The organism is Xanthomonas dyei (assembly GCF_002939865.1).
In the GTDB taxonomy this organism is placed as follows: Bacteria; Pseudomonadota; Gammaproteobacteria; order Xanthomonadales; family Xanthomonadaceae; genus Xanthomonas; species Xanthomonas dyei.
The window spans coordinates 57,143-113,452 of record NZ_MDEE01000014.1 but is presented as its reverse complement, the minus strand read 5'-3'; the positions used below and the strand labels follow the sequence as shown (position 1 = coordinate 113,452).

General features: G+C 64.9%; 50 protein-coding genes, 1 other RNA gene and 1 pseudogene (2 of these 52 only partly in view). 31 read left to right on the top strand and 21 right to left on the bottom strand.

All coding sequences use genetic code 11. The features are described 5' to 3' along the window. The 5 genes and pseudogenes from coxB to XdyCFBP7245_RS11520 form a co-directional block, all read left to right on the top strand. On the top strand, positions 1 to 350 hold the end of the coding sequence (gene coxB, locus XdyCFBP7245_RS11540; RefSeq protein ID WP_104615768.1) for a cytochrome c oxidase subunit II. 598 nt of this gene lie to the left of the window's left edge; the window shows 350 of its 948 coding nt (coding positions 599-948); its start codon lies beyond the left edge, outside the window; it ends in the stop codon at positions 348 to 350. A gap of 41 nt (positions 351 to 391) precedes the next feature. Next, positions 392 to 1,996, top strand: a complete 1,605-nt coding sequence (gene ctaD, locus XdyCFBP7245_RS11535; protein ID WP_046964238.1) for a cytochrome c oxidase subunit I — start codon at positions 392 to 394, stop codon at positions 1,994 to 1,996. Further along, positions 1,977 to 2,150: a hypothetical protein gene (locus XdyCFBP7245_RS11530; RefSeq protein WP_003484652.1), complete on the top strand. Its 174-nt coding sequence runs from the start codon at positions 1,977 to 1,979 to the stop codon at positions 2,148 to 2,150. Before ctaD ends, XdyCFBP7245_RS11530 begins: the two co-directional genes overlap by 20 nt. Then, positions 2,147 to 2,710 (top strand): annotated as a pseudogene (locus XdyCFBP7245_RS11525) (cytochrome c oxidase assembly protein); the annotation flags it as partial. The gene XdyCFBP7245_RS11530 and the pseudogene XdyCFBP7245_RS11525, both read left to right, overlap by 4 nt. A gap of 44 nt (positions 2,711 to 2,754) precedes the next feature. After that, complete coding sequence (locus XdyCFBP7245_RS11520) at positions 2,755 to 3,630, top strand: cytochrome c oxidase subunit 3 (protein ID WP_039408675.1); 876 nt, start codon at positions 2,755 to 2,757, stop codon at positions 3,628 to 3,630. 82 nt (positions 3,631 to 3,712) lie between these two features. Here the strand turns inward: XdyCFBP7245_RS11520 and XdyCFBP7245_RS11515 are convergent, their stop codons facing one another. Continuing rightward, entirely contained in the window at positions 3,713 to 3,931 is a 219-nt protein-coding gene (locus XdyCFBP7245_RS11515; RefSeq protein ID WP_104543860.1) for a twin transmembrane helix small protein, read from the bottom strand. Positions 3,932 to 3,991: 60 nt separating this feature from the next. Between XdyCFBP7245_RS11515 and XdyCFBP7245_RS11510 the strand changes: the two genes are divergently transcribed. Genes XdyCFBP7245_RS11510 through cyoE form a run of 4 tightly spaced genes read left to right on the top strand, consistent with a single transcriptional unit; the run spans position 3,992 to position 7,393 of the window. Next, a complete protein-coding gene (locus XdyCFBP7245_RS11510; protein WP_104615767.1) occupies positions 3,992 to 4,717 on the top strand; it encodes an SURF1 family protein in 726 nt (241 codons plus the stop codon). A 27-nt stretch (positions 4,718 to 4,744) separates the two neighbouring features. Next, a complete protein-coding gene (locus XdyCFBP7245_RS11505; RefSeq protein ID WP_104615766.1) occupies positions 4,745 to 5,320 on the top strand; it encodes a hypothetical protein in 576 nt (191 codons plus the stop codon). 10 nt (positions 5,321 to 5,330) lie between these two features. Next, a complete protein-coding gene (locus tag XdyCFBP7245_RS11500) occupies positions 5,331 to 6,494 on the top strand; it encodes a COX15/CtaA family protein (RefSeq protein WP_104615765.1) in 1,164 nt (387 codons plus the stop codon). A gap of 2 nt (positions 6,495 to 6,496) precedes the next feature. Next, positions 6,497 to 7,393, top strand: coding sequence for a heme o synthase (cyoE, locus tag XdyCFBP7245_RS11495; RefSeq protein WP_104615764.1), 897 nt, complete (start codon positions 6,497 to 6,499; stop codon positions 7,391 to 7,393). Between the two features lie 66 nt (positions 7,394 to 7,459). Here cyoE and XdyCFBP7245_RS11490 read toward each other — a convergent pair whose 3' ends face one another. From XdyCFBP7245_RS11490 to rpsU, 8 genes are all read right to left on the bottom strand, one after another. Further along, the gene (locus XdyCFBP7245_RS11490) at positions 7,460 to 9,043 is read right to left on the bottom strand and encodes a thioredoxin family protein (RefSeq protein ID WP_104615763.1); all 1,584 of its coding nucleotides are present in this window, start codon (positions 9,041 to 9,043) and stop codon (positions 7,460 to 7,462) included. Between the two features lie 222 nt (positions 9,044 to 9,265). After that, positions 9,266 to 10,312 carry a bile acid:sodium symporter family protein gene (locus XdyCFBP7245_RS11485; protein ID WP_104615762.1) on the bottom strand — a complete coding sequence of 349 codons (1,047 nt, stop codon included), beginning with the start codon at positions 10,310 to 10,312 and terminating at the stop codon, positions 9,266 to 9,268. A gap of 31 nt (positions 10,313 to 10,343) precedes the next feature. Then, a non-coding RNA gene (locus XdyCFBP7245_RS11480) (sX9 sRNA) lies at positions 10,344 to 10,420 on the bottom strand. A 99-nt stretch (positions 10,421 to 10,519) separates the two neighbouring features. Next, the gene (locus XdyCFBP7245_RS11475) at positions 10,520 to 11,017 is read right to left on the bottom strand and encodes a phosphatase domain-containing protein (protein ID WP_104615761.1); all 498 of its coding nucleotides are present in this window, start codon (positions 11,015 to 11,017) and stop codon (positions 10,520 to 10,522) included. Then, entirely contained in the window at positions 11,017 to 12,765 is a 1,749-nt protein-coding gene (gene dnaG / locus XdyCFBP7245_RS11470; RefSeq protein ID WP_104615760.1) for a DNA primase, read from the bottom strand. Before dnaG ends, XdyCFBP7245_RS11475 begins: the two co-directional genes overlap by 1 nt. 84 nt (positions 12,766 to 12,849) lie before the next feature. Continuing rightward, positions 12,850 to 13,812, bottom strand: coding sequence for a YihY/virulence factor BrkB family protein (locus tag XdyCFBP7245_RS11465; protein WP_104615775.1), 963 nt, complete (start codon positions 13,810 to 13,812; stop codon positions 12,850 to 12,852). Between the two features lie 436 nt (positions 13,813 to 14,248). After that, positions 14,249 to 14,695: a GatB/YqeY domain-containing protein gene (locus tag XdyCFBP7245_RS11460; protein ID WP_104615759.1), complete on the bottom strand. Its 447-nt coding sequence runs from the start codon at positions 14,693 to 14,695 to the stop codon at positions 14,249 to 14,251. Between the two features lie 253 nt (positions 14,696 to 14,948). After that, positions 14,949 to 15,164, bottom strand: a complete 216-nt coding sequence (gene rpsU, locus XdyCFBP7245_RS11455) for a 30S ribosomal protein S21 (protein WP_002808376.1) — start codon at positions 15,162 to 15,164, stop codon at positions 14,949 to 14,951. 278 nt (positions 15,165 to 15,442) lie between these two features. Between rpsU and tsaD the strand changes: the two genes are divergently transcribed. The 3 genes from tsaD (at position 15,443) to XdyCFBP7245_RS11440 (ending at position 19,400) form a co-directional block, all read left to right on the top strand. Then, positions 15,443 to 16,507, top strand: coding sequence for a tRNA (adenosine(37)-N6)-threonylcarbamoyltransferase complex transferase subunit TsaD (gene tsaD / locus XdyCFBP7245_RS11450; RefSeq protein WP_104615758.1), 1,065 nt, complete (start codon positions 15,443 to 15,445; stop codon positions 16,505 to 16,507). 86 nt (positions 16,508 to 16,593) lie between these two features. Then, on the top strand, positions 16,594 to 16,971 hold the full coding sequence (folB, locus tag XdyCFBP7245_RS11445) for a dihydroneopterin aldolase (RefSeq protein WP_104615757.1): 378 nt from the start codon (positions 16,594 to 16,596) through the stop codon (positions 16,969 to 16,971). A gap of 257 nt (positions 16,972 to 17,228) precedes the next feature. Then, on the top strand, positions 17,229 to 19,400 hold the full coding sequence (locus XdyCFBP7245_RS11440) for a glycoside hydrolase family 3 N-terminal domain-containing protein (protein ID WP_104615756.1): 2,172 nt from the start codon (positions 17,229 to 17,231) through the stop codon (positions 19,398 to 19,400). 435 nt (positions 19,401 to 19,835) lie between these two features. On the opposite strand, the gene XdyCFBP7245_RS11435 is transcribed toward XdyCFBP7245_RS11440, so the two are convergent. Beyond that, entirely contained in the window at positions 19,836 to 21,014 is a 1,179-nt protein-coding gene (locus XdyCFBP7245_RS11435) for a PQQ-dependent sugar dehydrogenase (protein ID WP_104615755.1), read from the bottom strand. 182 nt (positions 21,015 to 21,196) lie between these two features. Between XdyCFBP7245_RS11435 and yiaA the strand changes: the two genes are divergently transcribed. After that, positions 21,197 to 21,631, top strand: a complete 435-nt coding sequence (yiaA, locus tag XdyCFBP7245_RS11430; RefSeq protein ID WP_104615754.1) for an inner membrane protein YiaA — start codon at positions 21,197 to 21,199, stop codon at positions 21,629 to 21,631. A 51-nt stretch (positions 21,632 to 21,682) separates the two neighbouring features. On the opposite strand, the gene XdyCFBP7245_RS11425 is transcribed toward yiaA, so the two are convergent. From XdyCFBP7245_RS11425 to XdyCFBP7245_RS11400, 6 genes are all read right to left on the bottom strand, one after another. Beyond that, positions 21,683 to 22,015, bottom strand: coding sequence for a hypothetical protein (locus tag XdyCFBP7245_RS11425; protein WP_170068616.1), 333 nt, complete (start codon positions 22,013 to 22,015; stop codon positions 21,683 to 21,685). Positions 22,016 to 22,170: 155 nt separating this feature from the next. Then, entirely contained in the window at positions 22,171 to 22,668 is a 498-nt protein-coding gene (locus tag XdyCFBP7245_RS11420; protein WP_104615752.1) for a hypothetical protein, read from the bottom strand. Positions 22,669 to 22,754: 86 nt separating this feature from the next. Then, positions 22,755 to 24,062, bottom strand: coding sequence for an APC family permease (locus tag XdyCFBP7245_RS11415; RefSeq protein WP_104615751.1), 1,308 nt, complete (start codon positions 24,060 to 24,062; stop codon positions 22,755 to 22,757). Next, the gene (locus XdyCFBP7245_RS11410; RefSeq protein ID WP_104615750.1) at positions 24,059 to 24,835 is read right to left on the bottom strand and encodes a L,D-transpeptidase family protein; all 777 of its coding nucleotides are present in this window, start codon (positions 24,833 to 24,835) and stop codon (positions 24,059 to 24,061) included. The genes XdyCFBP7245_RS11415 and XdyCFBP7245_RS11410 overlap by 4 nt, the downstream gene beginning before the upstream one ends. Positions 24,836 to 25,126: 291 nt before the next feature. Continuing rightward, positions 25,127 to 26,224, bottom strand: coding sequence for a dipeptide epimerase (locus XdyCFBP7245_RS11405; protein ID WP_104615749.1), 1,098 nt, complete (start codon positions 26,222 to 26,224; stop codon positions 25,127 to 25,129). Continuing rightward, positions 26,221 to 27,627 (bottom strand): C40 family peptidase, encoded by a 1,407-nt coding sequence (locus tag XdyCFBP7245_RS11400; protein ID WP_104615748.1) that lies wholly within the window; start codon positions 27,625 to 27,627, stop codon positions 26,221 to 26,223. Before XdyCFBP7245_RS11400 ends, XdyCFBP7245_RS11405 begins: the two co-directional genes overlap by 4 nt. Positions 27,628 to 28,116: 489 nt before the next feature. On the opposite strand from XdyCFBP7245_RS11400, the gene XdyCFBP7245_RS11395 reads away from it, so the two are divergent. The 10 genes from XdyCFBP7245_RS11395 (at position 28,117) to hglS (ending at position 36,012) form a co-directional block, all read left to right on the top strand. Beyond that, positions 28,117 to 28,920, top strand: a complete 804-nt coding sequence (locus XdyCFBP7245_RS11395) for an N-acetylmuramoyl-L-alanine amidase (protein ID WP_104615747.1) — start codon at positions 28,117 to 28,119, stop codon at positions 28,918 to 28,920. Between the two features lie 449 nt (positions 28,921 to 29,369). Further along, positions 29,370 to 30,095, top strand: a complete 726-nt coding sequence (locus tag XdyCFBP7245_RS11390) for a M15 family metallopeptidase (protein WP_104615774.1) — start codon at positions 29,370 to 29,372, stop codon at positions 30,093 to 30,095. A gap of 143 nt (positions 30,096 to 30,238) precedes the next feature. After that, on the top strand, positions 30,239 to 30,433 hold the full coding sequence (locus XdyCFBP7245_RS11385) for a CPXCG motif-containing cysteine-rich protein (protein WP_104615746.1): 195 nt from the start codon (positions 30,239 to 30,241) through the stop codon (positions 30,431 to 30,433). 189 nt (positions 30,434 to 30,622) lie between these two features. Then, entirely contained in the window at positions 30,623 to 31,000 is a 378-nt protein-coding gene (locus tag XdyCFBP7245_RS11380) for a hypothetical protein (protein WP_104615745.1), read from the top strand. Between the two features lie 224 nt (positions 31,001 to 31,224). Beyond that, positions 31,225 to 31,584: an EF-hand domain-containing protein gene (locus tag XdyCFBP7245_RS11375; protein WP_104615744.1), complete on the top strand. Its 360-nt coding sequence runs from the start codon at positions 31,225 to 31,227 to the stop codon at positions 31,582 to 31,584. A 200-nt stretch (positions 31,585 to 31,784) separates the two neighbouring features. Then, positions 31,785 to 32,222, top strand: a complete 438-nt coding sequence (locus XdyCFBP7245_RS11370; protein ID WP_104615743.1) for an EF-hand domain-containing protein — start codon at positions 31,785 to 31,787, stop codon at positions 32,220 to 32,222. 36 nt (positions 32,223 to 32,258) lie between these two features. Continuing rightward, the gene (locus tag XdyCFBP7245_RS11365; protein ID WP_104615742.1) at positions 32,259 to 33,017 is read left to right on the top strand and encodes an HAD family hydrolase; all 759 of its coding nucleotides are present in this window, start codon (positions 32,259 to 32,261) and stop codon (positions 33,015 to 33,017) included. 255 nt (positions 33,018 to 33,272) lie between these two features. After that, entirely contained in the window at positions 33,273 to 33,848 is a 576-nt protein-coding gene (locus XdyCFBP7245_RS11360) for a hypothetical protein (protein ID WP_104615741.1), read from the top strand. Positions 33,849 to 33,877: 29 nt separating this feature from the next. Next, entirely contained in the window at positions 33,878 to 34,495 is a 618-nt protein-coding gene (locus XdyCFBP7245_RS11355) for a hypothetical protein (RefSeq protein ID WP_170068615.1), read from the top strand. A 149-nt stretch (positions 34,496 to 34,644) separates the two neighbouring features. After that, complete coding sequence (gene hglS / locus XdyCFBP7245_RS11350; RefSeq protein ID WP_104615739.1) at positions 34,645 to 36,012, top strand: 2-oxoadipate dioxygenase/decarboxylase HglS; 1,368 nt, start codon at positions 34,645 to 34,647, stop codon at positions 36,010 to 36,012. Between the two features lie 887 nt (positions 36,013 to 36,899). Here the strand turns inward: hglS and XdyCFBP7245_RS11335 are convergent. The 3 genes from XdyCFBP7245_RS11335 to XdyCFBP7245_RS11325 all read right to left on the bottom strand — a co-directional run bounded on the left by XdyCFBP7245_RS11335 (position 36,900) and on the right by XdyCFBP7245_RS11325 (position 44,796). Beyond that, a complete protein-coding gene (locus XdyCFBP7245_RS11335; RefSeq protein ID WP_104615738.1) occupies positions 36,900 to 40,040 on the bottom strand; it encodes an efflux RND transporter permease subunit in 3,141 nt (1,046 codons plus the stop codon). Between the two features lie 184 nt (positions 40,041 to 40,224). Continuing rightward, complete coding sequence (locus XdyCFBP7245_RS11330; protein ID WP_104615737.1) at positions 40,225 to 43,458, bottom strand: efflux RND transporter permease subunit; 3,234 nt, start codon at positions 43,456 to 43,458, stop codon at positions 40,225 to 40,227. A 93-nt stretch (positions 43,459 to 43,551) separates the two neighbouring features. Beyond that, positions 43,552 to 44,796 carry an efflux RND transporter periplasmic adaptor subunit gene (locus XdyCFBP7245_RS11325; protein WP_104615736.1) on the bottom strand — a complete coding sequence of 415 codons (1,245 nt, stop codon included), beginning with the start codon at positions 44,794 to 44,796 and terminating at the stop codon, positions 43,552 to 43,554. A 305-nt stretch (positions 44,797 to 45,101) separates the two neighbouring features. Between XdyCFBP7245_RS11325 and XdyCFBP7245_RS11320 the strand changes: the two genes are divergently transcribed. The 5 genes from XdyCFBP7245_RS11320 (at position 45,102) to XdyCFBP7245_RS11300 (ending at position 51,067) form a co-directional block, all read left to right on the top strand. Next, positions 45,102 to 46,418, top strand: coding sequence for a M20 family metallopeptidase (locus XdyCFBP7245_RS11320; protein WP_104615735.1), 1,317 nt, complete (start codon positions 45,102 to 45,104; stop codon positions 46,416 to 46,418). A 169-nt stretch (positions 46,419 to 46,587) separates the two neighbouring features. Further along, positions 46,588 to 47,403, top strand: a complete 816-nt coding sequence (gene queF / locus XdyCFBP7245_RS11315) for an NADPH-dependent 7-cyano-7-deazaguanine reductase QueF (protein ID WP_104615734.1) — start codon at positions 46,588 to 46,590, stop codon at positions 47,401 to 47,403. A gap of 103 nt (positions 47,404 to 47,506) precedes the next feature. Continuing rightward, a complete protein-coding gene (locus XdyCFBP7245_RS11310; protein ID WP_104615733.1) occupies positions 47,507 to 47,800 on the top strand; it encodes a LysM peptidoglycan-binding domain-containing protein in 294 nt (97 codons plus the stop codon). Positions 47,801 to 47,907: 107 nt separating this feature from the next. Continuing rightward, positions 47,908 to 48,462, top strand: coding sequence for a hypothetical protein (locus XdyCFBP7245_RS11305; protein WP_104615732.1), 555 nt, complete (start codon positions 47,908 to 47,910; stop codon positions 48,460 to 48,462). Between the two features lie 373 nt (positions 48,463 to 48,835). Next, positions 48,836 to 51,067, top strand: a complete 2,232-nt coding sequence (locus tag XdyCFBP7245_RS11300) for an NADP-dependent isocitrate dehydrogenase (protein ID WP_104615731.1) — start codon at positions 48,836 to 48,838, stop codon at positions 51,065 to 51,067. Positions 51,068 to 51,146: 79 nt separating this feature from the next. Here XdyCFBP7245_RS11300 and XdyCFBP7245_RS11295 read toward each other — a convergent pair whose 3' ends face one another. After that, complete coding sequence (locus tag XdyCFBP7245_RS11295; protein ID WP_104615730.1) at positions 51,147 to 51,395, bottom strand: hypothetical protein; 249 nt, start codon at positions 51,393 to 51,395, stop codon at positions 51,147 to 51,149. Positions 51,396 to 51,497: 102 nt separating this feature from the next. Here XdyCFBP7245_RS11295 and XdyCFBP7245_RS11290 point away from each other — a divergent pair, with 102 nt between their 5' ends. From XdyCFBP7245_RS11290 to XdyCFBP7245_RS11280, 3 genes are read left to right on the top strand one after another with little or no spacing between them, the layout of a single operon-like run. Beyond that, positions 51,498 to 52,439, top strand: coding sequence for a LysR substrate-binding domain-containing protein (locus tag XdyCFBP7245_RS11290; RefSeq protein WP_104615729.1), 942 nt, complete (start codon positions 51,498 to 51,500; stop codon positions 52,437 to 52,439). A 13-nt stretch (positions 52,440 to 52,452) separates the two neighbouring features. After that, positions 52,453 to 54,192 (top strand): bifunctional isocitrate dehydrogenase kinase/phosphatase, encoded by a 1,740-nt coding sequence (aceK, locus tag XdyCFBP7245_RS11285; RefSeq protein ID WP_104615773.1) that lies wholly within the window; start codon positions 52,453 to 52,455, stop codon positions 54,190 to 54,192. Between the two features lie 59 nt (positions 54,193 to 54,251). After that, positions 54,252 to 55,124: an energy transducer TonB gene (locus XdyCFBP7245_RS11280; protein ID WP_104615728.1), complete on the top strand. Its 873-nt coding sequence runs from the start codon at positions 54,252 to 54,254 to the stop codon at positions 55,122 to 55,124. A 245-nt stretch (positions 55,125 to 55,369) separates the two neighbouring features. On the opposite strand, the gene rho is transcribed toward XdyCFBP7245_RS11280, so the two are convergent. Next, on the bottom strand, positions 55,370 to 56,310 hold the 3' portion of the coding sequence (rho, locus tag XdyCFBP7245_RS11275) for a transcription termination factor Rho (RefSeq protein WP_104615727.1). The gene runs 934 nt beyond the window's last position; the window shows 941 of its 1,875 coding nt (coding positions 935-1,875); its start codon lies beyond the right edge, outside the window — the gene reads right to left on this strand; the stop codon is at positions 55,370 to 55,372.

The following is a 56,310-nucleotide window of genomic DNA, read 5'->3' as shown; positions in this document are numbered from 1 at the left end:
TCACCGCCGACGACGTGATCCACGCGTGGTGGGTGCCTGCACTGGGTTGGAAGCAGGACGCCATCCCGGGCATCGTCAACGAGGCGTGGACCAATATCGAGCAGCCGGGCGTGTATCGCGGACAGTGCGCGGAATTGTGCGGCAAGGATCACGGCTTCATGCCGATCGTGGTCGAAGCGCTGCCCAAGGCCGAGTTCCAGCGTTGGCTGGCATCGCGTCGCAGCGCCGCAAATGAAGTGCCCGCGGCATCGCCGGCAGCAACTCCCCCGTCGGCTGCACCAGCGACAGTACCTAACGGTGAGGCCGCTCCCGTGGCAGCACAATCTGCCGCACCGACCGCCGCTCTCTAATACCGCTCGCAACCGCACCGCTTCACAGAGGTCGTTCCGTCATGGCGCATACCGCAGTCGATCACCACGGACACCACCAGCCCGGCTTCGTCGAGCGCTGGTTCTTTTCGACCAATCACAAGGACATCGGCACGCTGTACCTGCTGTTCTCCTTCGTGATGTTCATCATCGGTGCGGCGATGAGCGTGGTGATCCGCGCCGAGCTCATGCAGCCGGGCCTGCAGTTCGTCAAACCCGAATTCTTCAACCAAATGACCACCGTGCATGCGCTGGTGATGATCTTCGGTGGAGTGATGCCGGCCTTCGTCGGCCTGGCGAACTGGATGATTCCGCTGCAGATCGGCGCGCCGGACATGGCGTTGCCGCGCATGAACAACTGGTCGTTCTGGTTGTTGCCGGTCGCTTTCACCTTGTTGTTGCTGACGCTGTTCCTGCCTGGCGGGGCGCCTGCCGGTGGCTGGACGCTATATCCGCCGCTGTCGCTGCAGGGCGGCTACAACGTGGCCTTCAGTGTGTTTGCCATCCATGTGGCTGGCGTCAGCTCGATCATGGGTGCGATCAACATCATCGCCACCGTGCTCAACATGCGCGCGCCGGGCATCGATCTGCTCAAGATGCCGATCTTCTGCTGGGCATGGCTGATCACTGCGTTCCTGCTGATCGCGGTGATGCCGGTGCTGGCCGGTGCGGTCACCATGCTGCTGACCGACAAGTTCTTCGGCACCAGCTTCTTCAACGCGGCCGGCGGCGGCGACCCGGTGATGTACCAGCACATCTTCTGGTTCTTCGGGCACCCGGAGGTGTACATCATGATCCTGCCGGCGTTCGGCGTGGTCAGCGAAATCATCCCCACCTTCAGCCGCAAGCCGCTGTTCGGCTATCAGGCGATGGTCTATGCGATCGCCGCGATCGCGTTTTTGAGCTTCATTGTGTGGGCGCACCACATGTTCACCGTGGGCATGCCGCTCGGCGGTGAGATCTATTTCATGTTCGCCACGATGCTGATCTCCATCCCGACCGGGGTGAAGGTGTTCAACTGGGTCAGCACGATGTGGAAAGGCTCGCTGACGTTCGAATCGCCGATGCTGTGGGCCGTGGCGTTTGTGATCCTCTTCAGCATCGGTGGTTTTTCCGGCCTGATGCTGGCGATCGTGCCGGCGGACTTCCAGTATCACGATACCTATTTTGTGGTGGCGCATTTCCATTATGTACTGGTCACCGGCGCGGTATTTGCCTTGATTGCGGCGGTGTACTACTGGTGGCCCAAGTGGACCGGGCGCATGTACAACGAGGCCTGGGCCAAGTTCCATTTCTGGTGGACGATGATCTTCGTCAACCTGTTGTTCTTCCCGCAGCACTTCCTCGGTCTGGCCGGCATGCCGCGGCGCATCCCCGACTACAACGTGGTGTTTGCCGACTGGAATCTGGTCAGTTCGATCGGTGCGTTCGGCATGTTTGCTACGCCGTTCCTGATGGCCGCCATTTTGCTTGCGTCGCTACGTAGCGGTGCCCGCGCCGATGCGCGCGCCTGGGAAGGTGCAAAGGGGCTGGAGTGGACGGTGCCTTCGCCGGCGCCTGCACACACCTTCACCGTGCCGCCGGTTATCAAGCCTGGAGATCTTGCGCATGAAGACATCGGCCACTGAGTCGGCATCGGAGCCGGCAGTGACGCGTCTGCTATCGGCTGCCGAGCGGCAGGCGCAGCAGCGCCGCGCGGTACGCCGCACGGCAATCACGGTGGGGATCATCGCGTTGCTGATCTATGCCGGCTTTATCGCCTCAGGCGTCATCGGCCGATGACTGCGCGCGCGCCCACGCATGCGCCGACCGCTGGCTTGTTCAAGCTGCTGGGCGTGGTGCTGGGCGTCTTCGTGCTGACCTTTTCGCTGGTGCCGCTGTACCGCATCGCGTGCGAAAAAGTTTTCGGCATTCGCATGGAGCGCGCACCGGGTAGCACCCGCGAGGGTGCGTCCAATGCGGTGGGCGGTGGCAAACGCACGGTGCGGGTGGAGTTCGATGCAGGGGTCAATTCGAAGCTGCCGTGGACCTTCCATCCCGAGCAGATGACGATGGACGTGGTGCCGGGCGAGCTCAACGAGGCGCTGTATTTCGCGCGCAACGACAGCAAGCGCGCGGTGGTGGGTAGCGCAGTGCCGTCGGTTGCACCGGCGCGTGCGTCGGGCTACTTCAACAAGACCGAATGTTTCTGTTTCACCGCGCAGACGCTGCAGGCCGGGGAGACGCGCGATATGCCGCTGCGTTTCATCGTGGACCCTGCGTTGCCTGCGGAAGTCACCACAATCACCTTGTCTTACACGTTTTATCGCAATGACGCGCTGACCTCGGAACTGCAGGGCGGCGCCGTAACCTTCATCCACCCGTACCACGACACGGAAGCAACGCCATGGCCGACCACAGTCCCAACGCCGATGCGTATTTCGTCCCGACCCAGAGCAAATGGCCCTTCGTCGGGTCGATTGCGATGTTCGTGATGATGATCGGCGTGGCCAGCTGGCTCAACGATGCGGCCTGGGGACGCTGGACATTCTTCGCCGGCATGGCGATGTTGCTGGCGACCTTGTTCATGTGGTTTGGCGACGTCATTCGCGAGTCCAACGCCGGCAACTACAACCGCCAGGTGGATGGGTCATTCCGGATGGGGATGGTGTGGTTCATTTTTTCCGAGGTGATGTTCTTCGGCGCCTTCTTCGGCGCCTTGTTCTACACGCGCGTGCTGACGCTGCCCTGGCTTGGCGGCGAAGGCGATGGCGTGATGACCAACGAGTTGCTGTGGAACGGCTATTCCGCTGCCTGGCCGACCAATGGTCCGGGCACGATCGGCGGGCAATTCCAGACCATTCCGGCCTGGGGATTGCCGCTGATCAATACGCTGATTTTGCTCAGCTCCGGTGTGACGCTCACCATTGCGCATCACGCACTGAAAGGCGGCCGGCGCGGTGCGCTGCTGCTGTGGTTGGGATTGACGGTGCTGCTGGGTTGCGTGTTTTTGTTCCTGCAAGCAGAGGAATACATTCACGCCTACACCGAACTCAATCTCACGCTGGGCTCGGGAATTTACGGCTCCACGTTCTTCATGCTCACCGGTTTCCACGGCATGCATGTGCTGTTGGGCACGATCATGCTGGCGGTGATGTGGCTACGCGCGGCCAAGGGCCACTTCAGTCGCGATAACCACTTCGCCTTTGAAGCGGCCGCATGGTACTGGCACTTCGTAGACGTGGTGTGGCTAGCGCTGTTCCTGTTCGTGTATGTACTTTGAGAATCGGGAATCGGGAATCGCCAGAGCGAGCCTGCTTTTGCTTCTACGATTCCCTACTCCCGATTCTCCATTCCCGGCCGCGTCAGCGGCCGACGCCATGCGGCTTGATCCAGCCAGTGTAGATGCCGATGATCACGATGGCGATCAATGCGACTGACAAGCCAATGCGCCAGGTCAGTGCGTTGACGGTGCGTTTGGTCTGGCCGCGGTCGGTGAGCAGGTAGTAGAGACCGGCACCTAGGTTCCACAGGATCACGATCAGGAAGGCGACAATCAGCAGCGTCTTGAGCGAATCGTTCACAACAGCCCCGGTGGTCGTCGACGTGGTCCGGGCATTGCACGCTTTTTTGCGTCGCTTGTCATGACGCGCAAGCACACGGCGGTGTTGGGTTGGGCGCTGGCCGTGCTGGTCAGCGCGGGGTTTGTTGCGCTCGGGCAGTGGCAGCTGCAGCGCATGCACAGCAAGCAAGCGTTGTTGGAACGCGCCGCGCATGTGCGCGACACGCCGTTGACCCTGGTGCAGGCAGTGGCCGCGCGGCAGGAGTTGGCGTGGGTGAGCGGACGCGTACGGTTCTTGCCGCAGCAGGTGCTGCTGGACAATCAATTGCATGCCGGGCGTGCCGGTGTGCGCGTCTACCAGCTCGCCGCGGCGCAAGGCACATCGCATACGTTGCTGGTCGACCTGGGCTGGCTGCCGCTGCCGGCGAATCGGCAACTGCCGACGCTCACTGCGCTCGAAGGTGGGCGCGACGTGCAGGGGCTGCTGAGCGCGCCGCCGTCATCCGGTCTGGCAATCGGGCCGGCGTTGGCGCCTACCGCTACGCCCAATACCTGGCTGGCGACACGGCTGGATGTGCAGGCGGTGCGCAGTACGCTGAAAAGGCGCGACATTTCGTCGCAGGTATTGCGCCTGGATCCAGCCGTACCGGTCGGTTATGCGCGCGATCTGGAGATGCTGCCGAACACGCTGCCGCCCGCGCGGCACTTGGGTTACGCGGTGCAATGGTTCGGTCTTGCAGCGGCGGTGCTGGCCACTGCAACGCTGCTGAGCTGGCGTGCGCGGCGCCGTCGGCGGCGCGGGCACTGACCCGCGCGGCATGAGAAAATCACCGGCATGACCTCTCCTACATCGGCCACGCCGCACTCGGTCAAACGCGGCCGCAGGATGCTGATTGCCCTGGCAGTGCTGTTCTTCGGCTCGATGTTGCTGGCCGGCGTGCTGCGCTTCTCCGGTTGGCAGCCGGCGTCGATGCGCAACAACGGACAATTGCTCAATCCGCCCGCCGACCTGCGTGCGCTGGTGCCGGTGCGCGCGGACGGCAAACCGTACGCGTGGGCGCCTGGCGAGCGCATCTGGCGGATTGCGCTGGCGCCGCCGGCAGACTGCGCGCAGCGATGCGTGGCATTGGCTGCGGAACTGGACAAGGTCTGGCAGCTGCTGGGGCATCGTGCCGACAAGGTGGAGGTGCTGTGGATCGGTACGCCGCCCGCCGGTCTGCCGCCGATGCCGGCTTTGCGCGTGCTGCGCGACGATGCCGCGCTGCGGGGCGCACTGCCGCGTGGCAACGATGCGGCTGGCGTGCCGGTGTATGTGATCGATCCCAACGGCTTCGTGATCCTGCGTTACGCCCCGGGTTTCGACCCGGCCGGCTTGCGCGCGGATCTGGCCAAGCTGCTGAAATTGATGTGAGCCCGCCTCGATGAATCTGTTTGCGCCACCGGCATTGTTCCGCCACTTCCACCGCATGGCCTGGCTTGCGGCGCTGTTCACTGCGAGCACGATTCTGTTCGGGTCGTTCGTGCGCCTGTCCGATGCCGGCATGAGCTGCCCGGACTGGCCGACCTGCTATGGCCGCGTCACCTGGCCGCAGACCGCCGACGAAGCCAACACGCACGTGGCCAGCAAGATCCGCCCGCTGGAGTCGCACAAGGCCTGGCGCGAGCAGGTGCACCGCTTCCTGGCCGGCGCGCTGGGCGTGGAAGTGCTGGTGCTGTCGCTGCTGGCCGCACGTCGCCGCCGCCTGGGCATTGCGCAGGTGGTGTCGGCAGCGGCGCTGGTGGCGCTGTCGATCCCCTTGTACATGTCCGGCTGGCACACGCTGGCGATGGGTGTGGCGATCGCCGGTGAGGCGATCCTGCTGCTGGCGGCGTTGCGCTGGAGCAATATCGATCTGGCGCGTGCCGGCGTGCTGACGCTGGCGGTGGTGATCTTCCAGGCGCTGCTGGGCATGTGGACGGTGACCTTGCTGCTCAAACCCATCGTGGTGATGGGCCATCTGCTCGGCGGCATGATGATGTTTTCGCTGCTGGTGTGGATGGCGTGGCGGGCGACCCATTTGCCGATCACGCTGGCCGACGCCTCGCGGCTGAAGTGGCTGTTGCGCTTGGGTGTGGCGGTGCTGGGCCTGCAGATCGCGCTGGGCGGCTGGGTCAGTGCCAATTACGCGGCGCTGGCCTGCGGCGGCGGCAGCTGGTCTGCCGACAACTTCCCGCGTTGCGTCAGCCAGTGGTGGCCGACGCATGATTTCCGCGAAGGCTTCACGCTGTGGCGCGGGATCGGTGTGGATTACGAAGGCGGCGTGCTCGATGGCGCGGCGCGTATCGCCATCCAGATGGCGCATCGGTTGTGGGCGATCGCGACCGCGCTTTATCTGTGGTGGCTGGCGTGGCGCCTATCGCGTTCGCCGGGGATGCGCGTGTGGGCGAGCGCGCTGGCGGTGCTGGTGGCGGTGCAGGTGACGCTGGGCATGCTCAACGTCAAGCTGGCCTTGCCGCTGGAGGTGTCGGTGCTGCACAACGGCGGCGCGGTAGCCCTGCTGTTTGTGCTGGTGTCGCTATTGGCGCGGCTGCGCGCGCCGGAGTGAGCATGGCTGTCAGCGCACGCGATTATTGGGATCTGACCAAACCGAAGGTGGTGGCACTGATCGTGTTCACCGCATTGGTGGGCATGTTCCTGGCCATTCCCGGCGTGCCCACCTGGGCACAGGTACGCGCGGGCACCTTGGGATTTGTGGGGATCTGGCTGGCCGCCTCGGCGGCGGCAGCAATCAATCAATTACTCGATGCCAAGATCGACGCGCAGATGGCGCGCACGTCCTGGCGTCCGTTGGTAGTGGGCAAGGTACGGCCGTGGCAGGTGATGGTGTTTGCCAGCGTACTGATCGTGATCTCCATGACCATGCTGGTGGTCTGGGTGAACGTCATCACTGCGGTGCTGACCTTCGCCTCGATGATCGGCTATGCGGTGATCTACACCGTTTACCTGAAACGGGCGACCTCGCAGAACATCGTGATCGGCGGGCTGGCCGGCGCCACGCCACCGATGCTGGGCTGGGCGGCGGTGACCGGGCTGCCAACCACGGCCGACTGGATCAATGCCTCGCTCCTGGTGCTGATCATCTTCATCTGGACGCCGCCGCACTTCTGGGCGCTGGCGATTTTCCGGCGTGCCGATTACGCCAAGGCGGCGATCCCGATGTTGCCGGTGACCCACGGGGTGCCGCACACGCGCAAGCAGATCCTCATCTACACGATCGTGTTGGCCATCGTGACGCTGCTGCCGGTGGCAGTGGGCATGAGTGGGGTGTTTTATCTCGGCGGCGCGGTGGTGCTCAACGCGGTATTCCTCTGGTATGCGTGGCGCATGCTGGACCCGCCGGACGAATTGTTTTCGATGAAGATGTTCGGCTATTCCATCGTGTATCTGATGGCACTGTTCGCCTTCTTGATGGTCGATCATCTGCTGTTGCCGTGGGTGCGGTGAGAACCGCGTCAGACATCTGAGGCAGCCCGATTGCCGCCGCGCAGATGCCTGCCGGGTTGCGCCGGCTCAGCTCAGCCAACGACTGCACGCGCTGGAGTTCTTGTTGTCGCAGCTGGCCTGCATCTTCTGCCGGAGTCGTGCCAGCACCGCGTTGCCTTCCTGGTGATGCTGCGTGCTCCAGGTCTTCAATGAGGCGCCCAGCCGGTCGAAGCGCTGACGGGTGCGCTGCCGGTAGCCATCGGACTGTGCGGCCAGCTCGCCGATCACCTGGGTGGCGGCTGCTTCGATGCCGGCGATATCGTCGGGGCTAAGCCGGATCAGCCCGTCCAAGTACATCATGCTGACCCGCATGCGGATCGAGGGGCCATCGGCAGTTTCATAGGCCTTTTTGAGCCAGGACAGCGCGGTCTTGCGATCGCCGCGTTCTTCGGCGAGCTGGGAGAGTTCCGGCATGTAGTAGTACGGAGTCTTGCTGCGTCCCAGTTCGGCCAGCAGCAATTGCTCGGCGGCGCTGCTGTCGCCTACCTCGCTCAACAACGAAGCCGCGTCGCTGATGATGGATTGCCGTTCCTCGACGGTCTTGGCCGCGTCCACTGCTGTTTGCACGCGCTGGTGCACGGCAGCGACCACCGCTGCCGGCAACGGCGGTTGTGGCCCCTTTGGCTTGGTCTCGGTCGGCTGCCCTTGCGCAAGGCGTGCAAGCTGTACTTTCGCGTACGCGGTGTTCAGGCGGTCGCTGATCGGCACGCTGGTATCGGCATAGACGGTGTCCAATGCCTGATCGAGCTTGGCCGACAGGGCGGCACGTTCGCCGGCGTCAGTGCTGGACGCACCGACCAGACGCGCGGCGACGTAGCTCAGCGTGCCGAGGTTGGCGCGCAGTTCGGCCGGATTGGCCAGGACCGCCTCCAACAGGGTGCGATAGGCCGGGTCTGGCGCGGGGGGCTTTTCCGCTGCGGCCAGCGCCGAGAGTGTAAACCGGTGTTGCAGTGCCGGTTGCGGGGCGGCCTTGGACAGGCGTGCGAGCAACCCGGCGGCGTCATCGGCCTTGATCAGCCGGTCGTCCCTGCCCCAGGCATAGTTGCTGAGCATGGCCCAGTCGTCCGCGCTGAGTTCCTGTGGTGCGCGCTGCGCCTTGTCCAACAGCTGTTTGACGGTCGTGGTGCTGGTGGCGGCCACCCGCAGCACATCGGCAAGACGGGCGTTGTCGCTATCGCCGGCCAGACGGGTGATTTCGCTGCGGTCCGCGCGTAGCACGATGATGGTCGGGTAGCCCTTGATGCCGAATTGCTCGCCCCAGGCCTGCGCGCCTTGAGAGTCGCCGTCCAGGTGCACCGCGACGAACTGCCGCGTGCGCGCGATGAACGCCGGATCCTTGAACAAGGTGGCCTTCAACTGATTGCACGGTGGGCACCAGGCCGCGCCCCAGTACAACAGGATCGGCTTGCCGCTTTCCTTGGCTTCGGCAAACGCGTCTTCGATGTCGCCTTCGTGCCAGGCGATCCCGGTGTCTGCGGCAGGTGCGGCGGCGGCGGGTTTGATTTGTGCGGAGGCCGAGCGCGGCGCTTGCTTGTCGCAGGCGGTCAGGGTCGCAAGCACCGCAAGCAGTGCGATCAAGCACGGGGAAGGGCGTCGGCAGGACAGCTTCATGGGATCACCAGGGGATGGATCAACGACTCTGGCGAGTGGGGCTGCGCCCGCGCCGATGGAGGTCATGACCGTTGTATCCCTGCACACACACCGGCAACAGCATCCGATGCGAATTGTTGTTACGCGCAACGCACCGGTCTGGGTGCGTTCGACGGCCAGCGCACGGCCGGTCGTGCGGGCGCTGGCATCGCATCGACGTCACCTGATCGCCGGGTTCCCTCTTCAGTGACGGCCGGTGGCCGGCGGCGGATCGCCCGGCGCGCTACGCGCGTAGCGCGCGGCCACGAACGCGCACACGATCAGCTGCAACTGGTGATACAGCATGATCGGCAACACGATCGCGCCCAGGCCGCCACCGGCAAACATCACCTTGGCCATCGGCACGCCGGTGGCCAGGCTCTTTTTCGAGCCGCAAAACACGATGGCGATTTCGTCGGCGCGATTGAAGCCAAGCCGGCGCGCAAGGAAGGTGATCGACAGCATGGCCACCGCCAGCAACAGCGCCGCAGCGCCCAGCACCGCGAGCAATGCCGGCAGTGGGGTCTTCTGCCACAGTCCTTCGTTCACCGACGCGCTGAAGGCGGTGTAGACCACCAGCAAGATGGTGCCCTGGTCGGTATAGCGCAGCACTGCGCGATGGCGTTCGACCCAACCGCCGATCCACGGCCGCATGAAATGGCCCGCCAAGAACGGCACCAACAGCTGCAGCAGGATCTTGCCGATGGCCTCGGCCGGGTGCGCCATCGCGCCCTGGCTGCCGACCATCGCGCCCATCAGCAACGGGGTGAAAAACACGCCCAGCAGGCTGGAAAGCGAGGCCGCGCACACCGCGGCCGGCACGTTACCGCGCGCCATCGAGGTAAAGGCGATCGACGACTGCACCGTGGACGGCAACGCGCACAAGAACAGCACGCCGATGTAGAGCTCCGGCGTCAGTGCGATATGCGCCAATGGCTTGAACAACAGGCCGAGCAATGGAAACAGCACGAACGTGCAGGCCAGGATCACCAGATGCAGGCGCCAATGCAGCGCGCCGGCCTTGACCGCTTCGCGTGACAGCCGTGCGCCGTGCAGGAAGAACAGCGCAGCGATCGCCACATCGGTGACATCGTCCATGATCGCGGCGGCAGCGCCGGAGACCGGCAACAACGAGGCAAGCGTGACCGTGCACAGCAGCGCGAGGGTGAAAGGGTCAATGCGCAACCGCGCCAGCAGCTTCTTCATCGAGATCCGACGGTATCGCGCGAACGTGCGCGGGGAGCGGATCATTCTACGACGCGTGCGGGCGCTGCCTAAGAGCGGCTCACCAAACGTGGCTAGCAGTCGTCAGGTCGGTGTGGACGGTGCACTCAGCACCGGAGGGTACGCGTGGGACATGCCGCACCGAGCACCGGCCGCGCCCGCCTGTCGATGCGCACAGTTTTGTTAGCTGCTCCAAGGCTGTGTCGTTGTTGCTGCCCGGCTCACCAAAGGTTCTCAGCGCTGCGGTTCGGCGCCGAGTTGTTTGCGTACCGCCGCTTCCAGCGATGGCTGCATGCCGGCTTCGCGCCCGATCTGCAGCGCCTGTTCGGGACTGGCGCCTTCGCGTGCGGCGAGCAGGGCCAGCAGCGCGCCGGCGCGATTGCCGCTGGCGCAATGCAGTAACACCGTGCCCTGCTGTTGTTGATCGAGCACCCGCTGCAAGACGCGTGCGGCCTCTGGCGTGAGTGCATCGGCGTTGCGGATCGGCAGGCGGACATAGCACAGGCCCAGTGCGTCGGCGGCTGCGATTTGGGCGTAGCCGCGTGGCTCCTCGGGGGCGCGCAAATCGATCACGGTGGTGACGCCCTGGGCCGCAGCAGCACGTAGGTCCGCCTGCGTGGGCTGGCCGGAACTGACGAGATTGCGGGTGGTGCCTGCGGGCGTTTCCTGCGCGAACGCAATGCCGCTGAGCAGCGCAATGCACCAGGCCGCATGGCGTAGGCACTGATGCATCACAACGCTGCGAGCGCCTTCAGCAACTCGCGCATTTCGTATTTGTCGGTGTTGTCCAGGCCCTGCGCACGCTGTTTGGCTTGCAGTTCTTCCACGCGCTGACGCAGCAATTGCTTGTCGAGTTGGGCGACGACGTCGTGCAACTCGATCGCCCAGCTGTGCTCGTCGCCGGGGAGCTCCTGCGCGGCCAGCTTCTGCAGCGCAACCAGTTCCTCGCGGTCGGCGAAGTGTTCCAGCAGCGCGCCGGTGCTGATTTCCGGCCGTTGCCGCACCAGCGCCAGCAACTCCATCAACAACTCGATGCCGGGCAGGCGCAAACCGGAAAAATCGTGGTCGCCTTCCAGGCTCATCGCCAGTGAGGGTTGTTGCAACAGGATGGCGATGGACGCACGCACCAGGCTGCGTTTCTGCGTGGGCGCCGCCATGCGCGCAGGCGGCCGCGATTTGGACGAGGACTGCTGCGCGGACATGCTCGCACCGACGCCGGTCATGCGCGCCAGTTCCTGCTTCATCAGATCGCCGAAGGCGCCTTCGGGAATCTGCGCCAGCATCGGCTTGGCACGCTCGGCCAGGCGCGCCTTGCCATCGAGCGTGTGCAGATTGATCTCGCGCGACATTTCGTCGAAAAAGAATTGCGACAGCGGCGTGGCTTGTTTCAGGCGCTGATCGAAGGCCTGCGCACCTTCCTTGCGCACGATGGTGTCCGGGTCTTCGCCATCGGGCAGGAACAGGAAGAACGCCTGGCGGCCGTCCTTCATGCGCGGCAGCACCGATTCGAGCGCGCGCCAACCGGCCTTGCGCCCGGCGTTGTCGCCGTCGAAGCAGAAGTACACATCCGGCGCATTGCGGAACAGCAGTTCGGCATGTTCGGGCGTGGTGGCGGTGCCCAACGTGGCCACCGCCTGGGTGACGCCGAACTGGAACAGCGAGACCACGTCCATGTAGCCCTCCACCACGATCAGTCGCTCGATCTTCTGGTTGGCCTGGCGCACCTGCCACAGGCCATACAGCTCGCGGCCCTTGTGGAACAGAGCGGTTTCCGGCGAATTGAGGTACTTCGGCCCCGGGTCGCGGCCATCGGCCGGCGCGCCCATGATGCGACCGCCGAAGGCGATCACCCGGCCGCGGCGGTCGAAGATCGGAAACATCACCCGGTCGCGGAATTTGTCGTAGACATGGCCGCGGTCGTTCTTGGAAAACAGCCCGGCACGTTCGAGCACGCTCATGCGGCGCGCATCGGTGCCCAGGGTGTCCTTCAATGCGCTGTAGCCATCGGGCGCATAGCCGATCTGGAAACGCGCGCGGTTGTCGGCATCCACGCCGCGCCCATCCAGATACTCGGCCGCGCGCGCGCTGCCTTCGAGCTGACGCTGGAAGAACTTGGTGGCCGCTTCCAGTGCCGAATACAGCTCGCGGCTGTCGTCCTGCTGCTGCGGCGTGCGCTGCTGGGTATCGCGCGGAATTTCCATGCCGGCGCGCTTGGCCAGCTCGTCGACCGCATCGAGAAATTCGAGGCGGTCGTAATTCATCAAAAAGCTGATCGCGGTGCCATGCGCGCCGCAGCCGAAGCAGTGATAGAACTGCTTGGTCGGCGAGACCGTGAACGAGGCCGAGCGCTCGTCGTGGAACGGGCAACGCGCCGAATACTCCTTGCCCTGACGCTTGAGCGGCACGCGGCCGCCCACCACTTCGACGATGTCGGTGCGTGCTAGCAGTTCGTCGATGAATGCGTCGGGGATGCGGGCCATCCCGTTAGGATATCGCAGCGGCCAGCGGCCGCCCTGTTTTAGAAGGCGCCCGCCTGCGCGGCCGCTGCCCGCATCAGCCCACGCTCAGCTGTGCTGCGACGATGTCGGTTGCGGGACTGCGGAAGCCACCTGCGCATCGGCTGGCGGCACGATCACCGGCGGGTGCTCCGGGTCCACGCCGGCCTCGCGCAACTTGCGGTGCGAGCGCACCCGTTCGTCGATCACCGCGGTGATCAATGCACCGACGAAGAACACTACCGAGGCGTAATACATCCACACCAGTAGGATCACCAGCGTGCCCATCGAGCCGTACGCGCTGCCGGGCGCCGCAGTGGCGATATACACGCCAATGGCATAACGGCCCAGCGCAAACAGCAGTGCGGTGATGACGCCACCCAGAAACGCCTGGCGCCAATCGACGGTGCGGTCGGGCAGATAGCGATACAAAAATGCGAACGCCAACGAATACAGGGCCAGCGTGGTGACGTAGCCCACGGCCGGCAGCACCGACGGCAGGCGCGCAAACACCACCTGCAACGCAGTGGTGGCGATCATCGACACGATCAGCAAGAAGCCCAATGCCAGGATCACGCCGAACGAGAACACGCGCTTTTTCAGCCACGCCATCAGGCCGTCCAGGCGTTGTTTGTCGGTGCGGAAAATCAGGTTCAGGGCGTTCTGCAACTGCGCAAACACCGCAGTGGCGCCGATGAACAGCAGCAGCGTGCTCCACAAGCCCGCCAGCGAGCCCACGCCGGGCTGAGCGGTGGCGTTGCGGATGATGGTCTGCGCAACTTCGGCCGCGCTGCTGCCGGCCAGTTGCGCAACCTGCTGCACCAACGCCTCCTGCGCAGGCGGATACAGCGAGGCCGTCAGCCATAACAGCAGCACCAACAGCGGTGCCAACGACAGGAGTGCGTAAAACGACAACGACGCAGCCTGCGTCATGACGTCGATTTCGATAAAGCGGTTCAGCAGGGCCATCGGCACGCTGCGCTGCAGACGGCTCACATGCTTGTGCAGATAGGCGGTTGAAAGCGTCGTCACCGGCGGGAACATCCTTGGCGCATACCGTTGCGCGCGCAGGTGGGTCGGAGCAAGGTCGGTATGCGGGAAAACCTTGCCCACGCCTGCGCTGGCGTACCCGTTCTAGCAGGGCCAAATCGAAGGAGGGGTGAAAGCGCGCGCGCCGCGGGCGGTGCATACGTCAATCTGTGGGCGATGCGCTCGCTCGGTGCGCGATGCGGCTGCCGTATCGCGCCTTTGGATAAGGCGTTGCGTCTTCGAGGTGCGAAGCTTCTTCGTGAGTCTGGCCGACAGCGGCGTTGCGCTGTGGCGTGAGCGCGTATTTCGGCAACACCACGGGGCCGGCATCTTCAACGGACAGCGTCGTCGATGACGTATCACCGCCCCACTGCGGTCATGCAACACGCGCGGTCCGCAGTGCCCCGGCCGTTGGCGCAGGGCAGCGCGGACGCGTGGATCAGCCTGCCAGGTGCTGCTTGACCAGGGTCGAGACCAGGCCCATGTCGGCCTGACCGGCCAGCTTGGGCTTGAGTGCGCCCATCAGCTTGCCGATGTCGGCCGGGCTGCTGGCACCTGTTTCGGTGATGGCGGCCTGGATGGCGGCGACGATGTCGGCTTCGCCCATCTTGGCCGGCAGGTAGCGTTCGATCACCACGATTTCCTCGCGCTCGATCTGCGCCAGGTCCTCGCGTGCGGCGGCTTCGAACTGGGTGACCGAGTCCTTGCGCTGCTTGACCATCTTGTCGAGCACGGCGATCACCGCGGCGTCGTCCATCTCGATGCGCTCGTCCACTTCCTTCTGCTTGATCGCGGCGTTGATCAGCCGGATCACGCCCAGGCTGTGCTTGTCGCCGGACTTCATCGCGGCCTTCATGTCATCGGTGAGCTGCTGCTTGAGGGGCATGCGGTAACTCCTGGTTACGTAGTGAGAGGTGTCGACGCGCTGCGGCTGGCAACGTGCGTCGGCGAAACAGATGGGGCGGGCGAGAGGGCTGTGCGCGGCGCGGGGCCGGCAGCGTCGTATCGCCCATGACGCAGTTCGATCCGGTCAACGGACCAATACAAAAAGCCGGCGACGCTTGCGCGTGCCGGCTCTTGGGTTCTTTTTCGATGGGCCGCGCCTACAGCGCAGACCCACCGGCAAGAACCGCGTTCGATCAGTACAAGCGCTGGCGCTTGGTGACGTCGCGCGAGGAACGACGCAACTGACGCTTCACAGCAGCGGCAGCCTTGCGCTTACGCTCCTGGGTCGGCTTTTCATAGAACTCGCGCTTGCGGGTTTCGGCCAGCACGCCGGCCTTTTCGCAGGTGCGCTTGAAACGGCGGAGCGCAAATTCGAAGGGCTCGTTCTCGCGGACTTTAACGCTGGGCATGGGTTCTCCAGATAATGGGATTTCCGTCCGGGAGCCCCGGGCGGGTGCGAGCGGACTCGCGTGACGGAATTTCCGGGTTGCCCCGGCGAGCCGCGCATTATAACGACTTGCCAACGACCTGCAAGCCCCTGCCGACATTTACCTCGACACGCCTGCCAGAGCGTGCGTTTGCGCCCGATCCGGCGCTGCGAATGCGGGCGCGCAGCATATCGCCGGCGGCGCATCTGCGCAGCACAAAAGCTGCGAAAATAGAGACCTGTTCTATCTGCCGAGCTGCCGTGAAAGTCCTTGGGATCGAATCATCGTGCGATGAGACCGGCGTGGCGGTCTACGACACCGCCTTGTCCGGCGTTCCGGCGCTGCGCGCCCATGCGGTCTACAGCCAGATCGCGCTGCATGCCGAATACGGCGGGGTGGTGCCGGAACTGGCCAGCCGCGATCATGTGCGCAAGCTGCTGCCGCTGATCCGCCAAACCCTGGGCGAGGCCGGGTTGCGCATCGACGAGCTGGATGGGGTGGCCTATACCGCCGGCCCGGGCCTAGTCGGCGCACTCTTGGTAGGTGCCGGCGTGGCGCGCTCGCTGGCCTGGGCGCTGGACGTGCCGGCGATCGGCGTGCATCACATGGAAGGCCATCTGCTTGCGCCGTTGATGGAAGACGACCCGCCGCAGCCGCCGTTCGTGGCGCTGCTGGTCTCCGGCGGGCACACCCAGCTGGTGTCGGTGAAGGCGCTCGGGCGTTACCAAGTACTCGGCGAGACTCTGGACGATGCGGCGGGCGAGGCTTTCGACAAGACCGCCAAGATGATGGGCCTGCCATATCCGGGCGGCCCGCAGCTGGCGGCCCTGGCCGAAACCGGCACGCCCGGGCGCTATAAGTTCGCTCGGCCGATGACCGACCGGCCGGGGCTGGATTTCAGTTTCAGCGGGCTCAAGACCCAGGTGCTGCTGGCCTGGCGCGCCAGCGACCAGTCCGACACCACGCGCGCGGATATTGCGCGCGGCTTCGAAGATGCGGTGGTGGAGACGCTGGCGATCAAATGCCTGCGCGCGCTGGATGCGGCCGGCTGCACTACGCTGGTGGTGGCCGGCGGGGTGGGCGCCAACAAGCGCCTGCGCGCGCAGCTGCACGAGGCTGCGCAGCGCCGGGGAGGCCGGGTCTGCTTCCCGCGGCCGGCCCTGTGCACCGATAACGGTGCCATGATCGCCTTCGCCGGCGCGCTGCGGCTGGAAGCCGGCGAGCGTGCCGGGGCCGAGGTGCATGTGACGCCGCGCTGGGATATGGCAGGTTTGCCGCCGCTAGCGGCGGCGCGGGATGCGGGAATCGGGAATCGGGAATCGTAAGAGCGCTATTCCGATTCGTTCCGTGCTGCTTTGCTGTTGCTTGTGCTTCTCACCATTCCCTAATTCCTATTCCCGATTCCCCACCCATGGACAAAGTTTTTATTGAAGGCCTGGACATCGATGCGCTGATCGGCATCTACGACTGGGAGCGGCGGATCCGGCAGACCTTGCGGTTCGATCTGGAGATGGGGTTCGACAACCGCATTCCGGCGGCCAGCGACGACATTGCCGACACCTTGAACTACAAGGCGGTGAGCAAGCGCCTGATCGAATTCGTGCAGGCCTCGGACTTCGGGCTGGTCGAGACGCTGGCCGAGCGCTGCGCGGCGATCGTGCTGGACGAGTTTGGCGTGCACTGGCTGCGGTTGAAGCTGAGCAAGCCCGGCGCGGTGCGCGGCGCGCAGGCGGTAGGTGTGATCATCGAGCGCGCACGCGTTTCTGTTGACGTGCCACCCTCTCTATAGGGCGTATCTGCTCCCTGCCCGTACAGTAGCGCTCGGTCTTGTCGGCGACTGGGCCGTCTGGATGTTCCGGGCGCCCACCGATGGCAGGTATTGAACGGTTGCGGTGAAGCATGAGCGACTGCAGGGTAGATCGCCATTGTGCCGTTCAACGTCTGTCAACGGGACTGAACATCAGCCTGAACAGGCAGAAGAGTTGCATCCCCGCGGTCGCGTCAGGCTAGAATTGCCGGCCATGTAAACGTTTTCTCAAGGATCTCATGGCTGCTGATCGCATCGAAACCCTGATTGCCCGGATGACCGTCGAAGAGAAGGTCGGACAGTTGGGTGTGTTCGCCGACATGGTGCGGCCGTTCGCACCGGACGTGAATCCCGAAGCCAATGTGCTCAACGCCGACGAGGTGCTGCAGCAGGTGCGGCAGGGCCGGGTGGGCTCGCTGTTCAATGGCGTGGGCGCCGCGTTGGGCGTGCAGATCCAGAAGGTGGCGGTGGAAGAGAGCCGCCTGGGCATCCCGGTGATCCTGGCCGCCGACGTAATCCACGGAATGCGCACGGTATTCCCGATCCCGCTGGGCGAAGCAGCCAGCTTCGAGCCCGAGTTGGCCGAGCGCACCGCGCGCGCCACCGCGATCGAAGCCACCGCCGCCGGCCTGCACTGGACCTACGCACCGGCGGTGGACATCGCGCGCGACCAGCGCTGGGGCCGTGGCGCGGAAGGCGCCGGCGAAGACGTATTACTGGGTGCCGCATTTGCCGCCGCGCGCGTGCGCGGTTTTCAGGGCAGCGACCTCACCGCCGACGATTGCCTGTTGGCGACCCCGAAGCACTTTGCCGCCTATGGTGCGGTGGCGGCGGGTATGGAATACAACACCGTCGATATCGCGCCGCAGACGCTGCGCGATGTGCATCTGCCGCCGTTCAAGGCCGCCTTCGATGCCGGCGCATTGACGGTGATGTCCTCCTTCAACGACATCAATGGCGTGCCTGCCAGCGCCAATCACGAGTTGCTGACCGAGATCCTGCGCGGGGAATGGCAGTTTCCGGGCGTGGTGGTTTCCGACTACACCGCCGACATGGAATTGATCGCGCATGGCTACGCCGCCGATGAGCGTGATGCGACCAAGAAGGCGTTTCTGGCCGGGTTGGACCTGAGCATGCAGAGCGGTTTCTATGCCGCACATCTGCCGTCGCTGGTGGAAAGCGGCGAGGTGCCGATGGCCACGCTGGATGCCAGCGTGCGTCGCATGTTGCAGCTGAAAGAGGCCATTGGCCTGTTCGACAATCCATATCGCTCGCTGGACCCGGCACGCGAAGCCGATAACGCTCACTTGCCTGCACACGATGCGTTGTCGCGCGATGCGGCGCGGCGTTCGATCGTGTTGCTGAAGAACGACGGCGCGCTGCTGCCGCTGAAGAAGAGCGGGCAGCGGATCGCGTTGATCGGCCCGTTCGTGCAGGACCGCGAGAACATCGAAGGGTGCTGGACCTTGTTCGGCGACAAGTCGCGTTACGTGACCCTGGAGCAGGGCGTGCGCGCCGTCGTCGGCACCGACGATCTGAGCGTTGTGCAGGGTTGTGGCCTGGAAGAGGTGCTGCCGGGCGGTATTTCGGCGGCCATCGATGCCGCACAGGCCGCCGATGTGGTGGTGCTGGCACTCGGCGAGCCGCAGCGCTTCAGTGGCGAGGCGCAGTCGCGCACCGACATTACGTTGCCGCCGGCGCAGCAGGCGCTGGCCGAAGCGGTTGCCGCCACCGGCACGCCCATCGTTGTGCTGTTGCGCAATGGCCGTGCGTTGGCACTGCATGGCGCGGTACGCGACGCTGAGGCGATTGCGGTGACCTGGTATCTGGGCACCCAGACCGGCACCGGCGTGGCCGATGTGTTGTTCGGCGACTACAACCCGTCCGCGCGCCTGCCGATCAGCTTTCCGCAGGTCACCGGACAGCAGCCGTATTTCTACAATCATCTGCGCACCGGCCGTCCCGAGCTGCCGACGTTGTCCGAATACAAGGCGCGTTGGCGCGAAATGCCCAACGAGCCGCTGTACCCGTTTGGGCATGGCCTGAGCTACACCACATTTGCCTATGCGCAGCCGCAGTTGAGCGCCGCGCAACTTGGGTGGGACGACACGCTGACCATCACCACGCGCGTGACCAATACCGGAACCGTGGCCGGCGAAGAAGTGGTGCAGTTGTATGTGCACGACCGCGTGGCAAGCCGCGTGCGCCCGGTGCGCGAGCTCAAGGGGTTCCGCAAGGTGTTGCTGCAACCTGGCCAACACAGGGATGTGGTGTTCACGCTGACGCGCGAGGCGCTGGCGTTTACCAATCCCAAGGGCGTGTTCGGCGCCGAGCCCGGCGTGTTCGATGTGTGGGTGTGCGCGTCGGCCAAGAGTGGCGAAGCGGTGACGTTCGAGTTGCTTGGCGCCTGAGCGCGCTGGTCAAGGCGGGTGGTGCACCGTTGCGTCGTTAGGCAGTCTGTTGCAATGAGATCGCGCGCGAGACGTGGCCAACGCCACTGACTGTCGCCCGTGCGGGTAGCGGCGGGTAGCGCGTGATAGGACAGCGGGGAGCGTGGCCTGGCCTGCGGTTGCACCGCAGGTGCGTGTTGAGATCGGCGCACCCATGCATGCACGCGTTGAGGTCGTCGTCGCTGCGGAGACAAGCGCGTCCCAGCGCGTTAGCGCACAGGCTTACGCGGGCAGTGACAGATTGCGTTTGTGGCGCATGCAGCGCGCCGACGAGACAGAACCGCCGCCATTGATGTGACTGCTGACGCACGGCAGAACGCGCGCCGAGATGCCGCGGTGCACTGCCTGCGCATCTCGATGCGCAGGCAGTGCCGATAACGGCCGATCTCACGCCGCTTACGCGTCGTTTTCGACCGCAGCCTTGCTCTTGGGCGCGAGCTTGAGCAGACGCCCGGTGCTGCCGCTGGCTTCGTCTTCCAGCAGCCACAACGCGCCGTCGGGGCCTTGCTCCACTTCGCGGATGCGTGCGCCCATGTCGTAACGGGCCACTTCGCGTGGCTGATCGCCCAGCGAGACCTGCACCAGCGCCATCGACGACAGGCCGCCGATAAAGCCCTGGCCGCGCCACGCCGGGAACTGCGTGCCGTTGTAGATCACAAAACCTGCCGGCGAAATCACAGGTGTCCAGCTGATCTTGGGTGCGGCAAATTCCGGGCGTGTGTTGTGGTCGGGAATCGGCGTACCGTCGTAGTGGTCGCCATTGGAGACGATCGGGTAGCCATAGTTGGCGCCGCGCTGGATCAGGTTGAGCTCATCGCCGCCGGCCGGGCCCATCTCGTGTTCCCACAATCGGCCCTTGCCGTCGAATGCGATGCCCAGGATGTTGCGATGGCCCAGCGACCACACCTGCGCGGCCACGCCACCCTGCGCGGCGAACGGATTGTCGGCCGGCACGCTGCCGTCGTCGTTGAGCCGGATCAATTTGCCGAGATTGGCTTTCATGTCTTGCGCCGGATCGAACTTCTGGCGCTCGCTGGAGGTGATCCACAGCTTGCCATCCGGGCCGAACGCGAGCCGATGGCCGAAATGGCCATTGCCGGACACCTTGGGATTCTGTCGCCAGATCACTTTGAGATCGGACAAGGTGCCACCGCCGGTGGCATCCAGCGTGAGCTTGGCACGCGCGACTGCCGCGCCGCGGGTGTCGCCCTCGCCCGGTTCGGCGTAGCTCACATAGACCAGGCCATTCTTGGCGAAGCGCGGGTGCGCCAGGACATCGCCAAACCCGCCCTGGCCGCCGTAAGCGACCGCCGGCACACCGGTCACGGCGCTCTTGCGATTGGTCTTGGGGTCCAGACGCATCAGCGCGCCGCGTTTTTCGCTGACCAGCAGCGTGCCATCGGGCAAAAAGGTCATCGCCCACGGCTCGTCGAAGTCGGCGACGGTCGTGGCCTGGAAGGGCCATTGCGCCTTGGGAATGGAGGCCGCAGGAGCGGCAGCAGGTGCGGCCAGTACGGCGCTGGTGGTGAATAGGGTGGCCGAGCAGGCCAGAGCAAGCAGACGACGGATAGACATGAGGTCCTCCAGGGGATGGGCACGGTCACGCTGCAGCCCTCCCGCAACGTGTTCCGCGTCGGGTTTTCAAGTACCTTACACGACGCTATCGGGGTCGCCCTTGTCGCAAGTCACTCTCCGCAGGCGGGCCGCGTCTCACATCGTTGTTTCATCCTGCAATTTCACCATGAAAAGGAGTTTCCATGGCCACGCAAAAAACCTCGTCCGCCTTTATCGCCGCGTCGTGGGCCGCCTTGTTGGCGGGCGGCGCCGCGTATCTGATCGGCTTATGGAACGCGCAGATGCTGCTCAACGAGAAGGGCTACTACTTCACGTTGCTATTGTTTGGTCTGTTCGCATCGGTGTCGTTGCAGAAGAGCGTGCGTGACCGCGCGGACGGAATTCCGGTGACAGGTCTTTACTACGCCATCTGCTGGTTTTCGCTGATCATCGCGCTGGTGTTGCTGGCGGTCGGTTTGTTCAACGCCACCTTGCTGCTGAGCGAGAAAGGCTTTTACGCAATGGCCTATGCATTGAGCCTGTTTGGCGCGGTGGCCGTGCAAAAGAACACGCGCGATGCGATGGAAGCGGATGCGACGCCGTACAGCTCGCGCGTCGTACCGCCGCCGTTGGATTGATCGCGCATCGGTACTGAAACCACAACGCCACCTTGACGGTGGCGTTGTGGTTTACGGTTTGGATTTGCTCTCGCCAGAGACGAAATCGGCTGCGTTTTCCCACGCGCGCTTGACCGCGTGGCGTGCCTTGCTCCAACTCAGGCCATCGGTGCCGCGCTTGGCTTCCCAATCGCGATGCAGTTCGGCTTCGACCTGATCGTAGGCGCGCGCATTTTCGCGGATACGTGCTTCATGCCCGACCAGATAGGCGCTTTCGTAATCTTCGTAACGGTCGCCTTCGGTGTAATACGGCTCTTCGGTAAAACGTTCACGCCAGTAGCTGGATACGTTCTGGCTGCGGTCTTCGTCCGGCGCGCGGCCTGGAATCTGGTACGGCACGTTCATGCGCGTCTCCATCATTGCGAATGTGCGAATCAACCTAAGCAGCGCCGTGTTAACAGCGCGGCACGCGAGGTGATGGTTGGGTCAAGGCGAGGTTGCCGCTGCGCTCATGCATCTCTCCAAACAGGGGTGCTGCGTTTACCCGCGTGCGATGCCTTTCATACCGCAGCAGACGCGGCCTCATACGGCAGCGGTTTTGCGCCGGCAGCAAGGACTGACGCTTCCGCAGCCTGCAAGGCCTGTTCGTCGGCATCGATGACGACCAGGACACGGCCGGCTTCGATTTCGTCCTCGAACTGACGACGCACCGGGTCGGGCACGGTGGCGCCGATCAGAGCCGACGACCAACTGCCCACCAGCGCGCCGGCCAGTGCCATGACGCCAACGCCGGCCAGGGTCAGGCCGATTGGCGGCACAGCGACTGCAACCAGCCCTGCCACCAACCCGGCCGCGCCACCGGTGGCCGCGCCGCGCGCTGCGGCCGGCACGAAATCGGTCTTGGCGTCCTTGCGCTCGTCCGGGACGTCGTGCAGTTCGATATCCGCGCGGGCAATCAGCGACAACGCCTCGTTGCCGATGCCGGCACTGCGCGCGGATTGCAACACGCGCTGCGCGCTTTCAAGATCGGGTGTGCTGTAGACGCGGCGCAGTTTCATCGCAAGCTCCCATGCAGGTGAGAGCGCAGCGTTGGGCGTGCCCGGTTAGACGTGCGTGAGTGCGGCGCGAGCGTGTTGCGAAGCTGCTATACCGTCTTGCGCGGAAACAGGTGGAATGCCCAGCCCACCCGCAATGCCACGCCTGCTGCCGCAAGATTTTGCCAGCTGGCACTGGCCAGCAAGCCGAGCGACAGCAACAACGCAGCGGCGGGAATCAGCGGGCCTCCCGGTAGCCGTAGCGTGTCGGTACGTTGCCGATAGCGGCGCGCCAGCACGATCACCGCCGCCGCCGTGCCGATGTAGGCGAACAAGCGCGTGACCATCGACAGCAGCGCCAGCTGGGTGAACGAGCCCGACAATGCGAGCGCCAGCGACAACACGCCCTGGGTGAGCACCGCGGCTGCGGGAGTATGAAAGCGCGGATGCACGCGTGCCAGAAACGCCGGTCCGTAGCCGTCCTGCGCGAGCGCGAACAGAAAGCGCGGACCGAGCATCACCGTGTTGCTGGTCGTGCCCAGGATGGAAATGGTGGCGCCTACGGTGAGAATCAGCGCCAGCGCCTCGCCCCCGAAGCCGCTGGCCGCATCCGCCAACGGGGTGGGCGAGGCCGCAAGATTGGGCAGCGTCCCCTGCGCGACAACCTGCACCGCGGCATAGATCAGGGTCACCGTGACGATCATGGTGATGAGCGCAAATGGCACGTCGCGGCGCGGGTTGCGGTATTCGCCGGCAGCGGCGGGAATATTTTCGAACCCCGCATAGGCAAACAGCAGCAGCAGTGCGGCTTCGCCGAGATTGCCCAGGTCGCGCAGGTCAGGCGATGTGCCGGCAAACGCCCACGACCAATCCACATAGAACAGCCCGATTGCCACGAACAACAGCAACGGCACCAGTTTGCCGATCACCAGGGCGATGCCGGTGCGCGCAGCCGACTTGACGCCGATGACGTTGATCGCGGTCAGCACACCTAGCGAGCCGACGACGACCAAGGTGCGCGCCCATGCATCGGTGGAAGCGGTGGGCCAGAACCGCGCCACCGCATCGGCCAGCCCGTTGCTTAAAGCCGCCGCCGAGCTGATACGGGTCAGCCAGATCATCCAACCGATCTGAAACCCGACAAAGGGGCCAAACGCCTCGCGCGTGTAGAGGTAACTGCCGCCGGGCGTATCGAAATAACTGGCTGCCTGCGCGTAACACAGCACCAGCAAGGCCACCGCCAGCCCGGCCAGCATCACCGCCCACAGGCTCATCGGCCCCAGCAGTGCCGCGGTGGCCGCGGGCAACAGGTAGATGCCGCTGCCGATGACATCGTTGATCGATAAGCCAACGATCTGCCAGCGGCTGACCACACGCACCAGGCCGGTGCTATCGGGCGGCGGCGTTGGCGTGCTCATGGTACGGCCTCGACCAGATCAGGCAACTGCCACTGCGCTTGCAGGCGCGCGTAGTCGGCGCGCGGCAGCAACACGAATAACGGTTTGTCTGCAGGCTTCAACCACGCCAGCAGACGCTGCATGTCGGCAGGCGCCATCGCCGTGCAGCCCGCGGTGAACTGCCCTGGAGTGCGCCACAGATGCGCAAAAATACAGCTACCGCGCCCGGCGATATTGTTGGGGTTATGTGCGATGACGAAACCTTCGCGATACCGCGCATCGCCGGGATGGCGCAGGTCCAGGCGCATCGGCTCGGTGGACCCGGCCACCGCCGCTTCACCGACCTGCGCTGCATCGACGATGCGGTTGTACAGCGGCGAGCCGGGCACATCCATGCAGTAATGCGTGGCGCTCATCGCCTGATACGGCATGGCGCTGTCGATGCTGGCGGAATAGCCAAATGCCGGGCCGATGGCGAACACGCCGGCCGGGCTGCGGCCATCGCCTTCGCGCTTTTGCGGGCCTTGCGATTGCGCCGGATGCAGGCCTTCACCCCAGGCGCTGCCATGCCGGCCCAGTGCGACGGCAAATCCCGGTGCGGCCGGCGCCCACTGACCGTCCACACGCGTAAAGGTCTGCAGTCGCGCCTGGGTGCTATTCCAGTCCGGCGTGGTCACCACGATCAGCGCGCGTGCCTGCTGCAGCGCCTGGATCGGTTCGCCTGCGGCGGCGCTATTGCTGCACAGTGCCAGCGCCAGGAGCAGGGTGGATCGCAACAGGATGGCAAGGCGCATGCGGGCTCCGGACGGCAGGGGACGAGCTGGTGAGGGATGCGGTGTATCGGTGTGGATGACGGCACGCTTACCGTAACCGAGGGTGTCGGGTGGGCAGGCCTACTGTACCCAGCAACGCGGGTATGTGGCGCATGGCGATGCTGAGTGCATTGCAGCGCTACGTTGGATCGCGATCGCTGTGTCCGTTGTTTTTACGGTGTGGATGGCGCAAGCAGGCGGCAAGGGCCCGCCTACGTCGGCGGTCAAGTGCGCCGTTGCTTGCCGCCGGACATGTCGCCTGCAACGGGCAGGTCAGTCGGACAACAGCTCCAGCCCGCGGATACGGCGGATGCCCAGACCCGGCGAGTCATCGATATGGATCTGCGCGTCCTCGAACTGCACGCCGCCCTCGGTGGGGTCGAATTGCCCCAACGCCGGTGCATCCAGATCGGCCAGGGTGATGCTGTCGGCCTTGGCCACCGCCAGATGCACGGCTGCCGCGACGCTGATGCTGGATTCGATCATGCACCCGATCATGCATGGCACAGCGTACAGCGCCGCGATATCGGCGATGCGGATGGCATTGGACAGGCCGCCGGTCTTCATCAGTTTGATGTTGACGATGTCGGCCGCGCGACGCTGGAGAAGGTCGATCACCTGCGATGGTGAGAACACGCTTTCGTCGGCCATCACCGGGGTGTCGATGCGTGCAGTGACGAAGGCCAGGCCATCGATATCGGCAGCTTTGACCGGTTGTTCGAGCAATTCCAGCACGAGGCCGGCGTCTTCCAGCAGGCGCATGCTGCGCACCGCCTGTTTGGGCGTCCAGCCCTGGTTGGCATCCAGGCGCAGCGATGCGCGCCCATCGACGGCTGCGTGGATCGCCTTGACGCGTTCTACATCCGACGCGCTGTCCTTACCTACTTTGATCTTCAGCGACCGATAGCCGTGCGCCAATGCCGACTGCGCCTGCGCGACCATGATGTCGATGCGATCGGCGCTGATGGTGATGTCGGTGGTGATGCGCGGCGTGCCGCCACCGAGCAGCTGATAGAGCGGCGCACCGAAGGATTGCGCCCATAGATCGTAGAGCGCGATCTCCACCGCGGCCTTGGCGCTGGTGTTGCGTTCCAGCGCGTGGTGTACCAGGCCGCACAGCCGATTGAGATCGGCCACATCCTGGCCGATCAGCCGCGGTGCGATGCACTGCCGGATCGCGGCAATGATGCTGCCGTGCGTATCGCCGGTGATCGGCGCGGTCGCCGGCGCCGCGCCATAGCCGATATGTCCGCTATCGGTTTGCAGCAGCACCACCACGTCTTCGATCGTCTGCACGGTGCGCACCGCGGTCTTGAACGGTGTTTTCAATGGCACGCGCAGCATGCCGAGGCGGAAGCCGGTGATCTTCATGGGGAGCCGATCGGCGCGATGCGCTGGATGCGGGTGATGTGATCGATGAACGGTGTGCCATCGGTGGCCAGCAACGGCAACAGCGGTGTCACCGACACCCCGTTCAAGCCCGCACGCTGCACGCCGCCATCGGCAGCGCGATAGTTGGCACCGGCCACATCGTGGATCACCCATGGAGCGCCACGCTCGTGCCCGATCACCAGCATCACGTGGCCAGGGATGTAGATCAGGTCGCCGATGCGCAGCTGCGCCAGCTGTTGCAGGCGTTGCGGTCGTGGCGCGCGTGCATCGAACGCAACGGTGCGCAGCGCCGGGCTGCGCGCCTGATCGCCGGTATTGCGCGGCAGCGCAATCCCCAGACTGCGGTAGATATCCAGCACAAACCCACTGCAATCGCGGGCGTCGTAATCGTTGCCCCAGCCGTAGCGTTCGCCGAGAAACTTGAACGCCTGGCGCAGCAACGCGGCATCGGTCGCGGGCAAGGGTTCGGCGCGTACATCGGCGCCGCGCGGGATCAGGGCCGGCACCAACTGCAAGCGACCATCGGCATCGCGCACTGGGAGTTGCACCACGTAGGCTGCCAGCGGCAGTTGTCCGTTGACCTGCTGCTGCGATGGCCAGTCGGCATGCAGGGGCAGGCTGGTACCCATGTCCAGCGACACTGCCGAGAGGGCGGGCAGCTCCGGGGTGTACGCGGTCTGCACGCGGGCGCCGGTCACGAGCATGCGTGGGCCGCGCTGTGCGTACTGCAACACGTGCTCGCGACTGCTTTCGGCGACCTTGTCGGCAGCGATCCACGCTGCGTAGTTGGCCGCAAGCACAAACCGCCACGCGCCATCGGCACTGGTGTGCAGCACGGCCACCGGCGTGCCGGGATACAGTGCCGACTCCTGAAAGCGGTCGATATCACGATCGTCGGGACTGGTGAACACGCGCTGGGAGGTGGGGAAGGTGCGCAGTGCCGCGCGCTGGACGACCAGTGCGAACTGCGGCGCCACCGTTGCGGAGAGTGCATCCAGGGCCAGCGAGTGGCGCAGATCCGACAGGCGCGCTGCGTCGATACGATGTCCATCCGCGTCGTAGAGCGCACGCGTCGGTGGCGCCGACAGCGACTCGATCCGCGCACGCACCGCAGCGCCGGGCATGACCTCGGGTAGCTGCGACAGATCGTGCATGGACGCATCGTCGCGCAACAGGCGGGCATTGAAGGCGGCGATCTGTGCAGCGTTCAAATGCGGCACCTGTGCATTGCGGCTGCGCTGGATCCAGTAGTCCGGCGTCAGCTGCGCGTCGCTGACCGCAAATGGCGCGGCTGGCGACGCCAACGTACTCGCGGGCGCCGCGCGACTGGGCAGCGCAAGTGCGATCAACAGCAACATCAGCAAGCGGCGCGACAGGGGCATGAAAAGCTCTGGAGGAGTGCGCGTGGAGTGCAATACAACTTGGCTGGAGAGCGGCGCACCGATCTCCACGCACAGCAGTTGCGAGGGTGATCGGAAGTGTACGCGGGACAGCTCGCGGTGCGCAGACCGTAAGCGGTTATCGCTATCTAGAATCTGGTAATTCCCGCTGTTGCGATCACGTGCTGCCGCGATGGGAGGCGCGTCGATCCATTGATCGCTGCCACGCACTTTGCATCGGTGGCAAGGCTGACATGTCGCTTTGCCATCCGCAGCGCCGGCAGCTAGGCAGACGTCAGCCTCGCCCGAACCTGGTGACGCGGCGAACCACCTGCGAGCGGCCATAAACGATTGCAGCCGCCGTCAGCGACCGCGGCCATGACCCGGCGTCGGCGTTTCCTCTCGTACACTCCAGCTGTCAGCATCTGCATCGTGCTGGCGACGATTCGCGGGCTGTTGTCAGCCGCTCCGAGTGCCCTCAAGAGAAACCCGATGTCGCCTATTTCCCATTCGTGTTCATCGGTCTGGCTGCGGGCACTGGTCTGCGTGGTCGCGCTGTCGCTGGGTGCTTGCGCGCATGCGCCGCAGCGCAACCCGCTTGCGCAGTGGGTGCCGTCGCCCAATTACGACACGCGGCGGCCGATTCTGATCGTGCTGCACTTCACCGACCAGCACTCGGTGCAGCAGAGCCTGAGCACGCTGCGCGGGCGCAACAGCGGCGGCCGCGTCAGTGCGCATTACCTGATCGGCGAGGATGGGCAGCGCTACCAGTTGGTCAGCGACGCGCAGCGCGCCTGGCATGGCGGTGCCGGCCGCTGGGGCACCATCACCGACATCAATTCGGCCTCGATCGGTATTGAGCTCGACAACGACGGCAGCGAAGCGTTCGCGCCAGCGCAGATCGACAGCCTGCTGGTGTTGCTGCAAGACCTGTGCACGCGTCTGCGCATCCCGCGCACCCAGATCGTCGGTCATGAAGACGTCGCTCCCACACGCAAGAACGACCCAGGCCCGCTGTTTCCCTGGAAACGCCTGGCCGATGCCGGCTTCGGCCGCTGGCCCGCCCCGGACGCGCCGCCGGCACCGGCAGGCTTCGACCCCTGGCAGGCGCTTGCGTTGCTGGGTTATGGCCTCGACGATCCCGCCGCCACGCTACAGGCCTTCCATCACCACTACCGCAGCAACAGCGCTAGTACGCTGGATGCCGAGGATCTGCGGATCCTGTATGCGTTGACGCAACCGGCAGGGAAGCGATCGCAGACCCTCGTACCGACAAGTGAGTCCGGCGTGGAATAGCGTTGCCTACGGTGGCTTCGTCAGAAAAATGCTCTGGGTACCGAACAAGCAAGTACCGGGAGTGCCGATGTTTGGCGCTCCTTGGTTCTCCTCTGTCGCGGTACGTTTCTGGAGCCGCATTGCATGACCAGGGAATCGGCTCATCGAGAGCTCAGAAGGGCGACGCGCGATGAGGCCCGGCAAGCCCCTCACTTGGGTGCGTCCATCACCTGGATTTGACTGGAAAGGACCAATGGAAGTGCTCGATTGCGGTGCAACGCAATCCGGACAATCCCCTGGACACCAATCGTGCATACCTGGACAAGCAGCGGGCATGCCATCATGCGATGGAGCAGAGACAACAGCAATCCGCGTCCGAGACACAATGGCAACGTCAGGACGCCGATCCTTTTGCGTTGATCGCCTATGCTTCGCAAATGACGCATTCCGACCTGGTCCACATTCCCGCAATGCCTTCGAGCCATCAGAAGACTGCACTGCCTTGGCTGTTACTTGCAGTGGCGTTGGCAAGCACATGCTTCTCTGCCACAGCCGCACCTGCAATCTCGCCGGCGACCACTGCTGCACAAGCTGGACTGATCGACGTGCGCACCCTTGCGCCGGAGATCGCTGTCGACATGCGCTATGCGGGAAGTAATAACTTTACCGGGCGCGTGGTGCCTGGGTATCTCGCACCGCGGTGCTATCTGTTGCGGCCGGCAGCCGAGGCATTGGCGAAGGTGGCGCACACTCTCAAGGCGGCCGGCTATCGCTTGCAGGTGTTCGATTGTTACCGGCCGGTGCGAGCGGTGCATGCATTTGTGGCATGGGCGGCGGACCTGCAGGATCAGTCGACCAAGCCGCACTACTACCCGCGTGTGGACAAGCAGGCGCTGTTGGGCGACTACATTGCCGAGACCTCAGGGCATAGCCGCGGCGCGACCCTGGACCTGGGCTTGCTCGACTGCCGGCGCGGTGCGTGTCATGCCGTGGAGATGGGCACCGAGTTCGACTTTTTCGATCCGCGTGCGCATGCGGCTGCACCCGAGATCAGCAGGGCGCAGCGTGCGCATCGCCAGCATCTGCTGCGTGCGATGGCCGCCGAGGGATTTGCCAACTATCCGATGGAATGGTGGCATTTCACTTTCCGTCCCGAGCCCACGCCTGATACCGCTTACGATGTACCGGTGGACTGAGCGCGCCCACGCTCGGCCGCAACGGCTGCCGGTCTGGTTCTACGCGTGCAGTCGGTCGTTCGCTCGTACATTGCAGTCCCTGGTGCGGCGTTTGCCGCTTCGCCGGCCACCGGCCGTGGTGTGCCGCTGCTTGAGTAATCGTCATGTCTGACCCGGAACGTTTTTTGGATGTCGCCTGCCCATATTGCGGGGAATGGATCACGCTGACGCTGGACCTCACCGGTGGCGATCAGCAGTACATCGAAGATTGCCAGGTGTGCTGCAAGCCGATCTCGGTCGGCGTGCAATGGGACGAGGATGGCGAGGCGCAGGTGACTGCGCGTGGTCAGGACGATTGAGGCCGCGTTGCCGACCCGGCCTGTATGCCGCGATGCAGCAGGCTGCAGAGCATGCCGGACCCATTCGCGCTCGCGCCTTGCGCGCCATCGCCGCTGCTGCGTTCGCGCGCTCGTCCAGCGATTCGGCTTGCACCCGGATCTGTTCTCCTTAGCCGCTAGACTGGCGCGCCTGCTGCCTGGATCGCCACGATGAATCTGCCCCTGCATTTCGGCCTGCTCGGTTCGCTGGAGGCCGGCCTGATTGCGCTGGTGCTTGGGGTGCTGTTGTTCGCTGCGGTCGAATACAGCGGTCGACGCCTGCAGTTCACCCACGGCCACACGCTGGGAATTGCCTGCCTGCTTGCCGTGGCCATCGGTGCCGGCTACGACATCTGGAATCTCGTCTACACCAGCATTGTGCGGTTGGAGTCGCCGTTGTACGCGCGGCTGGCGCTGGCGAAGATTCACGACCCCAATGAATTGGGCTCGCGCGTCATCCTCGAAGTCGCCGGTGCGATCGCTGGCGTCGTGGTGGGTTGGAAACTGTTCAGCTCCGGAAGCTGGGACGACGACGTACCAGGTGCGTAAACGGGATCGAAAAAACGCGGCATAGTTCTCAAAAATCTCTCTGTTGAATGCGCTGCTTCTGTTTGACTCACCAGTCGCTAACGCGGAGCTAAGCAGATCGTTCAGCGCTGTGGTTAAGAGGACGTTTGGTACGAAATTACGCCGGGTTGAGCGTTCATTTGCGATGGGTAGGGTGATGTCATGTGCGGCGACACCGCGCATTCCCAAGCCAAGGAGACCACCCAATGAACAATCGCAATCGCATCTCGCTGCTCGCCGCCACCGCCGCCCTTGTCGCCGCTCTCGCGCTGCCGGCCATGGCGCAAAGCACCTCTCAGGATGCTGCAGCGCAGTCGGGAAGTTCGGCCACTGGCGCCCAGAGCGGTAGCTCGAATTCCGGGGGTGGCGGTCAGACCTGGGCCAGCGTCGATACAGATAGCGACGGTGCGATCAGCAAGCCGGAAGCGCAGGTCAACGCCGGGCTGGCACAGATCTTCGACCAGGCCGACGGCAATCACGATGGCAAGCTGACCCCGGATGAATACAAGGCCTTCGTTGCCACCCAGCAGAGCGGCGGCGCTGCAAGCGGCTCGCAGGGGAACTGATCGGCGTTGCTGCGATAAGAGGCTGTATTTTCACAGACCGCTTCTACCAGCCAAACAGGAGTCGGGTGCAGGTGAGGCAAACCGATCACGCCTCGTGCGCCGGATCGGGATGGAGACACGGGAGCGGCCTGCCAGGGCCGCTCCCGTTTTCTTTACGTCGCACGCGCTACGGTGAAACGCCCTAATTCCGGCCTTCTCCCATGGTGCAGCTGCGCGTGACCGTACTGGCGTGTCTATGCATCCCGCTGCTGGCGTTTGCCGCGCCGCCGGAGTTGCCGCCGGCCACCGCGCAGCAACCGCTGGTGCCGCCGGGTACCAATGCTCCGACCATGTCGCCCCTGCCGATCGAGCCGCCACTACCTGCAACGACGCCGCTACTCCCCACCGATCCCGCTGGCCCGGTGCGTCCCAGCAGTGGTGCCGAGTTCTCTGTGGCGGCACCGGCCGGGACGCTGGCACCGCGCAGCTTCCGCAGCCTCGACAGCGATGCAGATGGCTCGCTGACGCGGGAGGAGGCCGGGGCCGACCCGATCCTGCGCGAGAATTTCGCCGACTTCGACAGCAACGGCGACGGACGCCTGTCGCGCGACGAATTCGCCAGCTACCAGCCCGGTCCGGGCGACGCTGCAGGCGACTGACGCAGCAGCGCATCTGCGCGCTGCTAGACTGATGCGATGACCTCTCTGACACAGCGCGACGGCCAGGCGATCCAACTGGTCGGCTTCGACGGCGACGATACCCTCTGGAAAAGCGAGGACTATTATCGCAGCGCCGAAGCGGATTTCGAAGCGATCCTGGCCGGCTATCTCGATCTGGGCGACAGCCGCATGCAGCAGCACCTGCTGGCGGTGGAGCGGCGTAACCTGAAGGTGTTCGGCTACGGCGCCAAGGGCATGACGCTGTCGATGATCGAAACCGCCATCGAACTGACCAACGCCCGCATCGACGCGCGCGACATTCAGCGCATCGTCGAGATTGGACGCGCCACGCTGCAGCACCCTGTAGATGTGATCGCCGGGGTGCGTGAGGCGGTCAGCGCCATCGCCGCCGACTATGCGGTGGTGTTGATCACCAAGGGCGATCTGTTCCATCAGGAGCAGAAGATCGCCCAGTCCGGCCTGACCGACCTGTTCCCGCGGGTCGAGGTGGTGTCCGAGAAAGACCCCACCACCTATGCGCGCGTGCTCGGCGAATTCGACCTGCCGGCGCAGCGCTTCGTGATGATCGGCAACTCGTTGCGCTCCGACGTGGAGCCGGTGCTGGCGATCGGCGGCTGGGGTATCTACACACCCTACGCGGTGACCTGGGCGCACGAACAGGAACACGGCGTTGCCGCCGACGAACCGCGCATGCGCGAAGTGCCCGATGCCGCAGGCTGGCCGGCCGCCGTGCATGCGCTAGATGCACTGGCTGGGCGGCACGCGCTAAGCTAAGCGCCGCGGCACGCGTCTGCGGTTAGAAGGAACGGTCGCGACCGCTTGGGGGCGTGCTCCGTGCCGACGCGCCTTCAGTGGTTGCACTGCTGTGGTACTGGCTGGATTTTCCACGTTTGCTGGACAATCCAGGGTGGTTGCTACGCAGGCGCCGGTTTGCAGATGCTATGAATCGACATGCGGGCACATTGCTGTGCCCGTCAACAGGACGTTCCGGCCAGCAGGCGTGCATGGCCGACTTTGGAGGGATTGCCCATGAACATGTTGTCCGTCACCCATCGTGCAGTGCTGGCCGTTGCGCTGGGGCTGCTCGCCGGCACCACGCCGCTTGCGGCTGCCGAGCTCGAAGAAGAAGTCATCAACCCCAGCGAGGTGATCTTTCGCGACGGGCAGCCGTACTACGAAGATGCGGGCGACTATGTGCGTCTTCGCACGCGCAAGGTGGGTGGGGAGATCGTGTATTTCCGCACCGTCCGCTTCGACAGTGAACAAGGCTATGTGGATGCGCACGGTGAGAGCATCGCGAAATTGCAGTCCCGCGCGACTGCAAGCGACCGCGGTTCTGCGTTTTGGCCCGGTCGATACTCTGACGTCCGCTACGGCGGTGGCTACAGCGGTTATGGCTATGGCCGCGAACTGCGGTTTGGGGCATCGCGCAACCGTCCGTATGGGCAGATCTACTACGGCAACGGCCTGTATGGGCCGGACCCGTACAGCAGCCCGCACAATCGCGATGCGCGCCAACGTTACATCGGTCCCGGCTACGTGGGCTCCTGCGATCTGAGCGGCTGCCGCGAAGTGCATACCATCGGTTTTTACGATCTGCGCTAATACGGGTGTGGCCTGACACCGGCGCGGGCATGCGGCATCATCTGGGCATGCCTGTCATACGTTCACCTCGCTCGCGATCGCTGCCATTGCTGGCTGCCCTGCTGGTTCCGGTGCTGGCGGTGGCACAGGGCGTGCCACCGCTGTCTGCCGGTACCCAGGCGCAGGAGGCCGCGCCGGCAGTGATGCCCGGTACGGGCGATGCGTGGGTGGACCAGCATCTGGCCGATATGGGCAGCTACGCGCAGCGCTACCCCGACAGCTTTATCGATGAAGTTGCCCGCTATACCGAGACCCCGCGCGGCTACGTGCAGGCGCTGCTGCAGGTGCATGGCTGGCATGCCGGCGATATCTACTTCGCCTGCGCGTGGGCGCACACGGTGCAGCTGTCGTGCCGCGACAGCGTGCGCGCCTACGCGCGCGACCATCACGATGGATGGGAGGGGGTGATCACGCGGCTGTCGGTGGCGCCGGATAGCGCGCATTTGCGCGCGTTGCGGCATGCCATCGTTGCCAGCTACGACCGCTGGGAACGGCCGATCACTCTGGACGCGCTGCTGCGTCGCCAGCTCGGCGATCATGCGCAGCGGTTGGAGGCTGCGCGCGAGGCCAGCGAAGCGGCCGACGCCGCAGCGCAGGCCGGCTTGTAACGCGCAACCGTGCCGCCGGTCCCGGGGCGCAGCGGCTGTCTGGGCGCCAACGCGCGGTCGCGCTGCTGCCGTGCCGCTGGTCGCCGCAGGGCGCGGTCGGCGAGAATGCGGTAACGCTGGCGTCGGCCGGCCTCTGCCAAGACCATGCCATGCGCGATACCGTGTTTGTCTCTCCCGATCACATTCGCAGCCTGTTCGCGCAGGCGATGTCGGACATGTATCGCGCCGAGGTGCCGTTGTACGGCGACCTGATGACGCTGGTGGCGCGAGTCAACGCGCAGACGCTGGACGGCGATCCGGCATTGGCAGCGCGACTGCAGCGCAACGACGAGCGCGCCCGGCTGGATCTGGAGCGGCACGGCGCCATCCGGGTCGGCACGGCGGCCGAACTGGCCACCTTGGGTCGCCTGTTCGCGGTGATGGGCATGCACCCGGTGGGCTATTACGACCTCTCCGTAGCAGGCGTGCCGGTGCATTCCACCGCATTCCGCCCGATCGACGAGGCCGCGCTGTCGGCCAATCCGTTCCGCGTGTTCACCTCGTTGCTGCGGCTGGAACTGATCGAGGACGCCGCGTTGCGCGCGCAGGCGGCGCAGATCCTGGAGCAGCGGCAGATCTTCACCAACGGTGTCGTGGAGCTGATCGACCAGTGCGCGCGCGCGGGCGGCCTGGATGCCGCGCAGGCGCAACAGTTTGTGGCCGAAGCGCTGGAGACCTTCCGTTGGCATGGCGATGCCACGGTGTCGCTGCCCACCTATCGCGCCCTCAGCGATGCGCACAAATTGATTGCCGATGTGGTGAGTTTCCACGGCCCGCATATCAACCATCTGACCCCGCGCACGCTGGATATCGACGCGGCGCAGGCGCAGATGCAGCGCGCCGGCATCGATGCGAAGGCGGTGATCGAAGGGCCGCCGCGTCGGCGTGTGCCGATCCTGCTGCGCCAGACCAGTTTCAAGGCGCTGGAAGAGTCGGTGCGCTTTGTCGGCGACGGTGGGCAGCCCGAGCACGGCACCCATACCGCACGCTTTGGCGAGATCGAACAACGCGGGCTTGCGCTGACGCCCAAGGGCCGCGCGCTGTACGACGCGTTACTGGCGCAGGCGCGTGATGCCGAGGGTGCCGGCAGCACCGGTGCCGATTACGCCACCCGGCTGCAGACCGCGTTCGTGGCCTTTCCCGATGACGAGGCGCTGCTGCGTCAGGAAGGATTGGGCTATTTCCGTTATGCGTTGACCGATGCCGGCCGTGCCGATCCGGCCCAGGTGGCTGCAATGCCTGCGGAAACGGCGATTGCGCTCGGCCTGGTCAGTGCCGATCCGATCATCTACGAAGACTTCTTGCCGGTCAGCGCGGCCGGTATCTTCCAGTCCAATCTTGGCGGTGCCGAGCAACGCGCCTACGCCGCACATTCGAGCAAACGCGGTTTCGAGCAGGCGCTGGGCGCGCAAGTGCACGACGAGTTCGCGCTGTATGCGCAGCTGGAACGCGCATCGCTGCAGGCGTTGGTGGTGTAAGGCAGCAACCGGGCGGCGGTCTCAGGTGGGTGTGTGAGGTAGCGGTATCCCGCAGTTTCAGTTGCTGCATGCGATATCGCCCAACTGCACGCACTACGAAGGGCCACTGATAAAGTTCTCAACGCTGTCTCGATAGCGGCGGCGTGTTGGCCACACGCCCCTGCTTTGACGAATGAGTTGGTGTTGGAGGGAAGTGACATCGATCGGATAGAACTAAGCTGATCAGACCGCACCTAATCGAACTACCGCGCTCCATCCCCTGCGTGTAACCACGCACACCGACCATCTCCACTGGTCCTTGCCCGCCCACCGTCGCGGGACCTTACGCGGCATGGATGCCGCGTAAGCGCTGAAAACGACGTCCTTGCAGCGTGTCCCGCGATGGTGGGCGGGCAAGGGCCCTGCAGCCAACCCGCAAATCATCCGCTCTGCACCCCGCGGCATCTCCACACCGTTCGATTACCTCTCAAGGCGAGCGAGGTCTTGAGCTACGGCGTTGCTTGGATGTTCGGAAGCCGAGCTGGTCGAGGATGCGATGCCCTCACCGCTTGCGGGACACGCCGTGAATCCATCCGTGGAGGCTCGGTGGCGGCATCCATGCCGCCACACGGTCCCGCAAGCGGTGAGGACACCGCACCAGAGAGTTGATCGGTAGCTTTGTTTAAAACCCTGCACACCGACACTCTCGACTGGTCCTTGCCCGCTCACCGTCGCGGGACCTTACGCGGCATGGATGCCGCGTAAGAGCTTACAAGGACGTACTTGCAGCGTGTCCCGCGATGGTGGGCGGGCAAGGGCCTTGCAGCCAAGCCGCAGATCAGCCGCTCCACAACCGCAACGCATCCACACCGTTCAATCACTTCTCTTCGGTTTTTGTCAGCCCAGCCTCAGTGCGCCGAGGCTGCTGGTCGCCGTGCTGCCGCGCGTTCTGCACGGCGTGCGCGCGCACGCGCGCGGCGTGCCTTCCAGCGCTCGCTCAGGCACGAGAAGATCACGTAGAGCGCCGGGGTGCTGAGCAGGGTCAGGCTCTGCGAGAACACCAGGCCGCCGATCATCGCGATGCCGAGCGGGCGGCGCAGTTCCGAGCCTTCGCCCAGGCCCACCGCCAGCGGCACCGCCGCCAGAATTGCCACCATCGTGGTCATCATGATCGGGCGGAAGCGCACGATCGACGCCTCGCGTGCGGCCGCGCGCGCATCCATGCCATGCACGCGCTGCGCCACCAAGGCGAAGTCGATCATCATGATCGCGTTCTTCTTGACGATGCCGATCAGCAGCACCAACGCAATCATCGAGATCACCGACAGCTCGGTGTTGGTCAGGAACAACGCCAGCAGCGCGCCCACGCCGGCGGCCGGCAGCGTGGACAGGATGGTCACCGGGTGGATCAGGCTCTCGTAGAGCATGCCCAGCACGATGTAGACGGTGAGCACGGCAGCCAGCAGCAACACCCCCATCGAATTTGGGCTGAGCTGCACATTGAAACTATCGTCGCCGCTGAGGCGGATGCCGTCGGGCATCCGCAATCCGTCCACTGTGGACTTGATGATCAGATCCGCCTCGCCGGTGCTCACGCCCGGGGCGAGGTTGTAGCTCAGATCCATCGTGGTGTACTGGTTTTCGTGGATGATCTGCGGCGGCGCCAGGCCGGGGGTCTGGGTGGCCACCGCGGTGATCGGCACCATCTGCCCGGCACGGTTGGGCACGAAGATCTGATCCAGCGCCTTGGGGGTGGCGGTCTGCGAGGGCAGTGCGTTGACCACCACGCTGTACTGGTTGAGATCCGAATAGATGGTGGAAATCGAGCGCTGGCCGAACGCGCCATACAACGCGCCATCGATCGCACCGACCGTAATCCCCAGGCGCGCGGCCTTGGCGCGGTCGATCACGATGTTCTGGCGCAGGCCGGCGGTATCCACGTCGGTGCCGACATCGCGCAGGCGTGGGTTCTTCTTCAACGCCGCCTGCAGCTTGGGCAGCCATTGCTGCAGCTGTGCAAGATCGTTGCCCTGCAGCGACACGCGGTATTGCGCGCCCTGGCTGGTGCCGCCGCCGCCGTCGCTGGGCAGGTCCTGGATGGCGCGCAGGCGCAGGTCCAGATCCGGGTAGCGGTCGGCTTTGGCGCTCAGGCGTGCGACCACTTGCGCGGTGGTGTCGCGGCGGCCCTCACTGCGTTTTTTCAGCTCGATATTGAACGAGGCGCTCGAGCCCTGGCGGCCGGAGCCCAGCCGCGCGCCCACGGTTTTCACCGCCGGGTCGGCCATCAGCATGTCGGTGATGCGGCGCTGGCGGCTGACCATGTCGGCAAACGACACCGTCGCGCTGGAATTGGCGCGGCCCCAGATCAGGCCGGTGTCCTGCGCGGGAAACGAGCCTTTCTTGACCGCACTACCCAGAAAAATGGTGGCGGCGATCAACAGCAACGGCGTCAGCGACAGCAACAACGCGTGGCGCAACGAAAAATCCAGCGCCACGGTGTACACGGCGAGCATGCGCTCGTGCATGCGGTCCAGCCAGGCGCCGAAACGGCCGGGTTTTTCCGGCTCGGTATGCGCCGACAAGAAGCGGCTGCACAGCGCCGGGGTCAAGGTCAGCGACACCAGCATCGACACCACGATCGCCGCCACCAGGGTCACGGTGAATTCACGGAAAAACGCGCCGACCATGCCGCTGGCAAAGAGCATCGGAATGAATACCGCCACCAGCGAGGCAGTGATCGAGACGATGGTGAAGCCGATCTCGCGCGCACCGGTCAGGGCGGCCTCCAGGCGCGGCATGCCTTCGTCCAGATGCCGCATGACGTTCTCGATCACCACGATCGCATCGTCGACCACAAAGCCAATGGCGATCACCAGCGCCAGCAGGCTCAAATTGTTCAAGGTGAAGCCCAGCACGTACATCACCAGCGCCGAGCCGGCCAGCGACAACGGCACGGTGACCGCGGCAATGAGCGTGGGCGCGAGCCGGCGCAGGAACAGCGCCATGGTCAGCACCACCATCGCCAGGCTGATCATCAGCGTGGCCTGCACCTCGTGCAGCGAAGCGCGGATGGTGGGCGTGCGGTCGAAGTAGGGCGTGAGCGTGGTGCCGGGCTGCAGGTAGGCGCGCAACTCGGGAATCTGCGCCTTGACCTGGTCCACGGTCTCGACAATGTTGGCGCCGGCGCGGGTGAAGGCATACATCACCACCGCCGGTTTGCCGTTGAACCAGGCGGCTTGATACGCATCCTGCTGGCCGTCGTAGACGGTGGCTACATCGCCCAGCCGCACGATGCGCCCGTTGGATTGGGTGGAGATCGCCAACTGCGCGAAATCGGCGGCTTTGGCCACCGAATCGTTGGCGATGATGGCCATGGTGGTGTTGCCGTCGGACAAAAAGCCGGTCGGCGAGGTGACGTTGGCGGCGCGCACCGCGTTGCGTAGATTGTCCGGGGTCAGCCCGAGTGCGTTGAGCGCACGCAGGTCCACGTCCACGCGCACTGCCGGCGTGGACGCACCGGCGATATCCACCGAGCTGATGCCGGTGATCTGGCGCAAGCGCTGCGCCAGCAGCGAATCGGCCACGTTGTAGAGCTCATCGGCCGACTGGGTGTCCGAGGTCAAGGCGATGGCGATGACCGGGTCGTCGTTCGGATTGGCCTTGGAGTAAATCGGCGTGCCGAGCCCGGAAGGCAGGTCCGATTGCGATGCATTGATCGCGGTCTGGATGTCCTGCGCGGCCGAATCGATGTTGCGATTGCTCTGGAACACCAGCACCACCAGGCTGCTGCTCTCCGAACTGGACGAGCGCATGCGGTCGATGCCCGGCAGCTGGCCCAGGTGGCGTTCCAGCGGCGCGGTGACGGTGGAGGCCATGGTGCTGGCATCGGCGCCGGACTGCGTGGCGTGCACGAAGATCACCGGGATCTGGATGTTCGGCAACGCCGCCACGCCCAGCCGCAGATAGCACATCAATCCGATCACGAACAAACCGATCGCCAGCAGCGAGGTGCCGATCGGGCGCTTGATGAAGGGCGCGGAGATGTTCATTGGGACGATTCCGAAGCCGGGACCGGGGACCGGGGACCGGGGACTCGGGAAAGCGAAGGCAACTGCCGCTGCTCGCGCTGGTGGCTCGCTGCTTCTGGGGTCCTGGGGGCGTTGCTCAGCCTCCTGGCTTCATCCCGGGCCCCCGGTCCCGGGTCCCCGGTCCCGATTATTGCGGCGCCCATCCTCATGTCCGTTCTCCAGCATGCCCGAGCGCCGCAGCGGCACGCTGCGCGCGCCATGCCCGCAAGCGCTCACCGGCGCGTTCCATGTACAGATAGATCACCGGGGTGGTGTACAGCGTCACCAGCTGCGACAGCAACAGGCCACCTACAATCGCGATGCCGAGCGGGCGACGCAGTTCCGAGCCGATGCCGGTGCCCAGTGCCAGCGGCAACGCACCCAGCATGGCGGCGGCGGTGGTCATCATGATCGGGCGGAAACGCAGCAGGCAGGCGCGGCGGATCGCCTCGTGCGCGTTGGCGCCTTCGCGGCGGGCGTCGATGGCGAAGTCGATCATCATGATCGCGTTCTTCTTGACGATGCCGATCAGCAGCACGATGCCGACGATGCCGTCCACCGACAGGCTCAGCCCGCACATCATCAATGCCAGCAACGCGCCGACACCGGCTGGCGGCAGGGTGGAGATGATCGTCAGCGGGTGGATGTAACTTTCGTACAGCACGCCCAGCACGATGTAGATCACCACGATCGAGGCCAGCAGCAGCCACACGATATCGGTCTGGCTGCCGGTGAATTCGGCCGCCTTGCCGACGAACTGCGCATGCACCTGGGTCGGGATCTTGAGGTCTTCGCGTGCCTTCTCGATCGCTGCTACCGCCTGCGACAACGAGTGCCCCGGCGCCAGATTGAACGAGATGGTCACCGCCGGCAGCTGTTGCTGGTGGCTCACCACCAACGGCGTGTTGGTGACCTTGGCTTGCGCCAGCGAGGCCAGCGGAATGATGCTGCCGGCGCCGACCACGATGCCGGTGTTCTGGTTACCCACGCCGGTGGCGGTGGACGAGTTGGACGAGGTCACCTGGCCGAAGCTGGTGGCATTGGTGCCGGTCAGTGCGCCGCTGCCGTTGCTGGCCACCGCCAGCTGATTCATCAATGCGGTGCTGCTGCGGAATTCCGGCGCCACTTCCAGCACCACGCGGTACTGATTGAGCTCGGTGAAGATGGTGGAGATCTGGCGCTGGCCGAAGGCATCGTAGAGCGTGTCGTCGATGGTCTGCATCGGCACGCCGAGCATGCTGGCCTTGTCGCGGTCGATGCTCAGCTCCAGCGCGCGGCCCTGGTTGGCCAGGTTGTTGTCCACATCCGCCAGCTCGGGCAGCTTGCGCATCGCCTCGGTCATGCGCCCGGCCCAGGTGGCCAGCTCGGTGCTGTCCACGTCCGAGATCGAATACTGGTATTCGGTGGCGGCCACGCGGGTGTCCAGGGTGACGTCCTGCACCGGCTTGAGGAACAGCGCCACGCCCGGAATGCCGGACACGGCCTTTTGCAGGCGCGGCAGCACCTCGTCCAGGCCGTCGCGGTCGCCGCGCGTCTTCAGCACGATCGACAACTGGCCCTGGTTGAGCGTCGGGTTCATGGTGCCGGCGCCGATGAAGGCGGCCACGCCGGTCACCGCCGGGTCTTTTTGCAGAGCGGCGGCCACCGCCTGGGTGCGCTGCTCCATCTGCGGGAAGGCCACGTTCTGGTCGGCCTGCACCACGCCGGTGATCAGGCCGGTGTCCTGTTCGGGCAGCAGGCCCTTGGGGATCGCCACATACAGCACCACCGTCAATGCCACCGCGCCGATCGCCACCGCCAGGGTCAGCGGCTGGTGCGCCAGCACCCAATCCAGGCTGCGCTCGTACGCGGCCACCGTGCGCGTCCACAGATTGGTCTTGCCGGCCGCCGCTGCGCGTTCGTGCGCGTCTTCGCCTTCGGGGAGGGCGTCTGGCTTGAGCAGGTAGGCGCACATCATCGGCGTCAGCGTCAGCGACACCAGCATCGAGATCACCACTGCAATCGACAACACCCACGCAAACTCATGGAACAGCCGCCCGGTGACGCCCGGCATCAGCAGCAGCGGCAGGAACACCGCCACCAGCGACACCGTCAGCGACAACACGGTGAAGCCGATCTGCTTGGCGCCGATTTCGGCCGCTTCCGGGCCCGTCTTGCCCTGTTCGATGTAGCGCACGATGTTTTCGATCATCACGATCGCATCGTCGACCACGAACCCGGTCGCCACCACCAGCGCCATCAGCGACAGGTTGTCCAGCGACATGCCGGCGAACGCCATCACCCCGAAGGTGCCGGCCAGGGACAGCGGCACTGCCACCGAGGGAATGATGGTGGCCCACAGCCGGCGCAGGAACACGAAGATCACCGCCACCACCAGCGCGATGGTCAGCACCAGGGTGAACTTCACCTCGTGCACCGAGGCGCGGATGGTTTCGGTGCGGTCGGAGAACACCTCCAGATGCACGTCGGCCGGCAACACCGATTGCAGCTGCGGCAGGATGCTGCGGATCTGCTCCACCGTCTGCACGATGTTGGCGCCGGGCTGGCGGCGGATTTCCAGCAGCACCGCCGGCTTGCCATCGGCCCAGGCGGCGAGCTGGTCGTTTTCCACCCCGTCCACCACGTTGGCCACATCGGCCAGCCGCACCGGGCGGCCGTTGGCGAAGCTGATGATGGTCTCGCGGTACTGCGCCGCATCGGTGAGCTGGTCGTTGGTGCCGATGCTGTAGGACTGGGTCTTGCCGTTGAGCGAGCCCTTGGGCGCACTGACATTGGTCTGGGTCAGCGCGCTGCGCAGCGACTCCATGGTCAGGCCCATGTTCGACAGCTGCGCCGGGTTGACCTGGATGCGCACGGCCGGGCGCACATTGCCGGCGATCGACACCAGGCCCACGCCCGGCACCTGCGACAGGCGCTGGGCCAGGATCGCATCGGCGTAGCGGTTGACCTCGCGCAGCGGCAGCGAATCGGAGGTGAGCTTGAGGGTGAGGATGGCCGCATCGGCCGGATTGACCCGGTTGTAGACCGGTTGATACGGCAACGACGAGGGCAGGGTGGCCTGGCGGATCGCCGCCTGCACGTCCTGCGAGGCGATGTCGATGTCGCGCTCCATCGAGAACTGCAGAATGATCGTGGACAGGCCTGCCGACGAGTCGGAGGTCATCATCTGCAAGCCGGAGATCTGCCCGAACTGGCGCTCCAGCGGTGTGGTCACCAGCGAGGCCATGGTGGTCGCGTTGGCGCCGGGGTACTGGGTGGTCACGACCAGGCTGGGCGCGTCGATTTCCGGCAATGCCGACACCGGCAATTGCCGGTAGCCCAGGATGCCCAGCAGCAGGACGCCCGCCATCAACAACGAGGTGGCGATGGGGCGGCGGATGAAGATGGTCGAAAAGCCCACGGGGGAGTCCTTGCTGAAGACGTCAATCGGTGCCGGCGCGCAGGGCGCCGACGCGCACTGGCGGCGGGGTGTCCCGTCGCCAGTGGTCAGGCATTAGCGCGGGCCGCCGCCGCGTCGGCCACCGCCACCGCCGCTGCTCTTCTGCTTGTCCTGCGCCGCCTTGAGCTCGGCTTCGGTGGGCTCGGGCGGGGTTTCGCCCGGCTTGAGCGCGCTGACCTTGCTGCCCGGCTTGAGCCGGAACTGGCCTTCGGTGACCACGCGCTCGCCGGGCTTGAGGCCCTTGGTGACCTGCACATGGCTATCGTCCACTTCTACGCCCTGCACCACGGTGCGCATCTGCGCGGTGTTGTCGTTGCCCACCACGTACACGTAGTCGCCGTCCGGGCCACGTTGCACGGCCTGGGTCGGCACCACGGTGCCGCCGGAGATGGTGCGCAGCTGCAGCCGCACGTTGACGAACTGCCCCGGCCATAACGCGTTGTCGGTGTTGTCGAAGATCGCGCGCGCGCCGAAGGTGCCGCTGTCGGCGGCGATGCGGTTATCGATGACATCCAGCTTGCCGTCGCCGCTGACCACATGCGCATCGCCGCGATCCAGCGCCGCCACGCCCAGCGGCGACGCCGCCTGGCCGCTGCGCACGGCCTGCAGCTCGCGTTCGGGCAGGTTGAAGGACACGTAGATCGGGCGGATCTGGGTCAGGGTGACGATGGTGGAGCTGGCGCTGACGATGTTGCCCACGTCCACCCCGCGGATGCCGGCGATGCCGTCGATCGGCGCGGTGACGCGAGTGAACTGCAACTGCACCTGCGCCGAACGCATCTGCGCATCGTTGGCCGACACCGCCGCCTCGTACTGCGCCACCTGGTTGCGTTGGGTATCCAGGTCTGTGCGCGAGACGTACTGCTTGTAGGCCGGGTCGTTGGAGCGCTGGTAGTTCACCCGCGCCGTCGCCAGCAGCGCCTGGTTCTGTCGCTTGGCCGCCAGCGCCTGGTCGTAGCTGGCCTGCAGCGTGCGCGGGTCGATCTGCGCCAGCAGGTCGCCCTTCTTCACTTCCTGGCCTTCCTTGAAATTCAGGCTCATCAGCTGGCCGCCGACCTGCGGGCTGACCGTGACCGTATTGAGCGCGGTGACCGTGCCCAGCGCGCTGGCGTAGACCGGCACGTCCTGGGTGGTGGCAGCCACCACCGTGACCGGCACCGGGCCGCTGTTTTCGGTGCCATTGCCATCCGGCGCGTCCGCCCGCTTGCCGTGATTGCCCCCGCCCATCATCCGCATTGCGACAAACACCACGACAAGCACCGCTACGACCAGCAGTGTGATCTTCCAAAAACGCGACATGCGACAACTCCTGAGGGCGGGCCGGGCGCCTGGGGCGACCGTGGGGCGGCTTTGCAAAGCATATCGCTGCGTCCGGGCAATTGAGCGTTACTGAAGTAACGGCTCGCCGGGCGAAACGACCGCATGGTTCACGGATGCGTGCAGCGGCAACGCGTCAGCGCCGCTGCGGTTGACCGCCGGGCTGAATCGACCCCCACCGCGCCCGGCGGCCCGTGGCGCCGGCCAACCAGGCGTTCGCCACCGGCCACGCTGCGCTCTGGCGGTGCGGTGCACTACTGTGACGGCCACTGATTGGAGGATTCTCGATGCGCCATTCCCGCCTGCTGACCAGCGCGCTGCTGCTGGCCCTGCCTACGCTTGCCGCCGCACAGGCTGCGCCACGGCCCGAGGTCCAGACCGCCGCCAGCGCGCTGCAGCCCAAGGTGGTGCAGTGGCGCCGCGACTTCCACCAGCACCCGGAGCTGTCCAACCGCGAGGAGCGCACCGCCGCCACCGTGGCCGCGCAGCTGCGTAAGCTCGGCCTCAAGCCGCGTACCGGCATCGCCCATCACGGCGTGGTGGCGATCATCAAGGGCGGCAAGCCCGGCCCCAGGATCGCCCTGCGCGCGGACATGGATGCGCTGCCGGTCACCGAGCAGACCGGGCTGGCCTTCGCCTCCAAGGCGACCGCCGAGTACCGCGGCGAGCAGGTCGGGGTCATGCATGCCTGCGGCCACGACGCCCACACCGCCATCCTGCTCGGCGTGGCCGAAGCGCTGGTGGGCATGCGCGACCAGCTGCCCGGCGAAGTGATGCTGATCTTCCAGCCCTCCGAAGAAGGTGCGCCGGGCAATGAGGAAGGCGGCGCCTCGCTGATGCTCAAGGAGGGCTTGTTTGCCGACTTCAAGCCGCAGGCGGTATTCGGCCTGCATGTGTTCTCCAGCGTGCAGGCCGGCAAGATCGCGGTGCGCAGCGGCCCGCTGATGGCGGCCTCTGACCGCTTTGCGATCAAGATGATCGGCCGCCAGACCCACGGCTCGGCGCCGTGGAACGGCATCGACCCGATCGTGGCCAGCGCCGACATGATTTCCACCGCGCAGACGGTGATCAGCCGCCGCGCCAACCTGTCCAAGCAGCCGGCGGTGCTGAGCTTCGGCGCGATCAAGGGCGGCATCCGCTACAACATCATTCCCGACGATGTGGAAATGGTCGGCACCATCCGCACCTTCGACGAAGGCATGCGCCAGCAGATCTTCGCCGACCTCAAGACCGTGGCCGAGCACACCGCCGCCGCACACGGCGCCAAGGTGGATGCGAAGGTGCCCGACCAGGACGGCAACCCGGCCACGGTCAACGACCCGGCCCTGACCGCCAGGATGCTGCCCAGCCTGCAGGCCGTGGTGGGCGCCGACAACGTCTACGAGCCGCCGCTGCAGATGGGCGCCGAAGACTTCTCGTTCTACGCCCAGCAGGTGCCGTCGATGTTCTTCTTCGTCGGTTCCACCGCCAAGGGGATCGACCCGGCCACCGCGCCCAGCAACCATTCGCCGCAGTTCCTGCTGGACGAGTCCTCGCTGGACGTGGGCCTGCGCGCGCTGTTGCAGGTGTCGCTGGATTATCTGCATCAAGGTGAGACAGGCTGAATCGGGAATCGGGAATCGGGAATCGCGTGCAGTTGCACGATTCCCGCTGACCGTCGCCAATCAGGTGGGTCGGCGGGCTGCTTGAAGACCCGCTGCTGCTGTTGCCAGCTCGGTGCTCCAGCGTTCGCCATATAGCTCACGGCCAGTCGGCTCGGCCTAAAATGGCGCGATGAATACCCCAGAAGAGTCCACCCTCGGTCGTGAGGTCGCTTACCCCAGCGGCTACGACCCGTCGCTGCTGTTTCCGATTCCGCGCGCGGCCGGTCGCGAGGCGATCGGCCTGACCGGCGCCTTGCCCTTTATCGGCCGCGATCGCTGGCACGCCTACGAGCTGAGCTGGCTGGATGCACAGGGCAAGCCGTGCGTGGCCACGGCCACCTTGCATGTGCCCTTCGATTCGCCGTCGTTGATCGAATCCAAATCGTTCAAGCTGTATCTCAACTCGCTCAATGCCACGCGCTTCAACAGTGCCGAAGCGGTGCGCACGCGCATCGTCACCGACCTGTCCACGCGCGCCGGCGCCGATGTATCGGTGGAATTCGGTTTGCCGCCGATCGATGCGGTGGGCGAAGGCGAGTCGATCGATACCCTGGATGTCAGCATCGACGATTACGGCCCGCCCAATGCGGCGTATCTGCGTGCGCAGACAGCGGCGGCAGTGGAAGAAGTGCTGACCTCGGCATTGCTCAAATCCAATTGCCCGGTGACCGGCCAACCGGATTGGGCCAGCGTCACGCTGCGCTATCGGGGCGCGCCGATCGACCGCGAAGGCCTGCTGCGCTATCTGGTGAGTTTCCGCGACCACGCCGAGTTTCATGAGCAATGCGTGGAGCGCATTTTCAATGACGTGCTGACCCGTTGCGCCCCTGAGTGGCTGGTGGTCGAGGCGCGCTACACCCGCCGTGGCGGGCTGGACATCAATCCGCTACGCAGCTCCCCCAGCGTGCCCACGCCGCTGTCGATCTTCCGCGATTTGCGTCAGTAAGTCGCTGCGCGACAGGATCGCGCCAGCTTCACGGTGGCGCGATCCATGCTTAACAGCGCTCCGCGCACCCTGCAGTCCTCGTGATGCACGAAGGATTGCAGCAATGAGTACCGATAAAAAAGCAGATTTCTCCAACGTGGCGTCGTCGGTCGATAGCACCGCCGACGTGACGCCTGCTCCGGATTTTTCCAACGTGCGCACCAGCGTGCAGAGCACCGCAGAGCTGGTCGAGGAATCAGTCACTGTGCAGGCAGGCGACAGTCTGTCCAGCATCGCCAAACGTCACTTGGGTGATGGCGCATTGTGGCCGCGCATTTTCGAAGCCAACCGCGAAACGCTCAAGGATCCGGACAAAATTTTTCCGGGCCAGGTCCTGCGTTTGCCGCACAAGGCGTAGCTGCCTAGGCGATCGTCACTGCACTGCGAGGTACACGGTGCGATGTGTGTGCGTCTTGCAAAAACATTCCAGAAACAACGATCTTTTCGATCATCGGAGATTGATCCATGCGTACCAAATCCGTTTCAAGCACGCTCGTGATTGCGCTTGCCGGCGTGCTCGCATTGTCCGGTTGCAAGAAGGACGAAGACGCCAGCGTTTCGAAGGATCCCACCTCCGGTGCTGCCACTGAGGCGATGCCGGGTCCGGCCGCCACGCCGCCGGCCAGCGACCAAGCCGGGCAGAGCACCGCGACCGGCGCCGCCAGCACCGACACCGCAGCCGCGATGGGTTCTGCGGTGAAGGTCTCCAGCGTCGTAGTCGGGACCAAGGCCGCCGCCGACAAGACGGTGACACCGTCCCCCACCATCGGCTCCAAGGACACCATCATTGTGTCGGTCAAGACCGATGGCAGCGCGAGCAACGTAGCGGTCTCGGCCAAGCTCACCTATCAGGACGGCCAAGTGGCCGGCGAGCAAAACGCCACGCTGACCACCACGGGTGCAGAAACCACCAACCTCAGCTTCAGCAAATCCGATGGCTGGCCCGCCGGTACTTACACCGCGCAGGTTATGGTCGACGGTAAACCGGCAGGTAACCCGCAGACCATTACGGTCAAATAATTGCCTTGATTGGCAGCCACCTGTGGCGACGGCTCTCTACGTGAGCACCGTCATGTCTGCCACTGGCAACCTCGGGCTGCATCAAGTTGCAACAAAAGGCGCGGTCGCATGATCGCGCCTTTCTGCTATGCGTTGGTTCGGCAATGGATTCGTTACAGCTGCATCCATGTCGATTGGCCGTGTGGCGGGATGAAGCGTCCGCCTGTGGTCGCTTTACCCGGGCGCGGCTCAGACGCGACAATGCCGTGCTGATCCAATGCCGCGTCCGCCGCGCTGGCCGATCGGCGTGCCGCTAGCGACTCCCGTCGCGCACGCCAACGTCAACGTCGCCGGGCATCGGCGCTCCTCCCGACCACAAGAGCCATCGCACCTCATGTCGAAGACACCGAAGATCCTCTACACGCTCACCGACGAAGCTCCCTTCCTGGCCACGCAGTCGCTGCTGCCGATCATCGATGCCTACACCGATACCGCCGGGATCGTGGTCGAAACGCGCGATATCTCGCTCGCCGGCCGCATTCTGTCGTTGTTCCCCGAGAGCCTGACCGACGCGCAGAAGATCGCCGACGACCTCGCAGAACTGGGCGAACTGGCCACCACGCCGGAAGCCAACATCATCAAGCTGCCCAACATCAGCGCCTCGGTGCCGCAGCTCAAGGCCGCGATCGCCGAACTGCAGAGCCAGGGTTATGCGTTGCCGGCGTATCCGGACGAGCCCAAGGACGCCGCGGAAAAAGACATCAAGGCGCGCTACGACAAGGTCAAGGGCAGTGCGGTGAATCCGGTGCTGCGCGAAGGCAATTCCGATCGCCGCGCACCGCTGTCGGTCAAGAACTACGCACGCAAGCATCCGCACCGCATGGGCAAGTGGAGCAGCGACTCCAGGTCGCACGTGGCGCACATGGACGACGGCGATTTCTTCGGCAGCGAACAGTCCACCACGCTGGCCGAGGCCGGCACGCTGAAGATCGAATTCGTCGCTGCCGATGGCAGCAGCAGCGTGCTCAAGGACAAGGTTGCAGTGAAGGCCGGCGAGATCGTCGATGCCGCAGTGCTGAGCAAGCGTGCGCTGGCCAGCTTCATCGATGCGCAGATCGCCGATGCCAAGGCCAAGGATGTGCTGTTCTCGGTGCATCTGAAAGCCACCATGATGAAGGTCTCCGACCCGGTGCTGTTCGGCGTGGTGGTCGGCGAGTTCTACAAGGACACGCTGAGCAAGCACGCCGAGGTGCTCAAGTCGGTCGGCTTCGATCCCAACAACGGTATCGGCGATCTGTACGCACGCATCGGCACGTTGCCGGACGCGCAGCAGGCGCAGATCAAGGCCGATATCCAGGCCGAATACGCGCAGCGCCCGGGGCTAGCGATGGTCAATTCGGACAAGGGCATCACCAGCCTGCATGTACCCAGCGACGTCATCGTCGACGCCTCGATGCCGGCGATGATTCGCGACTCCGGCCAGATGTGGAATGCGCAAGGCAAGCTGCAAGACACCAAGGCGGTGATTCCGGACCGTTGCTATGCCGGCGTGTATCAAGCGGTGATCGACGACTGCCGCACGCATGGCGCTTTCGACCCGTCCACCATGGGCTCGGTGCCCAACGTCGGCCTGATGGCGCAGAAGGCCGAAGAATACGGCTCGCACGACAAGACTTTCCAGCTGTCGGCTGCCGGTACCGTCAAGGTCACCGATGCCAATGGCAACACCGTGTTCGAGCATGCGGTGGAAGCCGGCGATTTGTGGCGCATGTGCCAGGTCAAGGACGCGCCGATCCAGGACTGGGTGAAGCTGGCGGTCGAGCGTGCACGCCTGAGCGATACCCCGGCCGTATTCTGGCTGGACAAGGCGCGCGCGCACGACGCGCAGGTCATCGCCAAGGTCGAGACATACCTCAAGGATCACGACACCAACGGCCTGGATATCCGCATCCTGCCGCCGGTGGAAGCCACCACGTTCTCGCTGGAGCGCATCCGCAAGGGCCAGGACACCATCTCTGTCACCGGCAACGTGCTGCGCGATTACCTCACCGACCTGTTCCCCATCATGGAGCTGGGCACCAGCGCCAAGATGCTCTCCATCGTGCCGCTGATGGCCGGTGGCGGCCTGTTCGAAACCGGTGCAGGCGGTTCGGCGCCCAAGCACGTGCAGCAGTTCGTCGAAGAGAACTGCCTGCGCTGGGATTCGCTGGGCGAATTCCTGGCGCTGGCCGCGTCGCTGGAACATCTGGGCAACCGCTACAACAATCCGTCGGCCACCGTGCTGGCCAAGGCGCTGGACGTGGCCAACGGCCAGTTCCTGGACAACAACAAGTCGCCGGCGCGCAAGGTGGGCGAGCTCGACAACCGCGGCAGCCATTTCTATCTGGCGATGTATTGGGCGCAGGCCCTGGCCGCGCAAACCGAAGACACCGCATTGCAGGCCAAGTTCGCACCGCTGGCCAAGGCGCTGACCGAGAACGAAGCCACCATCGTGGCCGAGCTCAACGGCGCACAGGGCAGGCCGGTGGAGATCGGTGGTTACTACCACCCGGACCTGGCCAAGGTCAGCGAGGCGATGCGTCCGAGCAAGACCTTCAATGACGTGCTGACCACGTTGAAGGCCTGATCCCCGCGCACCGCATGGCGGTGCGTGCAATCAGTGCGATATGCAGGGCCCGCCTCGTTGACAGGCGGGCCTTGTCGTTTCAGCGAAAGGGCGACAGCGCGGTCATTGCCCGCACCAGGCGGCGTGCACGCCGCGCCATGCGTTTCTCGGCATGCCGTTGTCGCGCAGCCTCGCTCGCGACCGGCGCGCTCTGCGCGGTCTGCTTTGCCGGTTCGGTTGTGGCGTCCGTTGCCACCTCCCTCGCGATCTCGGGTTCTGCCAACTGCTTTGCAAGCGCCACGTCGGCAATGTGCCCGTGCTGGAACAGCAACTCGGTAAAGATGCGCATGATCCTGCTCCCACTTGAGTGGAAGCCACAGTAGGCGCAGGCTGAGTCATGCAAAAGCGAGGCTTTTGCAAGTCTGCGTTGAATTCCATTCAAGGGTGAGCCATGTCGCGTCCGCCGCTTCACGCATTGCAGGGCTTCGTCAGTGCGGTGCGTCTGGGCAATCTGTCGCGCGCTGCCGCGTCGATGCATCTGACCGTCAGCGCGCTCAGTCACCAGGTGCGTGCGCTCGAACAGCGCCTGGGCTATCGGTTGCTGCAACGGCACGCGCGTGGCGTCAGCGCCACTGCGCAGGGGCAGCAATTGCTCGATCGCATTGCACCGCATCTGGATGCGATTGCCGAGGCGTTCCAGCCGTTCGCCGCGCGCCGCGAGGACACGCTCACTCTGAGCATTACTCCGTCGATGGCCTCGGCGTGGCTGGTGCCGCGCCTGAGCGATTTTCTGGCGGCCCATCCCACCATCGAGATCAATCTGTTTTCCAGCGAGCGACTGGTGGATTTCGAGCGCCAGCCGGACGTGGATGCAGCCATGCGCATCGGCGCCGGGCAATGGCCGGGCGTAATCGCCGAACCGTTGTTCGACGAATGGCTGGTGCCGATGGCCAGCCCGGCGCTGATCGCGCGCATGGGCGGCATCGATGCGCAGCCGCTGCAGCAATGGCCGCTGCTGGGCGACCCGGATGGCGACTGGCCGCGCTGGTTTACAACCTTCGGTGGCGAGCCGCCGCGTCGCTATGCCGCCGTGCTCGACGACTCCGAGTCCCATCACCGCGCGGCGCTGGATGGCGTCGGTGTGGCGATGGGGCGGGTGACGCGCGCACGCCTGTTGCTGGCATCCGGCCAACTGGTGGCGCTGTCCGCGCAACGGCTCAAGACCAGCTGGTCGCATTACCTGGTGTACCCGCCACGGTCGGCCGCACACACCGGCTTTCTCGCGTTTCGCGCATGGCTGCAAACACAGGCGCGCGAACATGCCGCGCACGCGCAGCAGGCAGCGGTCGCCCCGCATGCTGCGCTGCCCACCCCGCGTCGCCGCAAGCGCTGAGTACACTGCCGCCATGAGCCAGCTCCCGTTACCGCCGCAATCCGAACGCCGCGCGCTGGCGATCGCGCACGCCGTGTACGAAGCGTTCGAGGATTACCACGCACGGTTTTCAGAGATCACCGCACGTGCCAAGCAGCGCTTCGAAACGCGCGACTGGAGCGCTGCGCGCGATGACGCCGTCGCACGTATCGCGCTCTACGATCAGTACATCACCGAATGCATGCTGCGCCTGCGCGCCGTGCTGCTGGGGCAGGCGCACGACCGCGCGTTGTGGATGCGCGCACGCGGTCATTACGCCGCGTTGCTGGCCGGGTTGATCGATCAGGAGTTGTACAAGACCTTCTACAACACGCTGACGCGGCGTTACTTCGGCACCCATGGCGTGGATGCCGATATCGAATTCATCGCGCTGGATATTGAGCCCACCGATGCCATCACCGTGCCGGTCGCACGGCATACCTACGCCGTGTCGCCGGGCCGGCTGACCGACATGCTGGTGCGCGTGCTGGGCGATTACGCATTCGCCGTGCCGTATGCGCACCGCACCCGCTGCGCGGCGGCCATTGCGGTGCGTCTGCTCGACGATCTGGCGCATTGGGGCGAGCACCCGGTGCGCAGCGTCGAACTGCTGGAAACGGTGTTCTATCGCGAACGTCGTGCGTATCTGGTCGGGCGTGTGTTCGGCGAGCATCGGTTTTCGCCGTGCGTCATCGCGCTGATCAACGACGGTGCCGGCTTGCGCGCCGAAGCGGTGCTGACCAAGCGCAGCGATGTCGCACAACTGTTCAGTAACTCGCGCAGTTATTTTCAGGCCGATTTGTCCACGGTCGGCGATGCGGTGGTATTTCTGCGCAGCCTGCTGACCCACAAGCCGGTCGACGAGCTCTACACCATGCTGGGCCGCGCCAAGCAAGGCAAGACCGAGCGCTATCGCACGTTTTTCAGCCATTTTCAGGCGCAGCCGTCCGAGCAGCTGGTGCATGCCGATGGCACGCCCGGCATGGTCATGGTGGTGTTTACGCTGCCCAGTTATCCGCTGGTGTTCAAGCTCATTCGCGACCGTTTCGCCTATCCCAAGACCATGAGCCGCGCGCAGGTCGAAGGGAAATACGAATTGGTCTTCCAGCTCGATCGCATCGGCCGCCTGCTCGACGCGCAGCCGTACCGATTTCTGCGCTTTCCCAAGGCGCGCTTCTCGCCAGCACTGCTGGAAGAACTGCAGACCAGCTGCGCGATGAGCCTGAGCGAAGACGGCGACGATGTGCTGATTGCGCTGTGCTACGTCCAACGGCGCCTGCGCCCGCTCAATCTGTACCTGCGCGAGCAACTGCCCGAGGCCGCGCATGCCGCCGCGCTGGACTATGGCCAGGCGATCAAGGACATGGCGCGCAACAACATCTTTCCCGGCGACATGCTGCTAAAGAACTTCGGGATCACCCGCCATCAGCGCGCGGTGTTCTACGACTACGACGAGCTGTGCCTGATCACCGACTGCACCTTTCGCGACTGGCCCACGCCCACCACCTACGAAGAACAACTCGCCGCCGAACCCTGGTTCCATGTCGGCCCGCGCGATGTGTTTCCCGAACGCTTCGCCTTGTTCATGGGCTTGCCGGCCTCGCAACTGGAGGCGGTCAAACACATCCACCCGGAACTGTTCGACCCGCAGTGGTGGCGCGACCTGCAAGCCCGGCTGCGCGAAGACGATTATCCGGACACGCCGCCGTATGCGGAGTCGCGGCGGCTTGCCTAGACCGTTTCGTTTACAGCGGCAGGCTGGTAAAACGTGCGATCAACCAATGGAGTAAGACAATGCAGTGGAAGCAACGTATGGGTCTGGGCATGCTCTTTTCGCTGGCAGCGATGGGCGTGGCGCACGCCAAGCCGGACGCTGCGCGTGCGCAGATCGAAGCGAGCATGAATGTCACCGGCGAGTTGACGCTGACACCCGACGGCACCGTGACCGCGGTGGCGCTCGCCGACGAGGCGCGTTTGCCTGCAGCCGTCCGCGAACGGATCAAGCACTCGGTGGCCGCGTGGCGGTTCGATCCGGTCAAGGACGCCGGCAATGCCTTGCCGGCGCGGCTGCCGATGAGCTTGCTGCTGGTCGCCAAGCCGGCCGATGACAATCAGTACCAGGTGTCGATCCGCAGCGCGCATTTCGGCGGCCAGGCCCCGCAGGGCATCAGCGCACAACCCAACGGTATGGCGCCGCCGCCCTATCCGGTCAATGCCTTCAGGGGCGGCGCCACTGGCGTGGTCTACCTGCTGCTCAAGATCGGACGCGATGGCAAGGTGGAAGATGTGGTTGCCGAACAGGTCAACCTCACCGCACTGGTCCCTGAGTCCAAGCGTGCGCGCTGGCGCAAGGAATTTGCCGACGCCTCCATCGCCAAGGCGCGCAGTTGGACCTTCACTCCGGCCACTGCCGGGTCTGAGCGCAATGCGCCGTTCTGGGAGATGCGCGTGCCGGTGACGTTCGACATCGCAGCGTCCGAGAAGGACCTGGATGCCAAGCAGAAAAAATGGCAGTCGTATCTGCCGGGCCCGCGTCAGACCGCGTCGTGGCGAATGCAGAACGACGCAGCCGCCACGACCGACAGCCCGGACGCGCTGCCGGGATCGGGATTGTTTTCCGTCCGCGGCGAAGGCGTGCGCCTGATCACGCCGCTGCACGAAGGCTGAGACGACTGGCGGTTCCGAATCGATGCGGTGGGTGTCGCGCAGTCGGCCCGCCCTCAGATCAGCCATCCGACAGCCGCTTGCATCACGGACGATCGTCGAGCTCTCGGTCAACAAGGCAGTTGATCGGCAACGACCGCGCGCCAGTTCGAGCGAGCTCGGAAGACCAGGTGTTTTCTCACGCGAACGCCGCCCACAAAAAAGCCCCGCAGTGCGGGGCTTTTTTGTGGCGCTAATCCAGACCGACCTCAGCGCTTCATCGAACTGAAGAACTCGTCGTTGGACTTGGTGGTCTTCATCTTGTCCAGCAGGAATTCCATCGCCGCGATTTCGTCCATCGGATGCAGCAGCTTGCGCAGGATCCAGATCTTCTGCAGCAGCTCCGGCTCGATCAACAGATCTTCGCGACGCGTGCCCGAGCGGTTGATGTCGATCGCAGGGTAGACGCGCTTTTCGGTGATGCGACGGTTCAAATGCACTTCGCTGTTGCCGGTGCCCTTGAACTCTTCGTAGATCACCTCGTCCATCTTGCTGCCGGTCTCGACCAGCGCCGTGGCGATGATGGTCAGCGAGCCGCCTTCTTCCACGTTACGTGCCGCACCGAAGAAACGCTTCGGACGGTGCAGTGCGTTGGCGTCCACACCACCGGTGAGCACCTTGCCGGAGCTGGGCACCACGTTGTTGTAGGCACGTGCCAAGCGGGTGATCGAGTCGAGCAGGATCACCACGTCCTTCTTGTGCTCGACCAGGCGCTTGGCCCGCTCGATCACCATCTCGGCGACCTGCACGTGGCGCGCGGCCGGCTCGTCGAAGGTGGAGGAGATGACTTCGCCGCGCACGGTGCGCTGCATTTCGGTCACTTCTTCCGGGCGCTCGTCGATCAGCAGCACGATCATGTGCACTTCGGGATGATTGCTGGTGATGGCCGTGGCCACCTGCTGCATCATCATCGTCTTACCGGCCTTGGGCGGGGAGACGATCAGCGCACGCTGACCCTTACCCTGCGGCGCCATCAGATCCAGGATGCGGCCGGTGATGTCCTCGGTGGACCCATCGCCACGTTCCAGACGGAAACGGCGACGCGGGAACAGCGGGGTCAGGTTCTCGAACAGCACCTTGTTCTTGCTCGCTTCCAGCGGCTCACCATTGATGGTGTCCACGATCGACAGCGCGAAATAGCGCTCGCCGT

What these genes read in the sequence shown, in the direction of transcription:
- ctaD (WP_046964238.1), top strand. Translation starts at nt 392, where the DNA reads ATGGCGCATACCGCAGTCGATCACCACGGACACCACCAGCCCGGCTTC.
- XdyCFBP7245_RS11530 (WP_003484652.1), top strand. Translation starts at nt 1,977, where the DNA reads ATGAAGACATCGGCCACTGAGTCGGCATCGGAGCCGGCAGTGACGCGT.
- XdyCFBP7245_RS11520 (WP_039408675.1), top strand. Translation starts at nt 2,755, where the DNA reads ATGGCCGACCACAGTCCCAACGCCGATGCGTATTTCGTCCCGACCCAG.
- XdyCFBP7245_RS11510 (WP_104615767.1), top strand. Translation starts at nt 3,992, where the DNA reads ATGACGCGCAAGCACACGGCGGTGTTGGGTTGGGCGCTGGCCGTGCTG.
- XdyCFBP7245_RS11505 (WP_104615766.1), top strand. Translation starts at nt 4,745, where the DNA reads ATGACCTCTCCTACATCGGCCACGCCGCACTCGGTCAAACGCGGCCGC.
- XdyCFBP7245_RS11500 (WP_104615765.1), top strand. Translation starts at nt 5,331, where the DNA reads ATGAATCTGTTTGCGCCACCGGCATTGTTCCGCCACTTCCACCGCATG.
- cyoE (WP_104615764.1), top strand. Translation starts at nt 6,497, where the DNA reads ATGGCTGTCAGCGCACGCGATTATTGGGATCTGACCAAACCGAAGGTG.
- XdyCFBP7245_RS11490 (WP_104615763.1), bottom strand. Translation starts at nt 9,043, where the DNA reads ATGAAGCTGTCCTGCCGACGCCCTTCCCCGTGCTTGATCGCACTGCTT.
- XdyCFBP7245_RS11485 (WP_104615762.1), bottom strand. Translation starts at nt 10,312, where the DNA reads ATGATCCGCTCCCCGCGCACGTTCGCGCGATACCGTCGGATCTCGATG.
- XdyCFBP7245_RS11475 (WP_104615761.1), bottom strand. Translation starts at nt 11,017, where the DNA reads ATGCATCAGTGCCTACGCCATGCGGCCTGGTGCATTGCGCTGCTCAGC.
- dnaG (WP_104615760.1), bottom strand. Translation starts at nt 12,765, where the DNA reads ATGGCCCGCATCCCCGACGCATTCATCGACGAACTGCTAGCACGCACC.
- XdyCFBP7245_RS11460 (WP_104615759.1), bottom strand. Translation starts at nt 14,695, where the DNA reads ATGCCCCTCAAGCAGCAGCTCACCGATGACATGAAGGCCGCGATGAAG.
- rpsU (WP_002808376.1), bottom strand. Translation starts at nt 15,164, where the DNA reads ATGCCCAGCGTTAAAGTCCGCGAGAACGAGCCCTTCGAATTTGCGCTC.
- folB (WP_104615757.1), top strand. Translation starts at nt 16,594, where the DNA reads ATGGACAAAGTTTTTATTGAAGGCCTGGACATCGATGCGCTGATCGGC.
- XdyCFBP7245_RS11440 (WP_104615756.1), top strand. Translation starts at nt 17,229, where the DNA reads ATGGCTGCTGATCGCATCGAAACCCTGATTGCCCGGATGACCGTCGAA.
- XdyCFBP7245_RS11435 (WP_104615755.1), bottom strand. Translation starts at nt 21,014, where the DNA reads ATGTCTATCCGTCGTCTGCTTGCTCTGGCCTGCTCGGCCACCCTATTC.
- yiaA (WP_104615754.1), top strand. Translation starts at nt 21,197, where the DNA reads ATGGCCACGCAAAAAACCTCGTCCGCCTTTATCGCCGCGTCGTGGGCC.
- XdyCFBP7245_RS11425 (WP_170068616.1), bottom strand. Translation starts at nt 22,015, where the DNA reads ATGAACGTGCCGTACCAGATTCCAGGCCGCGCGCCGGACGAAGACCGC.
- XdyCFBP7245_RS11420 (WP_104615752.1), bottom strand. Translation starts at nt 22,668, where the DNA reads ATGAAACTGCGCCGCGTCTACAGCACACCCGATCTTGAAAGCGCGCAG.
- XdyCFBP7245_RS11415 (WP_104615751.1), bottom strand. Translation starts at nt 24,062, where the DNA reads ATGAGCACGCCAACGCCGCCGCCCGATAGCACCGGCCTGGTGCGTGTG.
- XdyCFBP7245_RS11410 (WP_104615750.1), bottom strand. Translation starts at nt 24,835, where the DNA reads ATGCGCCTTGCCATCCTGTTGCGATCCACCCTGCTCCTGGCGCTGGCA.
- XdyCFBP7245_RS11405 (WP_104615749.1), bottom strand. Translation starts at nt 26,224, where the DNA reads ATGAAGATCACCGGCTTCCGCCTCGGCATGCTGCGCGTGCCATTGAAA.
- XdyCFBP7245_RS11400 (WP_104615748.1), bottom strand. Translation starts at nt 27,627, where the DNA reads ATGCCCCTGTCGCGCCGCTTGCTGATGTTGCTGTTGATCGCACTTGCG.
- XdyCFBP7245_RS11395 (WP_104615747.1), top strand. Translation starts at nt 28,117, where the DNA reads ATGTCGCCTATTTCCCATTCGTGTTCATCGGTCTGGCTGCGGGCACTG.
- XdyCFBP7245_RS11390 (WP_104615774.1), top strand. Translation starts at nt 29,370, where the DNA reads ATGCCTTCGAGCCATCAGAAGACTGCACTGCCTTGGCTGTTACTTGCA.
- XdyCFBP7245_RS11385 (WP_104615746.1), top strand. Translation starts at nt 30,239, where the DNA reads ATGTCTGACCCGGAACGTTTTTTGGATGTCGCCTGCCCATATTGCGGG.
- XdyCFBP7245_RS11380 (WP_104615745.1), top strand. Translation starts at nt 30,623, where the DNA reads ATGAATCTGCCCCTGCATTTCGGCCTGCTCGGTTCGCTGGAGGCCGGC.
- XdyCFBP7245_RS11375 (WP_104615744.1), top strand. Translation starts at nt 31,225, where the DNA reads ATGAACAATCGCAATCGCATCTCGCTGCTCGCCGCCACCGCCGCCCTT.
- XdyCFBP7245_RS11370 (WP_104615743.1), top strand. Translation starts at nt 31,785, where the DNA reads ATGGTGCAGCTGCGCGTGACCGTACTGGCGTGTCTATGCATCCCGCTG.
- XdyCFBP7245_RS11365 (WP_104615742.1), top strand. Translation starts at nt 32,259, where the DNA reads ATGACCTCTCTGACACAGCGCGACGGCCAGGCGATCCAACTGGTCGGC.
- XdyCFBP7245_RS11360 (WP_104615741.1), top strand. Translation starts at nt 33,273, where the DNA reads ATGAACATGTTGTCCGTCACCCATCGTGCAGTGCTGGCCGTTGCGCTG.
- XdyCFBP7245_RS11355 (WP_170068615.1), top strand. Translation starts at nt 33,878, where the DNA reads ATGCGGCATCATCTGGGCATGCCTGTCATACGTTCACCTCGCTCGCGA.
- hglS (WP_104615739.1), top strand. Translation starts at nt 34,645, where the DNA reads ATGCGCGATACCGTGTTTGTCTCTCCCGATCACATTCGCAGCCTGTTC.
- XdyCFBP7245_RS11335 (WP_104615738.1), bottom strand. Translation starts at nt 40,040, where the DNA reads ATGAACATCTCCGCGCCCTTCATCAAGCGCCCGATCGGCACCTCGCTG.
- XdyCFBP7245_RS11325 (WP_104615736.1), bottom strand. Translation starts at nt 44,796, where the DNA reads ATGTCGCGTTTTTGGAAGATCACACTGCTGGTCGTAGCGGTGCTTGTC.
- XdyCFBP7245_RS11320 (WP_104615735.1), top strand. Translation starts at nt 45,102, where the DNA reads ATGCGCCATTCCCGCCTGCTGACCAGCGCGCTGCTGCTGGCCCTGCCT.
- queF (WP_104615734.1), top strand. Translation starts at nt 46,588, where the DNA reads ATGAATACCCCAGAAGAGTCCACCCTCGGTCGTGAGGTCGCTTACCCC.
- XdyCFBP7245_RS11310 (WP_104615733.1), top strand. Translation starts at nt 47,507, where the DNA reads ATGAGTACCGATAAAAAAGCAGATTTCTCCAACGTGGCGTCGTCGGTC.
- XdyCFBP7245_RS11305 (WP_104615732.1), top strand. Translation starts at nt 47,908, where the DNA reads ATGCGTACCAAATCCGTTTCAAGCACGCTCGTGATTGCGCTTGCCGGC.
- XdyCFBP7245_RS11300 (WP_104615731.1), top strand. Translation starts at nt 48,836, where the DNA reads ATGTCGAAGACACCGAAGATCCTCTACACGCTCACCGACGAAGCTCCC.
- XdyCFBP7245_RS11295 (WP_104615730.1), bottom strand. Translation starts at nt 51,395, where the DNA reads ATGCGCATCTTTACCGAGTTGCTGTTCCAGCACGGGCACATTGCCGAC.
- XdyCFBP7245_RS11290 (WP_104615729.1), top strand. Translation starts at nt 51,498, where the DNA reads ATGTCGCGTCCGCCGCTTCACGCATTGCAGGGCTTCGTCAGTGCGGTG.
- aceK (WP_104615773.1), top strand. Translation starts at nt 52,453, where the DNA reads ATGAGCCAGCTCCCGTTACCGCCGCAATCCGAACGCCGCGCGCTGGCG.
- XdyCFBP7245_RS11280 (WP_104615728.1), top strand. Translation starts at nt 54,252, where the DNA reads ATGCAGTGGAAGCAACGTATGGGTCTGGGCATGCTCTTTTCGCTGGCA.